The organism is Bacillus sp. AY3-1, assembly GCF_008368785.1.
GTDB classification, from domain to species: domain Bacteria; phylum Bacillota; class Bacilli; order Bacillales; family Bacillaceae_G; genus Bacillus_A; species Bacillus_A wiedmannii.
This window is the reverse complement of record NZ_QORZ01000026.1, coordinates 1-57,671: the sequence shown is the minus strand read 5'-3', so window position 1 is coordinate 57,671 and position 57,671 is coordinate 1. Positions and strand designations below refer to the sequence as shown.

The window sequence follows — 57,671 nt, the reverse complement described above, 5'->3', positions numbered from 1 at the left end:
AAAATGGCTTCATACCCATTTCAAATGAAACGGCTCCAGTACGCGGAATCGCGAAAAATGGTCCAATTGCTAAATAACTAATCAATGGGAAAATAAACGCGAATATTGGGTGAACTCTAGAAGATAGCGCTTTCAAGTCCCCCTCTACAAACGCGACAGCTGTTACAGCTAATAGGGGTAATCCGACTCCCGTCACAAGGAATCCAATTGTAGCAATCCAAACATTCTCTCCAGCTTGTTGCCCTAAAACTGGTGGGAAAATTAAATTTCCTGCTCCTAAAAATAGTGCAAATAACATTAAACCGATTGCTACCGTATCACCTGGCCTTAAACGTCCCTTCATACTTTTCATTTGCATAGCACTTTTTCATTGTTTATCTCTATTTTCACAATATGCTATGCATCCTCCTCTCTGCTCAAGCTGATAAAATATGCCCCTTACAAAGCAGTGTCTTTCTCCATAATTTCTCCATTCCCCTTATTTTTACTCTAATTATTAATTTTTGATTTTTTTGAATTTTCAACTCATTAGAGTGGTATTGCGTGGAGTATAGTTGTCAGACCTCTTTGTTTTTATCACACATATAGTAACATATTTAGTTGAAAAATAAAAACATATTTTCAAATTGATTTTTTTGAAAATCAAAATTATCTACATTTTTTATTCTTTTACACAAATATTGTTACAATCTCGACTTTTATCCTATCATTATTTTTAAATACCTTTATTCAAGTAACATAACAAAAACCATCCAACATAATTAGATGGCTTTTGCATGTTACTCTATCGTTTCAACTTCGCGTGGATTTTTCATCTCTTCCACATACACAACTCTAAATCCGTGATCTTCTAAATCTTTCAGTAACGTCTCTAATTCACCGTCGTTAAACTCTTCTCCTAATGTAAACATAATTCTCCGAACTAATAAGGCGTCATTATCAAAAGTCATTAAACTTTGGATACCTGTATATTTCTTTAATACTGTCGATAATTTTTGAATGGCCCCATTATAATCTTGTGTCCCAATCATGACAGAATATTTACTAGAATGAACGCCCCAAGCATCTTCTAATAACTCGAAAACCTTTTTATGCGTTAAAATTCCAAGAAAGACTCCATTTTCATCAACTACTGATAAATAAGGTAATTTTTTTATTGTAAAAAACACTTTAAAGAACGAAGAATCTTCTCTAACATAACCTTCTTTATCATTTAATAATTGTACTACACTCTCTTCCAGCGAACCTTTATATTCTAAAATATCTACTTTGTATACATTCCCTAAATATTTCTCTTTTTTTTCATCTAAAACTGGTACACAACGATACCCAGTTTTATTTAAATGCTCCAGTGCTTCCCCTATCGTAATTGAACTTGAGCAAAATAAAACTTCCCTTTTCGGCACATAATTCCCTTTAATCCTCATAAACAGCCTCCTTATGTTAAAATACTTTCTGTGCCATAACTATATTATATTTTCAGAAAAAAATAAATAATTTATTTTATTTTTCTGAAAATTATTCATTTTCTTGTCATAATTTATTCACGTTTCATTCACTTATATCCCCTACAATACTAAATTTCTTTAAGAAAAATATATTGTAACTTACGCCGAAAAAAGCTAAAATAAGAATAAGAATTTTCTGAATATTCTAAGAGTAGGTGGTTACATGTCTTTATTGCGCTCACATATATGTAAATTTATCGTTGGTGTTCTCATTATATTTATCATTAGTCCTATTCCTGCATTATTCATTACACATAAATACTCATACATAACTGGCTTTATAAGCATTTTTCATAACTTCGCACAACTTTCTTCTATGACAATTCCAAAGATTGATTGGATGCACGAATCTATCTTTTTCTCAGCAAATCAAATGGTTCATACTTCTAATCATTCAACACCGTTATTCCCTTACATATGGGAAATATATTTTTTATCGATTGTTCGTTTTACCTTTACTCTTGCGATTGGATTCTTTATCAGCTTAGGGATCGGCCATTTATTTTTTAAAGCACCTCAATCGGTTAAGAAGTTTACTTCTTTATTAAAATGGATACCGTACTCTTTTTGTACTGTATTATTACAATGTTCAGTCTTATTGCTACTCCTATACATCGCAAAATTGATAAAGCTTCCTTACTACTCATCTTTTATCATCGTTTGTAGTACTTCCATGATTATTGTTATGCAAGCAATAAAAAAGTGGGTTCCTTTCTTAAGTAACACCAATGAATATGAAATAAAACAATCTTCTTTCCTTGTAGATACATTGTTTTTAGCGCTTACTTCGAATCACAAATCTATTCTAGGTTCCATTATTCTTTCATTCGTTATTATGGAATGCGTTTTTCATGCAAGCGGACTATTGCAATTTGTCGTTCAATTCGGTGGAAATGCACCTGTTATTGTTACAATTAGCTTATTACTTTTGTATATCCCGTATTGCATACTCTCTTTCCTTCAAACACTATGGACGACAAATCACGTTAAACAACAATCATACGCTTTAACGAGAAGTATTCCAAAACCTTAATTTGAAATAACCCTCTATAATCTGAAAGTAGGGGGTTATTCCTTTTGTATAGCGGACAAAATAACAGCAAATTCAAAAACTATTGCAGAAACATACCAATATTTGCCCTTTTTCTTTGACTATTCTTTTCGTTTGGATTTATTATAAAAGTATAACATAATCGCAGGAGGTGACATCTTTATTCCAAACTACGGAATAGAGAACACACTTGGACATATTAAATATTTTTCTCATCTTTGTGCTCATCCTTATTTCCGGCTTTTTCGTTGCATCAGAATTCGCTGTTGTAAAAGTACGAAAAAGTCGCATTGACCAACTTGCAAATGAAGGAAATAAACAAGCTTTAGCTGCAAGAAGTGTCCTATCTAATTTAGATGTTTATTTATCAGCTTGTCAGCTCGGGATTACGATTACTTCTTTAGGGCTTGGTTGGCTTGGTGAACCGACTGTGGAACATTTACTACGACCGCTCTTTGAAAAGATTAATATTACTGGAACAATGGCGAATACTTTATCCTTTATTATTGCTTTTAGTGTTATTACATTTTTCCATGTTGTATTAGGTGAATTAGTTCCAAAGTCTTTCGCTATTCAAAAAGCAGAAGCAATCACACTTAAGTTTGCACGACCACTTATTTTATTTGATAAAATTATGTATCCATTCATTTGGCTACTTAATAGTACGGCAATCTTTTTCACAAAACTACTCGGTTTAGAGCCTGCGAAAGAAAATGAACTTGCCCATTCTGAAGAGGAACTACGACTCATTTTAGGTGAAAGTTTCAAAAGCGGCGAAATAAACCAAACCGAATATAAATATGTAAATAATATTTTTGAATTTGACGACCGGGTCGCGAAAGAAATTATGGTCCCTCGTACAGAAATGATTTGCTTATCTACTGAAAATACGTTAGAAGAGAATATGGATATCGTCGCAACTGAAAAGTATACACGCTATCCGATCATCGAAAAAGATAAAGATGATATTATCGGTATGATCAATACGAAAGAAGTATTTCACGATCAAACGAAAGGCATTCATAAACCACTTGAATCTTACATACATCCAGTACTAACTGTATTTGAAACTGTTCCAATTCGCAAAACATTAGTACATCTACAAAAGAATCGCGTTCAGATGGCAATCGTTATGGATGAATATGGTGGTACTGCTGGACTTTTAACAATGGAAGATATTCTTGAAGAAATCATTGGAGAAATTCAAGATGAGTTTGATGCGGATGAATCACCTATGATTGAAAAACGTACGCCGAAGCTTACTGTTTTAGATGGGAAGGTACTCATTTCTGAAGTAAATGATATGTTTGGCCTGCATATTGATGATAGCGATTTAGATACAATTGGAGGCTGGCTCCTCTCTCAAGCAGTTGATTTAAATATTGAAGCTGGTTATTGCATTGAATTTGCCGGTTTTCAATTTAAAGCACTAGAACTTGATGGACATCAAGTGAAAAAAATTGCGGTACATAAATTAGACACGAAGAAGGAGTTATAAAGTGACAGTATTATTAACAATCTGTATCATTGCCTGTTTCATTGTTTCATTTCTCGCCTTTATTTATCCTATCATTCCAGGCATCCTTGCTGTCTGGGCTGGATATTTAATTTACCATTTTGGTATAAATAGCGGAGAACTAACAACTTCCTTTTGGATTATTCAAGTCATTTTCACACTATTTATTTTCATTGCTGATTTTATTGCAAATGGATATTTCTTAAAGAAATACGGGAGTTCTAAATGGGGAGAGCGTGTCGGTATGATTTCTATCATTGTCGGATCTTTCTTCTTCCCACCATTCGGTTTAATTATCATACCGTTCTTATCGGTATTTATTACAGAGCTAATGCATAAAAAAGCGCCAAAAGACGCCTTTCTAGTAGGAGTTGCTACTGTAGTTGGTTTTTTAAGCAGTACAGTAGCGAAAGCTATTCTCCAAATGATTATGATTCTCATATTTGTATGTTATATCATCTTTTAACCATCCCAATTTCGGGATGGTTTTTTTAATATGAAATACCTACTCGACTATTCTCATATTTGTTTTCACTACACAGATTCCACGTAAATTGCGCTGTATCGCCAACTGTTATTTTCTCTCCTCCTTCTGGTAATACATCTTTTTCAGTTCGATACACTCCTGTCACATCACCGTCTATTAAATGCGTCGGACAAACGACCGTCCAACATAAATTACTACTACTAAGTATCTTATATGCAGCTAAATGATCTTCTGCTGCTGTTGTCATTTTCCTTTTTGATTCAGCTGATTGAAAACGATATAAATTTAGATTTGTTCTTGCTTGTAAAATACCTGCTGTTCCTATTGTAATGATTTTATGTACCCCTTCTTCTTCCATTTGCTTTATAATTTGTGGCATACTCTTCGCTAACGTTCCATTTCGATCCGTACCAAGTGCACTTATTACTATATCGCTTCCTTCTATCGCTTTCTTTATATCATTTTCATTTAGTACATTACCTTCTATTACTCGTAACCTTTCATGTTGTATTTCTATTCTATTTAAATCACGTGCTAATGCAGTTACTTCAGCTGCATCCTTTAATGCTAATTTTATTATATTTGAACCTACTCGACCTGTTGCTCCTAATATACATACTTTCATTTGTTTTCCCCCTTTTTCATTCTTTCTCTATTTTTCAATAATTTTAATCAATTTTCAACAAAAAAGCTTCCTCATATATAAGAGGAAGCTTTATTATTATTTTACCCCGCCTTAACGGGCAGTAAGACCCCACCTCAAAATTTAGTAAAACCAAAGAAGTTAGGTGGGGATCAACTGCCCGTAAAAGCCCGATTGGTTCAACTAATAATCAGTGGGGGATGCCCCCCACTGATTAAAGTTTCACTTTATTTCTTTTCTTTAGAATCGGTAGACTTCTCAGTTCCACTTGTTTCTTTATCCTTTTTGTCCTCTTGTTGTGTTGTTGTATCGTCTTCTTTCTTCTTGTCCTCGCCTTTACTACAACCTACCATTAATAAAGAACTTGCAAGTGCCATAGCAGTTAATGATTTAACCCATTTGTTCATTTGCGTTTCCTCCTTTAGATAGAATATGTACAACCCCCATATTACTCTCTATTTTTAAAGGAAAGATTGAAAAATAGTAAATAAACGGTAAATATTTGTAAATTTTCTAATAATAGATATGTACACCTAGTCTATTTTTCTCCATGAAAAGTAAAAAACTAAGGCGCCTATCTTTCCGCCTTAGTTTCTTATGCAAACTTCTCATTTTCATATACATGTTTAATCTTATACTCTTTCTTCACAACATATTGCCATACACTATAGGCATAACGATTCATTTTCAGGAAGCAATTTTCTAAAAACGAGCGGAATTCTGGATTCGCAACTTCAACTGCCACTTGAGCGAACTTTAATGCTAACCGTTTTAAATGCGAAATATAACAAGTTGCAATAAGGATATCCCCTGTATATTTACTATCAGTTTCCTTTTCCATTTCATGAAAATGAGATGAAATTGGTTCACAAGTTATATGCTGTACATTCTCTCCTTCTTGAAAATTCACTTGTTCATTATACGCTTGCAACATATATGGTAAATGATGCTGTAATAGCTCTTTTAATTCTTCGTCTCTTACCTCTCCTGTATACTCCCCAACCTTATAAATAAGCATATAACTATACCTCATTAATTCTTTCATACAATCCATGAAAATACCTCCCTTCTCTTTTGTCTATATGTTATAAATATGATGCTATAACATTTGCTATTCTTGCTAAAAACCAATCCCACTTACCAATTTTCTCAAAGTCTTCTTCTGAAAATCTTTTTGATTTATGAAAGTCTTCTTTTAATCGGTTCCATACGTCAGCAACAACTGTTGTATCATATATGATACAGTTAGATTCACAATTTAAATAAAAACTTCTATTATCAAAATTCGCTGTACCTATATCAACAATTTCTCCATCAATGATTGTTACTTTCCCGTGAAAAAAACCATTCCGATATTGATAAATCTCCGCTCCAGCATGGTTCATCTCTCTCAAATACGGATAGGCAGCTTGTTTTAACAATACTGCGTCGCTTTTAAATGGTACGAGAATTTTCACATTGACACCTCGGTTTAATGCACCTTTTAACTCTTTCATCATTTCTTTACTTGGTACAAAATATGGCGTAGCAATAATTAAAGACTTTTTAGCCTGCTTTAAAAGCGCTCCATATTTTTCCCATAACCCTTTTCCATCTGAAAATAAATATTGATATTTTACATGCCCAATTGCAGGTAGACTTTTATGTATAGGCATTTTTTCTCCCGTATCTTCTTTCCAGTCAGCAGCAAACTTTCTTTCCATATCCGTGGCGCCATTCCCCTTAACTCGTACATGATAATCACGCCACGGGCCAAATTTCGAATCTTGTCCAAGGTACTCCTTTCCAATGTTAAAGCCGCCGATATATGATACTTTTCCGTCAATCGTAACAATGCGTCTATGGTTTCGTTGATGCAACGAATAGAATAAATGTTTCAATTTAGGTTTTTTACTAAACGTAAACTGGACACCATTGCTTTTTAGTTGACGAATTATCTTTTTCTTCAGCTTATATCCACCTATTCGATCAACTGACAATTTTACTTCTACTCCACTCGATGCCTTTTTCTCAAGCAACTGCAAAAATTCTTTGCTTATTTCATCTTTACCTACAATATAAAAATGGATATATATGTACTTTTCTGCATTGCGTATATCCTCAAACAATTTCGTATATAACTCTTCACCGTTCGTATATAGTTGAAATTCACCTAATTGAACTTGTCCTAATTCATATTCACTAGCCATCTTTTTCCCCATTTCCACATCGATGTTCATCCAAATGAATACACCTATTAAACAAAGGATTACAACGAAAAAGTGTTTCATGGATATTTTCCTTCCTCCACTTACTGTTATTTCTATATCTTCCCTTTTTTAATACAATATCATTCAAGAAAATATGTCATTACATGATATATGTCCATATCAAACGATAGCTCATTTGCATATTGTATGTTGTATCTTAAAATAAAAGGAGGAAATAACAATGGGCTTCGCACATGGTAATGGATTCGCGCTATTAGTCGTATTATTTATCCTCTTAATCATCGTCGGTGCTGCTTGCTTCTGCTAAGTAGTTATCGTCATATGATATGTGGATGAAAAAACTATAAAAGCGGACACCTATTTTTAGGTGTCCGCTTTTCATATGAAAAATATTTCCGTTTGTTATTGTACCTTTAACGACTACATATTCAACTCAAAAAGTTAATAATGTAGCTACTTTCTTACTCTCCGCCTTACGTATGTGGCGTTGTTCTGCACGTAACACTGCAATGCGATGTAATTCTTTCTCTTCTTCTGTTTCAGGGATAACTCGCGGCACAGGAACCGGATTATTTTCCTTACTAAGCGCAACAAAAGTAACAAATGACGTTGCTGCGATACGCTTCTCACCTGAGATTAAATCTTCTGCTACTACCTTCACAAACACTTCCATCGAAGTTCTACCCGTCCAAATTACAAAGGATTCATAACTAACACAATCTGAAGAACGAACAGGATGTAAGAAATCTACCCAATCCATAGATGCTGTGACACATTCTTTTCTTGCGTGCCTTGTTGCCGAAATAGAAGCAACCATATCCATCTCGGCTAATATCTTCCCACCAAATAGCGTATTATGATCGTTTAAATCTGTTGGAAATACTCGGCTCGTTTTAAACACTCTAGACTCATTAGCTGTTTTCCCTTTTACTTCAGTCATTGTTATCACCTCTTTGATTATTTAACCCGCTATTTGCAGACATTAAGACTCCCACCAAAAAATTCGGCTGGAGCAAAGAAGTTCGGTAAGAGTTCCATTTCCCATTAACACTAGAACGGTATGAGCTTACTATCACTACACGTTTAATATTAACAACATTCAGAACTCTTAGTCCACAAAAAAGAACCGATGTTATCAATCGGCTCCTCTAAATACATATTGTTCTTTTGGCGGTTCAACCTTATTCCATTTCGTTACTTCTAATACAGGGATATTCGCATGAAAGGGCTGATAAAATTCAGTAGAAATTTCTCCCTCTATTTGAATCCAATCATCGTTTTTCCATTCTACACCTTCTGGCTTTTTCACTAACATACCATATACACCCGAATCCGCTACACAATGTATAATACCGAAACGGAATAAGAAATATTGTTCTTTTTTAGAAGAATCATCTTTGAAAACAAACCCTTTAAAAGATAATTGTTTCCCAGTAAACTCGCCTGGATAATTATAAATTGTTTCCATTCCCTTTAGGAAATTTTCATCATTTAAAGTTACATTATCTTTCGTTACAAACTCTTTCTTCCCTTTTTCCATTACACCACGGTATCCTTCTTTTCCGTAATAAATACTTGTGTCTGGTCTTAAAAATTGTCTTGTCATAAATGGATCTTTACTTTCTGCTTGTGCTACTGGGAAATGAAATCCCTTCGCCTTAACAATATCTGAATCTAATGTTGCAATCGGGAAAAACAATCCTGAGACTATCGGAAAACAAAACAATGTGTACGAAAATGCTTTTTTCCACCATGTATTCTCATCTTTTGAATGATCATGCCCGCAATGGCTATGATCGCAACCACAATTGTGCTGTTCTTTTTCTTTTTCTTTTTCTTTTTCTTTTTCTTTTTGATGTTCTTTTTGGAATACGATAATAATTTGAACGACCGTTAAAAACCCTAAAATAATAGCTGCTGTTGTTGATAAATAAGCATACTTCATATTGATATACTTCGTAATATTACCGGAAATATGAAGCTGCGCGATTAAGATTGTAAAACCTAATAATATATATGCTCGAAACATAACCTACCACCCCATCGCATAAATGAGTAGTGAGCTTGCATAAACAACAAGTGTAACTGTAACAGTAACGACAATTACAAATTTTGTTTTAAATGTCGCAAGCATCATAAACATATTTTTAATATCCACCATCGGTCCATATACGAGGAACGCGACAAGTGATGCTGTTGAAAATGTACTTTGGAATGACGAAGCAATAAACGCATCCGCTTCTGAACAAAGTGATAAAATGTAAGCTAGTCCCATCATAACAGCTGGTGAAGAGAACGGCCCTTGTCCTATAGCAAGAAGTGTTGAAGTTTGTACGAACGTTTGAACTGCCGCTGCAATTAACGCACCTAATACTAAATATTTTCCCATCGAGAAAAATTCCTCAACAGCGTGTGTACATACATCCCACATTTTTTTACGTAATGGACGCTTATGATTCACTTCTGGGAAGTGATCATCTCGTAATTGATGTTCTTTAAACATAAATGATAATATAATTCCAACGATAATTGCTACGATAATCGCTACGATAGAACGATACCATACCATGTGCATACTACTTCCAAAGGCAACGTATGTTGCAAATAATACGACCGGATTAATAATTGGTCCAGTTAACATAAATGCAATCCCGGCATATGGTGGAACCCCTTTTCCGATTAACCGTCTTACAATCGGAACGATTCCACATTCACAACCTGGAAACATCATACCTAAAAAAGTAGCCATTAAAACAGACAGAAAACGGTTTTTCGGCATCCATTTCGCTACCATATCCTCTGTCACAAACATTTGAATGAATCCTGAAATAAATACACCAATGAGCACAAAAGGAAGTGCTTCGATCAATATGGAGATAAAGATTGTATTCATTTGCAGGAATGCTTTCGGTAATTGAAACAATTCCATGATGTATTTCCTCCAACTTTTCATTAACAATATGTAATTTTAACCCCATTTTATAAATTGGACAAGGCTTATACGGAATTCACTTCCTTCATATACATTACATTTTATAAGTTATATTCTATTCAAAACTTTCGATTTCATAGCAAAAAAGCTGCTCTAGCGCAGTTATATAACTATGCTAGAGCAGCTTTCTTCTCGTTAAAAGTAACGTTTCTTCCAAAAAACAAACGCTAATGTGAAAGATAGTGTTACACATATTATGAGTACAATTACAAAACCATGTGCTTCCCCTTCAAACGGAACCTTTACGTTCATTCCAAAGAAACTAGAAACCATCGTTGGTAACGATAAAATGATTGTAATAGACGTTAACAGTTTCATAACACTATTTAAATTATTTGATATAACGGAGCTAAAAGTATTCATCATTCCACTTAAAATGTGACTATATATTTCCGCCATTTCAATAGCCTGTTTATTTTCAATTAATACATCTTCTAATAAATCTTGATCGTCTTCATACATTTTTAAAAATGTACTGTTACGCATTAATTTTTGAATTACAATTTTATTCGCCTTTAATGATGTTGTAAAGTAAACTAAACTTTTTTCAAGGCCTAGCAATGTGAAAATCTCTTTATTTTTCATCGACTTATTTAATTGATGCTCTAAATCGATTGTTTTTCTGTTAATTTGCTTTAAGTATCTTAAATAATAAGTAGAAATCGTATATAAGAGCTGAAGTGCAAAGCGTGTCTTTTTAAACGTATAAAATTCTTTAATACGTTGATTAATAAAGCGTTCGAAAATTGGGTTTTCTTCTAAACAAATTGTCACAAAGCAATCTGGCATTACAATCATACCTATTGGAATCGTGTCATAAATCGAATTTCCTTCTTCATCATGTCTAACTGTTGGAATATCCACGATTATTAAGGTATTATTGTCTTCCTTTTCAATACGAGAGCGTTCTTCATCATCTAAAGGATCTTTAATGAAATCTAAGTCTACATTTAAAGTTTGTACTAGATATTGAATTTCTTCTTCCGTTGGATGAAGTACATTAATCCAGCAACCCTTTTGCATTTCCTCAACCTCTTGTAGTTTTCCGTTTCGGTCTGTTAAATAAATATTTAACATACTATCACCCCGATTCTTTTTACATGTAGGAATCTACCTCTCTTACATAACAGTTTTTGAACCGCCATTCTCAGCATATGAAACATACGTTTAAATTTCAATAGAAAAATTATTTTGAAAACGTTTTTATAAGAAAAATATTCTAAACAAAGAAAAAGACAGAGTGCTCTCTGCCTTAAAAAGCTTATGTTGCCTTTATAACATATTTAGAAAGCATCCACAAGTTAAAGCCAACTGAAATCGTATAACCAGCGTATGTTGAAATAATAAAACTTACATAATCGAAATACGGAAGCAATACGATATTTAAAACTATCTTTACAATAATGCCAATTACTAATCCTAGCACTGTTTTCTGTTGCTGATTAATTCCTTGTAACATCGCAGCTGTTACTGTAAAAAGCGAAAATAGTATACAGGCAGGAGCATAATACTGTAAAATAACTCTCCCCATCTCCGGATCATTTCCGGCACCAAATAAAAGAGTATATACTGGTTTTGCTAACAACATCATTCCAATCGCCGCTGGTACCGTAATACCCACTACTAATACATTCGTTCTCGTAAAATGTTTGTACAGTAACTTCACATTCCCTGCTGTATAGGCTTTTGTCATCTCAGGTACGAGAGACATACTAAAAGCAGTCGCAACGGAAACTGGGATGAGTACAACCATCTGAACAAGACCAATTATTGCATTTATCTTCTCCGCTTCTCCTTGCATATACCCTATTTGTATAAGTAGTTTATTAATTGTAAATGTATCAATCGTCTGATACAACGGAATTGCTAAACCAACCACAACAAACGGTATTGAATATGTAAAGAGCTCCTTATACAGTGAGAAGAAAGATTTCGTTGTTTGCGGAATACTTGCCATTTCTTTTTTCTTTAAGTGCTTTCTCCTTCTTATGTAATACGCACTTAAAACAGTTAATCCACCTATCGCTCCCATAAAAGCACCGAACGTTGAAATACCAACAGCTAGCGAGACAGAAGCTTTTAAAATATATAAAACGACAAAGCTTCCTATTAAAATGGTTAAGACCCGAAAAAACTGCTCAACAACTACACTTAAAGCAGAAGGCCCCATCGATTGAAACCCTTGAAAGAATCCCCTTAATAAACTCATTACCGGTACAAGTATTAACGCAAAACTTACAATTTGGATATTAGTAGTGACCGCTGCTACACTATTCCCTGTTTGATCATTTCCATCGATTACAAGTTTAGCTAAATGTGGAGCTAATATATATAGCGTAAAACATGAGATTACTCCCATTATTAACATAAAAAAGATACCGCTCTTTAGCACTCTCTTAACCGTATGATAATCATTCAGTTGATCATATTTTGATACCATTTTTGAAACGGCAAGTGGTAGTCCCATCGTCGCAATGCTGAGCATAATCGTATATGGGCGATAAGCATACGTGTATAAAACGTACCCACTCGTACCGACCATTGCTGTAAACGGTATAACATATATAAATCCTAACATTTTAGATATCATCGTTGCCATCGTTAAAAATATTGTTCCACGTATAAACGGTGACCCTTTCATCACATTCCTCCGCTACGCTTTATTATTACACATTATGGACAACTCCTTTTTTTTAGAACCGAAACAAATAAAAAAGCCAATGAAAAATCATTGACTTTAACGCGCTGCTTTTTTCTTTTTTAAATACTTTAAACCGAAGTATAGAGCAACAAAGAGAACAGCTCCTATAATTATGTAATGTGTGTAATCAGATGCATACTCTTTAATGTGTCGCCAATTTCCACCAAGCTTTTCACCTAAGTATATAAATAGTATTGACCATGGAATAATCGCAACTACTGTATACAGTGTAAATAGTTTTAACGGCATTTTAGCTAATCCTGCTGGAATAGAGATTGCATGACGTACGACTGGGATAAAGCGTGCAGAAAAGATCACTCCTGCCCCGTAACGCTTAAACCAACCTTCTGCTATGTCTAAATGGTGTTTATTAATAAGTAGGTATTTCCCATATTTCTCTACAACCGGACGCCCTCCGTAATATCCAAGCCAGTATAAAAAGATTTGGGCTAAAGTACCACCAATAGTTCCGGCGATAACTGCACCAACAAAACTAATTTTACCATCCGCTACTAAAAATCCAGCATACGAAAGTACAATTTCACTCGGGATAATTTCAATCATTAAAGCTAGCGCTACTCCAAAGTAACCTAAGCTTGCAAAAAATTGCAATAACTGATCTATTATGCTTGCTAACATTTTATTTTCTATCTCCTTTTTTCTTCACATACCATCTCATTATTACATAAAGGTCGCATTATGCCAATATCTTCATTTCAACAATATTATCGGCATAAGCATAATTAATCTATTAATGTTTCTTTTTGAGGTTCTTTCATGTAGGCAAACATTTCTTTAATTTGCTCTTCTGTATTTCTAGCAATCGATAAATTAGGCAATTCATTCTCACCAAAAAACTCCACATCTTCTGTTTCAATACTAGTTTTCTTTTCACCACCAATAATCTTACAGCTAATAAAAATTTTATATACGTGTGTTGCTGAAGGAGATGGTTGATGTTTTTCTTTATCAAATATAGCGAGTAGCTTAAAATCATCTACTTCATAACCCGTCTCCTCTAAAACTTCTTTTGCTGCTACTTCTGTTGGCGTATAACCGATATCGGCCCATCCACCTGGCAATGCCCATTTCCCATCACTTTTTTCTTTCACAAATAATAGTTTTTCATTTTGAAAAATGACTGCTCTTATATCAACTTTGGGTGTTTGATAGCCTGTCTCACTTGCAAATAACTTCTCTACTATTTCCCAATCTGTCTTTGTGTAATGTGACATCATTGAAATGGAAATATCCCGTAATTGTTGGAAACGCTCTATATCATACACATCTTTAGAATACGTTAAACCCGCTTGAGCTATAGCTTGTATTTGTTTTACCCAATCAATCCATTTTACCGTCATGTTTCCACATCCCCCATACTCTTTTAAGTGAATAGTAAGTCAGTTTTGTTGATACATCTTTATTATACAAAAAAAGAGATTGATAATGTTCCAATCTCTTTCAAAATTAATCCAATTCATGTAAGTGGTCTTGTATATACTTTCTTCTTTTATTTATATATTCATCGATCATATCAGCTTCTTGATCAAATGTTTCTAATTTTTCTTTCATATATGGATCTTGTAGTAAATATGGACGAATTGATTCACACAAACTTTCAACTTTCGGCATCATAAACGAAACGGTAAATTGTTCTTCTAATATTTCTTCCAAAATACTTCGGTATTGCTTTCTAAATACAGGTATATCTAACAATCTTGCACTTAACGTGTTATAACCTTGGATACGAATATACTCATGATTAAGTGGTCTCCCTTGTACATCTCGCCCCCAAGTCGCATCATAATCCCACGGTATCACTTCAAATAAATTTGTTTCATCGTTATGATATAGTGCATAGTTATGAACGAAACCATCAAAGTTTTGTGTAAAAATAACGCCAGCTAACCATCGTAAATATTTATCAACATGCAAAAACTTTCCAATTTCTTTTTCATAAGCTTCCCTCGACAAAGCATTCGCTTGAAATACAAATTCACTCAGCTGTTCTTCACTATTTTTATTCGAATATTTAAATTCATAACCCGCAAAGAGCTCGTTCTTAACATCTTTATCTCTCTCACTCATTAAAGAAAAATTCGCATCATCATCTATCGCATAATAAATAGAACCACTCGGTAATCCTCTATTTTTCAAAAAGTTTTCATCAACTGATTCTAACTGTAAATATACACCTTGAATTTGACCATTAATTTTTATAAATACATGTTGTGATTTTGGTGAAAGTACACCAATATCATGAAAAAAATCTAAAGATAATTTATTTCGTATGAGAGACGGATCCATAAACTCAGAATTTAAATGAATCTCTTTCGCACCTTGAAATTTTTTCGGTTTATAAAACATAACATGATAAGACTTTTTCTCAAATTCACGAATATGAGCACCCCGGTATACGATATCAATATCATACTTCTTTTTTCCATAAGTTAATTTTGCCGGCACTGGACTATCTGACCAAATGTCTTTTTTTAATTCCACTAAGTACATTGGATGAATAAAAAAATCATATGAAGGTAGCATATTTTCTCATCCCTTCTCAGTTCTCTTCATTCAATGTATGCACCTTGTCTTGTCCATACATCCGCTATCATCCATTTATATAAAATTACACTCTTGTCCTGTTCAGAAAGACGTCATATCTCATATCATGTTAAGGAAAAAGAATACCTTTTCAACTTAATACATGATAAGGAGGATTTCTATGAAACGTGATATTAGAAAAGCGGTTGAAGAAATCAAAAGTGCTGGGATGGAGGATTTCTTACACCAAGATCCAAGTACTTTTGAATGCGATGATGATAAATTCACTCATCATAATTGTACAACTGGATGTAAATGTACAACTGGGGGTAAATGTCCAAGAACAAGATGTACTCGCGTGAAACATTGTACGTTCGTTACAAAATGTACGCACGTAAAAAAATGGACATTTGTTACAAAATGTACTCGTGTACGCGTTCAAAAATGGACGTTCGTTACGAAAGTGACGCGTAGAAAAGAATGCGTTTTAGTTACAAAACGTACTCGCAGAAAGCATTGTACTTTCGTTACAAAATGCATACGCTTTGAAAAGAAATTTTTCTGGACAAAACGCAGTTTCTGTAAAAAATGCGAATTCTTCCCTCACGGACACGGTAGATCTTGCGATGATGATTGTGATCATGGTAAAGACTGTCACGATGACGGGCACAAATGGAATGATTGCAAAGGCGGACATAAATTCCCATCTTGCAAAAATAAGAAATTCGATCACTTCTGGTATAAAAAACGTAATTGCTAGTTTTTATGCCTACAAAAAAAGGCCGTTTTGCGGCCTTTTTTACGTTTATTGAAAGTGACTTATATCTGCAAATTGCTTCACTGCACCTTTCCCTTCTTCAAATTCTATTATACTTAGACTAGCACTATGCATAAATGGATCATCCCATACATTTTCTATTTCAATACCCGCAAAATGTCCTACAAGTAATTTTGCTGCTGCCGCATGAGAAACAATCAATATGTTTTGTCCTTTATGCTTCTCTAAAAGAAGCTGCATCCCTTCAATTACTCTTTCATAAACGGCCTCAAAATTTTCGCCTGATGTTGACTGAAAAAGATGTGGCTCATTCCAAAATAGATGTACTTCTTTCGGAAATTGCTTTTCTATATCCGCGATTGTTTGTCCTTCCCATATACCCATGTTGATTTCATAGAAATGTTCATCCGCTATAATGGGGATATCACGTTCCCCCTTTATTAACTCTGCAGTATGTAGGGTTCTTTCACTTGGACTACTATAGATCGCATGGATAGATAAATCTTTCATTCGATCTCCTAATTGCTTTGCTTGTAACATACCATTTTCAGTTAAAGCAGAATTTTTCCGCCCTTGCATTCGTTTCGCTACATTCCATTCCGTCTCACCGTGCCTTGTTACATATACAGTTGTTTTCATTTCACATTCCCCCTTACCATGTTGGCCGCAATTCCCACGGTTCTACTCGTCCTACAATCCATTCATCACATTTACTCTCAATTCCTTTTATTACCCCATCCGATATTTCTTCATGGGTAAGCCATCTCCCGTATGTATCTTCTAATATAAAACCTAATATTATTCTATGGTAGCTACATCGCGTACCACCTATTTTTTGTGCGGGTATACGCGACGCTTTACTACCTAAAATATGAAAAACGTTGTATGTTTCAGATGACAAATCCACTTCTCTACAAATGAATGACAACGTATCCTTCGCACTTGCGTGTACCCATGCGACAACTAATGTTATTGGGCCATTCTGCACAATTGTGCTTTTAATAGCTAGCTTTACATCGTCATCATTATGATAATCTAACGGAAGACATGTGATACTTTCTGGCGCAGCACTCTCTCGCTTAACATTTTCTAATTTCACTTCATCTCGTCCAATAATAGAAACATGAAATCCTTGCTCACAAAGCCACATAGAAACTCTCTTTAGCATTCCTGTTCCACCAATTACTAGCACATGCAACTTCTTCTCCCCTTAGTAAAATGTCATATGAGGTTTCTCATCTCTATAATAATTTAAACGGTCTTGCAGTGTCCCTGAGTGAAACTCAAATTTATGACCGTCAGGATCAACAAAGTATATAGATTCGCAATCTCTTACATCACGTTCTCTTCCTTGTAAAATATGAACATCATTTTCTTCTAATCGCTGTATTAGACATTTAAATTCTTCTTGTTCAACAGAAAATGCAATGTGCGTATACGATTGATGAATCTCATTTCTCGGAATATGTGTCTCTTCATTAAGCGCTATCCATACTCCACATATGTTAAAATACGCCAATTCCCTCCCTTTAACTAATAATTCTCCTTCTAGTACTTTTTCGTAAAATGTAATAGATTTTTCTAAATTAGACACTGAAAAACAAAGATGATTGATTCCCTTTACCAACTCTAATTCCTCCTATACAAATAAAAGATGAGTGAAAATTCACTCATCTTTTATTATACTATTTCTTTGTAACATATGCCCATTTATAACTGAAGTCCCCACCAAACGTATGATTAGCAATACCTTTTACAAATGGCTTCTCTAAATAAGCTGTACTTTGTTGGTACGTAGGAGAAATTGCTGCATCTTGACCAATTAAGATTTTTTCAGCTTCCGCAAGTGCATTCCAGCGTGCTTTATCATCTTTTAATAGCTCTCCTTTTGATTTCGCTACTAAATCATCATACTTCGGATTAGAATAATCCATTTCATTAAATGAGCTTCCAGTAACAAACATATCAATATAAGTCATTGGATCCGGATAATCAGGGCTCCATGCAGATAATGAGAATTCATATTGGAATTTCTTTTCTAAATCTAGCTTCTGCTTGTATGGTTGCTGTTTCAAATTCACTTTAATACCAGGCAAGTTTTTCTCTAGTTCTTCTTTAATAAAGTCGCCTACTTTTTTACGGCTACCGTTATCATCGTTTAGTAATTCAACCGTAATTGTATCTTGACCAAGCTCTTTCTTTGCTTCTTCCCATAATTTTTTTGCTTTCTCTGCATTATCTTTACTATCACGGAAGTTTTTATTTACAGAGCGGAAGTCTTTTCCATCTGGACCTGTCGTGAATTTTTCAGGTACTAAGAAATATGCTGGCAATGAACCGTCATTTAAAATAACATCAGCAATTCCTTTTTTATCGTATGCTAAATCAATCGCTTCACGTACTTTTTGGTTTTTAAATGTTGCATTTTTTTGGTTAAAACGCAAGAAATACATACGTGGATCTAACTTCGTTTTAAATTCATCTGGCTTATTCTTTTTATATTTATCAACAAATTCAGAAGTTAAAATAACTCGATCTGCTTGATCACTATCATATAAATTTACTCCCGTGCTTGTTTCCTTCACAATACTTACATTAATTTCGTCTAACTTTACAGTATCTTTATCCCAATAATTAGGGTTTTTCTTCAACTGATAATTTTGTTCATGTTTCCATTGACTCATTGTAAATGGTCCATTATATACTAATTTATCTGCTTCTAATCCGTATTTATCTCCTTGTCCTTTCACATATTTTTCATTTAATGGGAAAAATGTAGGGAATGATGTAAGCTCAAGAAAATAAGGTGCTGGTTGCTCTAATTCTACTACCAACGTTTTATCATCCTTCGCTTTAACACCCAATTGATCTGATGGTAATTCTCCTTTATTTACTTTCTGTGCATTTTTCACATCAAATAAAATGAATGCATATTCTGCCGCTATTGCTTTATCTAATGTACGTTGCCATGCATATACAAAATCTTGTGCTCGAACTGGATCACCATTTGACCATTTCGCATCACGTAATTCAAATGTATATGTCTTTTTATCTTCACTAATCTTCACATCTTTTGCCATGCCTGGTGTTGGTTTATTATCTTTATCTAGACGATATAAACCTTCCATTGCATTTACAAATACACGGAAAGATACAGAATCCGTTGATTTAGATGTATCCATTGAAGGAATTTCAGCTGTTTCTAGCAAATTTAAAACTTGTTTATCTGCCATTCCCTTATTCGATTCTTTCTTCGTTGTCGAAGCCTTCTCACCATTTCCACATCCTGCAACCAATACACTCGTCGTTAATACAAGTGCAGCAATTGTTGTTGTCTTTCTCTTCATTCTTCCTTCCCCCAATCTATATGTATAAGTTAAATCCTATATAATACATTTCATTATACAAAAGATTCTGATTATTTTAAATATTTATTTTAATAAACATAGAAAAAAGCGGTCAGAAATTTCTTTCCAGCCACTTTGTTGAATAGCATTTACTTGTAATCCCTCCTCTATATCAAATGGATTTTGGACCTTAAATATTTCTTCCATCATCTTCAAAAACTCTTCTTCATTTTTAGATTCACCGTTAACCGTAAGTGAGTATGGTTCCACTTCACCCAATTTATAATCGACAACAAATTGAATTTTCACCTTTTGCCTTGGCGTCCCAGCGTTATATCCTTGAAATTCTACTAATTCTAATCCTTCCGTTCCACGATAATATATCCAACCTGAATTTTGAAAATAATTTTCGAAAGATTCACCTATTGAAAAGAAAGGATATTCATAAAGCGAGCTTGTACGAACTTTTTGAATAACATCTCGATCAGTCGGAAAAAAGAAATGGCTAAAAAACATGCTAGCAACTGCTAAAATAGTAACAATTGTCGCTCCCATTTTGCTCGTTCCGCCACTATCATGGATGAGATAGTTTGAAACTGATTCATTTTTTATTTCTCTTGCTTTTATTCGATATATACGTCTTTCCGCAAATTGATAGTATAATCCATTTGCAAAAATCCCCATTCCAAACAAAATAAAAATAAGTAATAAAAACGTAAGAGGTACCATATTAATGATTGGCAACGCTACATTAAATCCCATATAATACGAAAATGCATCACACGCTACTAATAACAACATAAATAAAGCAGCTGGTACATAATACTTGCGATATCCTAGCCAACCTATATTGAAAATAGCAGCCCAACCATTCCAGCTCCACCTAGCAATCCGCTTATTCTCAAGCTCCCATTTCCTTTTGTAATACGGATATTGTCTCCCTACATATACTTCTAATTCTTTATCTATTAACGAGCTACCTTCATCTTGTTCATTATCCAAGTTTCGCTGACAACTTGCACAATTTAACTGTTCCTCCTCGCAAGGTTTTCCACAATTTATACATTTCAAAACAATCCCTCTTCCCATCCATACGTCATTTCAAAATACCTTCGTGATTTAATAACCACTCTTTCCTCCATAAACCGCCCGCATACCCAACAAGCTTCCCGCTCTTTCCTATTACACGATGACACGGAACGATAATTGAAATTGGATTACGACTATTTGCTCCTCCTATCGCTCGTACAGCTTTCGTATTTCCGACCTTCTCTGCAATATCTAAATATGAAGCACTTACGCCATAAGGGATAGTATAGAGCGCATCCCATACATTTTTTTGAAATGCTGTTCCCTCAGCAGACAGTGGGACCGTAAACTCTCTTCTTTTCCCCTTAAAATATTCATCTAGCTCATTTATACATTGATCTATCATTTCATTTTTATGTTCTTCTTGTCTCTCATCAACAAATATAACAGACGTAATTCCTTTATCGTTCGCTGTAATTTCCAGCAAGCCTAATTCACTTTCATAATAAGCCTGGTACATATGTCATCCTCCAATTCAATTCATATTAATTATTGTAACACGAATAGACAAAATTTTTCGTATAAGCGTTTTATTAGGGAAACAAAAACAAGAATGATAAAATGTAAGAAAATTAAATCTAGGAGGCTATTGGATGAATTCTGAACTTTTTTCACCTTATACAATTAAGGACGTTACATTAAAAAACCGTATCGTTATGTCACCTATGTGCATGTATTCATCAGAAAACGAGGATGGCCAAGTAACTAATTTCCATCACGTTCATTACGGAACAAGAGCTGCTGGTCAAGTTGGTTTAGTTATGATCGAAGCAACAGCCGTGTTACCTGAAGGAAGAATTTCTAATAAAGACCTAGGTATATGGGATGATAGCCTAATTGAAGGCTTACATAAAACGACAACTTTTATACATGATAACGGCGCAAAAGCCGCCATTCAACTTGCTCACGCCGGAAGAAAAGCTGAATTAGAAACGGATGCTCTCGCTCCATCCGCAATTCCGTTTAATGAAACTATGAAAATCCCAGTAGAAATGAGTATACAGCAAATAAAAAAGACCATATTAGCTTTTCAAGAGGCTGCAATACGATCCAAACAAGCTGGATTTGACGTTATTGAAATACACGGCGCTCACGGTTATCTTATTAATGAATTTCTTTCTCCACTTTCTAATAAACGGACTGATGAATATGGAGGTTCACCTGAAAATCGCTATCGTTTCTTACGTGAAATCATTGACTCAATAAATGAAGTTTGGAACGGACCGTTATTTGTTCGTATTTCAGCAAACGATTATCATCCTGACGGTTTAACGGTTCAAGATTACGTTCCATATACAAACTGGATGAAAGAACAAGGAGTAGATTTAATTGATTGTAGTTCTGGAGCTGTTGTTCCGGCACACATCGATGTATATCCCGGGTATCAAGTGCAATATGCTAAACATATTAAAGAACATGCTAACATTGCAACTGGGGCTGTTGGTTTGATTACGACTGGAGTACAGGCAGAACAAATTTTAAATAATAACGAAGCAGATTTAATTTTTATCGGACGTGAGTTACTTCGCAATCCTTACTTCCCAAGAATAGCCGCCAATGAACTTAGCTTTGAGTTAGAAGAACCGTATCAATACAAACGAGCACCGGGGAAAATTCATACGAATAAATAAAACCGAGAATAATATGTACTACTGAATCTAGAGGAATAAAAAGTATACTATAAGATAACGTATGTTATTTCATAATATCGTTTTAAGGTGGATCAACATTTTGCTTGATACACCTATTTTTTTATGTATTTATCTCCCGTTCTGAATATGTGACAGGGTTAAAAATCGAATTCCACAATCGTGATTACGAAAAAAAACAATTTCTCAGATTAAGTGAGAAATTGTTTTTTGATATAGTAGTATTCTACATATTAATTCGTTTGTTTAGTTTGAAACTCCAACAATTTTAAGTATCATTTACAAATAAGAACGATGCGCTGGCCATGAACCTTGAAGCTTGCGAAGTTGTACAATTTGTCCTGTATGATAAGCATCGTGCAAAAGGATGTTCATATATTGTTGCCAAATTGGTAGAGAAGGAGTTAATTGATTTAGTTCTGCTTCTTGGAGGGATATTAATGCAGATTGTAAGGCATCATGCACTTGAATTGTTCGCAACACTGTTTGTTGCCAAGCCCCCTCATCATTACGTCCACCTTGGACAAACGTTTCATCATTATTTTGTGGCGCCACAAATGTTTCATCTTGATGCAAGCGGGCAAGTAAGCGTTCTTTAAAGATAAGTAAATGGTTTACATTTTCCCAAATCGTATTACTAGCCTCTCCTTCTGGTTGCCAACATGCTTGCGCAGCAGTAAGGTCCTTTAACGCGTCTGATAAAGGTGGATACCATTCTTCTTCGTAAAACACTTGCTTAATTCCATTTTGCAACATTTCTTTTTTACTCATTCGTATATCCTCCTTTTGCAAATCTCCCAAAAATACGGAGTAGTACATATAGGACTTTTATATCTTCGGAACCCAATTCCCTTCAGATTTTACTCAAACAGATATAAAAACAGATTGTTTCCAAATAGAAAGTATATTCTATTTGATTTATTGGTATTACAAACAATGGATATATGATAGTAGTATATTTTCAAATGAAGTGAAACATTCTTATAAGACGAAATCATCCGTTAGTATAATACGACTCTAAAAATAGCATTGCAATAAACGAGGTCACTTGTCGTACAAGATCAAGAGTGTTAGAGACGTATAAAGTGAAACTTTAAACCGCGGGGGTTTTGCTGTCCACAAATAGCGGGATAAAAATGCGATTTGCATAATAAATTATCGTAAAAAAGGAGTGGGCTCCCCACTCCTTTTTTACTTTCTTATAATTGCTAAACTACATGTATTTACTATTCATTCAAGATTCAAACTTGATTTTTAATACATGCCATTTTTCTCGTTTTTTATTCTATCGTTGTAATTTCATTTGAGTTATAAATATAAATACCCGTTTCTTCTCTCAATGCAGTGATATACATCCCTTTCGCCACATCTTTCGCTGAAATTGGTTTATACTTTTTGAAAGCCCCTTTAAATATAAAAGGAATGATACGAGATAACTTTTCAGCCATTCGTTCACCGAAACGAAATTCTTGTCGATTTCCTACTAATAAAGATGGCCTAAAAATATGAATACCACCAATGACTAACTTTTGTAATTCCTCTTCCATTCTCCCTTTAACTTGCGAATAAAAGAAAAACGATTTAGGTTTTGCTCCCATTGAAGACACAACAAGGAAATTTTGTACCCCTTGTTTTTCAGCTAAACAAGCAGCTCGTAACGTATATTCATAATCTACCTTTTTGAAATTTGCCTTTGTTTTTGCTTTTTTGATTGTTGTTCCTAGACAACTAAATACGTCATCTACAGCAAAAAACTCTTTATATTCCTCTAACACCGAAAAATCTATTTGTTTTTGCTGTAACTTTTCATGTTGCCATTGCATTGGTTCCCTTACAAAAATAGTAACCGAATCGTAGTAATCTGATTCAAGTAATAGACGCGTTATCTCTTGTCCAACTAAACCACTTGCACCAAGTACTAACGCTGTTCGCTTATTCATATATGCATATACCTCTTATTTTACTTTTCTCTCCTTCAGTAAAATACAACTTTTAGGAGTTTCCTTCTCTCATTTTACCACAAGTAAAGCACTATGCGTACGCATAGTGCTTTACTCACTCTTTTTTCTCATCTTTCTCTCGCAATTTTGCTACTGTTGATGCATCTCCTAAATTACTTATTAATCTTCTTAAAAAAATTAAGACTAATGCTAATGGTAATACTACCGCTAATATCAATAAAATAGCTTCCATTAAGTAACCCAAACACTCATCCCCCTCTGCACCCTCCTTTCAAATATATGAACGTAGCGTTGTCACATATGCATGCATTCCTAAAAATAATACATCCAAATTTGACAACTTTATAACAAAAACAAATCGGAATGATTATTATTTATTGCAACTTTATAAAAGATGTATTATACTAAGTTCGCAAACTAAAACGTAATTATTCCGTTTTGTATTAAAATGATATTTTTCTTCTATAATTGGGGAAAATATATCCGTAAAAAAAGAAAAGAGGAGAACTTCATGCCTAAAAGATTGACTATATTTTCATTCTTACTTATTTTCACTTTAATTTTTACTGGCTGCTCAAATAAAAAAGAAGGTAATGCCAAGAAAGACGGAAAGCTAACTGTTTATACTACTATTTTTCCTCTTGCAGATTTTGCAAAAAAAATTGGTGGCGACTATGTAACTGTTGAAGCGATTTACCCACCTGGTGCAGATTCACATACATTTGAACCAAGTCAAAAACAAACAGTACAAGTTGCAAAAGCGGATTTATTCGTTTATAACGGTGCTGAATTAGAACCATTTGCTGAAAAAATGGAAAAAGCATTACAAAAAGAAAATGTTAAAATTGTAAATGCATCAAAAGGTATTGAACTGCGTACTTCTACTGAAGAAGAGCATCATGATCACGGAGACGGTCATAAAGAGGATGAACATCATCACGATAAAGACCCACACATTTGGTTAGACCCTACTCTAGCAATGAAACAGGCAGAAAAAATTAAAAATGCACTTGTAGAATTACAACCTGATCATAAACAAGAGTTCGAAAAAAACTTCGCAGCACTTCAAACAAAATTTACTGATTTAGATGATCAATTTAAAGCAGCTGTTGCGAATGCAAAAACGAAAGATATTTTAGTTTCTCATGCGGCTTATGGATACTGGGAACAACGCTATGGCCTGAAACAAATTGCTATCGCTGGTATTTCAGCTTCTGATGAACCATCTCAAAAACAGCTTGCTGACATTACAAAAACAGTAAAAGAACATAATCTACAATATATTTTATTTGAAACATTCTCTACACCAAAGGTAGCGTCCGTAATTCAAAAAGAGACGGGTACAAAAATTTTACGTTTAAATCATCTTGCTACTATTTCTGAAGATGACGCGAAGAGTAATAAAGATTACTTCACTTTAATGGAAGAAAACGTAAACACATTGAAAGAAGCTACTAACTAATCAACTTTTGATAAGAAGAGGCTGTCTCAAAAGGTCTTTAAATAAGACCTTTTGGAGACAGTTTTTTATTTTAACTTTAATATGGATGAGAAAATGCCCGATTATAGTAGAAAATCAACAGATTTTCTACTATAATCGGGCATTTTTCGCTTTGGATTGAGCTCTTGTTGTCCATTTCCGTAAATTATGGGCAACACAAATAAAACCCCATTCCAGTCGATTTTTGGAAAGGTCTCGTAAGGAAAAACGTTGGAAGAAGCGATTGTATTTAATATGACCGAATACGGGTTCTACCTCTATTTGTCGTTTTACATATAATTCTTTATCTTCTTTTGTACGTAAACGTTCTCGTACTTCTTTTCGCTGTTTTTGATTTTTGACAGAGACGCTGATAGATTTTGTTTCGTTTCCTTATATTTTATTGGATCTCTTCCATGCTATTACTGTAATAAGATATTGTATACCAAATAGGAAAGCGAAAAGTATAATAAATCTTGCTATTACTGTTAACCATCCAACGAAATCTTCAGGTAAATTATATTTGTATGTGGTAGCACCTATTGCTACAAAACACAAAATAAAGGTATCACTCATTTTTTCTTTTAATTTTTCTTTTAATTGCTCTTTATTATTAATATCTGTTTCATAAACACCAGTTAGAATAGATTTAATAAAGAAGAAAATCATATAACAAATTATAATGGCTAATGAAGCAATCCATTCTAGGAATGGGCGGTGTAGATATGCTCCCCTTATAATAACATCAATAAAAGCTAAAATTAGGACAACAATTCCAGATTGAGCCCAAATTTTCATTTCGATTTGTTGAATTCTTTCATCTGAGTGTGTACTGAGTGAAAACCATTTTTTTAGTTTTTCCATTTTAGAGTTCCTCCCAAAATAATTTATCTAAACTTTTATCTAATGTTTTAGCTATATGTATACAAAATTTTAAAGAAGGGTTAAACTTATTATTTTCAATATGACTACTGGTTTTTCGCCTAGCGTTTACAATATCGGTAAACTCCAGTTGAATTAGACTTTTTTAACTCTTACAATTTTCTCTTTACTTATAGACTTTAAATACGTCTCATTAGTAAATGATAACTTCATACCACAAATCTTATATTCTATATATTAAATTATTAACTACATAAACGCAATATATACTTTACATTAAGACGTATATATATTACCAATCTCTTTATTTTTGTATCTAAAACTATCCTACAAATATAAGAATAGAAATTTTTTTCTGGTATCCCAAATGTAACAGCAAGGGATTTATGTATCCGAGTTTTGGTGTACTTTATATTAAATATGCATAATTACATAATTATTCTTTATATAACGATATTTAAATTTACATTTTTAACCTGTAAAATACAGGATGTTAAATAAATACCTACGGGGTTGTTAATATGAAAAAATTTATGAGCATGTTAGCTATGTGTTTTGCACTTACACTAGCATTTTTACCAACTATTTCAAAGGCGGATTCTTCTCCATTACGAAGTGTTAGCATTAGTGCTGTAGGCGATAATAACAAAATGTATAGTGCAAGTTCTTACTTATCTATTCCTGTTCTTAAAGGCGATTACCTTTATGTGAAAGTTAGTGAAGTAGGTACACCGGATTCATATTCAGAAGCTTTAACTGTTAATGGTATTAGATATGCAGGAAGTTCTTTAGACGAAGTCAGTTCTTATACTGGTCCATTCGGATCTGAAAAAACATTTAGATTACGTATTAAGGATTCTTACATCTTCTCAAACACACCAAATTCAACAAATACTATAGCTTTTGAAGCTAGAGTTCCTTTCTCAATGCAAGTATTATCTAAAAGTATATCGGTTCATGTAGAATAATTTATAACATTATTATTAAATAAAAAATACATCCCTATAAGGACCCTATAAGTGATGTATTTTTTATTTAATAGAAACATAATTTGAACTTACCGTTATAGAAAAAGGGGCACCCTAAAAATGGTGAACTGAACATTGTTCAAAGTTACTTGTATTTATCCCCCAATTAATTGTGCAATTCTAACCTTTTTATCCTCTAAGGAATAGAATCTAAAAAAGAAAAATCGTCATCAGTCTTTTCACCCATATATTTATGGGGAGCTTTACCATTCTCGATAAACTCCCCAGTTTTAAAACAGTTCTTTTAATTGTACACTATACGTTTAAATATATAGTATACAAATTATTACACTTACTTTTCTTCACCGCTTGTTTGCATGGAATTAAACGTCCAATTTAATTTTAATGCATCTCCTTGAAATACATTTTGGTCTTCACCGCTATCTACAAATGTGAACATTACATAAAATGTATCATCATCACCAGGAGCAAGTCCATTTCCTTCTCGGTCTACAACCCCTTTTTGTACAAGTTCAGGAATACTTCCGTTTTGCGTAGCTACCTTTAATTCAGATAATGTAGTAGACCATACTGGAACTTCATTTTTATCCAAATTCCACAAGAAATCCACTCGAATATGATCACCAAAATCAGCATTTCCATTATCGCCTTTCGCATCGATTACACTGTAATCTGTCAGGAGTTTCACATCTCCTATTGCTAAGGTTCCTTTGTTAACTAATTGAAAACCGCGCTCCATTTCATCACCTGGTTTCAGATTGTCAACATTAATAACAACTTCAGGATTCACACTCAAATCTAAAGTACCCGCTGCAAACGTGTTTTGTGATACTTCCTTATCACTAAAATACGCATATGTTCCCCCGCCAATTAACGATAAGCCCAGCGCTGCAGTTATAACACCCATACCAAGTTTTTTCTTCATGCTCATTTCACAAGTCCCCCTATTTTTAAAGTTCAAACTACAATCCTTATTTCCATCCCACAAACAATAATCATTAAGCAACTACCTTGTCCCATAACGAAAGTAAATATACTTTAAACTAGTTACTTCATGTACCCCAACGACTATTACTTTTAAAATAACCGGTAATGTTACCGTATATCATTACCGGTTATTTATTAGCCAATCTCATTTCATTTACTATTCATTGTCTGATTACTTTATTTACTCTAGAAGTCTGTCCACTTATTTTTTTGGTTCTAAACCGATAGATTGTAAGATTTTATCTAACGTCACTGGCCCTACATTTTCTTTCGGTTTCTGATTTTCTTTGGCATCTGGACCCTTTTTCAAGAAGTTTTTCTCAATAAAACGAATATCTGTTTCATCTACAACACCATCTTGATTTATATCTCCATCCTTTACAGATACTTTTCTTTTTCCATATGACAGAGCTGCTATTCTAGCATCTTGAATATCTACCATTTTATCGCCGTTTACATCACCTGCAAGGTTATCATCCATGTCAGCTCTAAAGTTTTGTCCCACTAATTCTCCGTCTTGCATTTTCCCTATTTTTGTTGTTAATTTACTATTTAAATGATCTGGCATTTCTACGAAAATATCATATTCTTTATCGCTTACTGGAACACTATGAATCTCAAAATGCCCGTTATCATCAATCGTTCCTGTATATTTCTTTCCATCCTTGCCAACTGCGTACACTTTTGCTCCTAGTTTTGTATAGTCTTTCTTACCTAAATAGCCCTCTTCATTCAAGAAAGCTTCCAGACCAATATATCCTGTAACCGTTGAATGTTTCGAAACAATCGCAAAAGATTTATCTTTAAACACAGGAATCTCATTGCTTTCTGTTGCACCAACTTTTGTATAAGAGAACTTATCTACTCCAAATGCAGTTAAATCATTAAAGTATTCATCACTCGTCATCTCGAATGTAACATCTAAAAATGGTGTATTTCCATCTAATCCTTTAAATTCTTTTCCTTCCAATGACGCGCCAACTTTCACCTTGTTTTCCCAAGCTCCTTCTTCACTTACCTTCGGATCTTCTAATTTAAGGTTCAGTCCATGTTGTTTTACATATTCCGTAAGCGCTGGATTTGGTTTCACATCTGTAAATTTAAAGAGCTGCTTGTAATAAGGAATTTCAAATGTACCTGACATAAGCTGTTTTACATTATTGAGATTCAAAGTTAACGTAATTTTTTCACCTAATTTTATTTTATCTTTGTCATAACTTGGAACAACGTATTCTGTCCCTTCTTTTACAAAGACATAATCTTTATATCCAGTTGCCATATTCCCTGCAGTGGCAAGGTCATATCCAAATAATCTTAAATTTAACGGCTCATTTATTTCCTCTGGAAGTACTCCAAATTTAAAATCACCATTTGCTTGAATTGTATTCAACCAACCTGATGGGAAGGCTGAGTTTTGATAATATACAATTTGATTCGCTTTTTGATCATACTGCAAGCCTTTTGCTTTTAATACATCTACTGTAGAATCATAAATATTACCATGCACCCATAATGCACGTTGGCCGTCTTCTTCTTTAAACATAGAATCATTTACTTCGTGTATACCAGGTTGTACATCCTTAAATTTCATTTCCGGTATAACATTATCAATGATAATGCTATCGCCTTTTGTATACGATTTCCCTTCCTTATCATATCCAACGAAGTTTAATTCGTAATCTCCATCAGGCAACATAACAGGTTTATCCCCAATTGGATGAGCTGGATCTCCCGTGAATGGAAGTACATACCCTCCCATACCAGAAAACATCATATATTCAACATTCGGTGTTAGACTACTTGCATCTAGTGTACCAACGACTCCTAATGCCTTCCCTGTCTTTCGGTCCTTCACAACTGCATCAATAGTTTCAAGAGGACTATTTACTTTAAATGTCAAAGGCGAACTTGGTCTCTCCATAAATGGATGGAATTTAGATGCATCTGTTGCCATTGCATCTCTCAGTAAATCTACAGACGCAATCCCTTTTTCTGTGAATTTAACTGCAAATGGTACTTGATATACTTCTTTTTCATTGTTTTTATTTGAAATATGAATATATCCCTCATATCTACCAAATTCAGCGTTTTCTGGAATGATAATTTCAGGGCTAATTTCCTCTGATGTACCAGGAGCTACTTTGATAGAATCTTTTACGTTTAGCTTCACACCATTCTTCGCTGCATCTTGCACACCTACACTTGTAGGTGAAAACTCCACCTCTAATTTAAACTCTTTCCCCTCTGTTTTACTGCTGTTCTTTATTAAGACTTTTCGACTATCTTTAATAGGTCCATTTTCAAGTTGGTTTTTATACCCAAATGCAATAGAACCTGTTTTTTCTTCAATTTCTACTTCTTCATCATCTACAACGTTTGATGTTTTATCGACAACTTCGATAGATGTATCCGCATGAACTGCACGATATGCATCAATTCGTCCTGAGCCCACTTCAAATACAGAACGCTCTTCTTTTAGGTCAACCGCGGTATTCATAAGTGCTTCTTTTACTTCAAATGGACTATAGTTTGGATGTTCTTGTAAAATGAGTGCCGCTACTCCTGCAGTATGAGGAGTTGCCATAGATGTACCTGACATACGTCCATACGCTACCGGATAATTTTCTCCATCCTTTGGATCATTAATATATTCAGGAACAGTTGAGAAAATAGACACACCTGGTGCTACAATATCTGGCTTAATATCATCTGTTTTAGTTGCCGGACCACGGGAGCTAAAATCAGCTAAGTGATCTCCCTCTGTTTTTATATTACTAAGTTCTCCAAATGCTAACGACACCTCTCCTTGTACAGCTTTTGCTTGTAATTTCTCACCATCTACTTTTGTTAAGCGGAACGATGGAATAGATGAAGTACTTTCCCCAAGATAACTTGTAATTTCCCCATCTACATTGTTGTATACAATTACCGCCTTCGCGCCTGCTTCCTTAGCATTTTTAATTTTTTCATCAAATGTAATCTCACCGCGTTGGATAAGAGCTAACTTCCCTTTCACATCTTTCCCTGTAAAATCACCTGATTTCCCAAGCCCTGCATATACAACCGATAAGGATTGACCTTTCAAATCTCCAATCTTATCAGTAAAGCTTTTTCCAAGTAGCATCATCTTATCTACATGTACATCACCTGCATCGGCGGAAAACGTTGGAATATTCATTGCAGCGTCACTGGCTCCAACTGTAATGGGAAGTGCCGCTGCACTAGGTGATCCTATAGTACCTTCTTCCGGACCACTATTACCAGCTGCTACTACCGTAACAACACCTGCTAACATTGCATTGTTCACTGCGACAGAAGTAGGATATAAAGGATCATTAATAGATGCTCCTAGTGATAAATTGATAACATCCATATCGTCTTTCACTGCTTTATCAATCGCAGCAAGAATACCGCTTGTTTGTCCACTTCCATACGGACCTAATACGCGATATGAATATAAATCTACATCTGGAGCAACACCCTTCACTGCATAATCTACACTATTCTGCTTGTCTGCAGCAATTGTCCCAGCTACATGCGTACCATGGGATGTATAATATGCACTTCCATCATAAATCTCAGGGTATCCTCCAGAATTTTGCCAATCCTTATACGTTGTCTCCATTGGATCGGCATCATTATTCACAAAGTCCCATCCTTTTATTGAGTTCGGATCTATTTTGCTTGGATCCTCACCTTGTTTTGCACGATATCCCTTATATGCATCTTTCAAATCCGGGTGGTTGTAATCAATACCTGTGTCCAGTACACCTACCTTAATTCCTTTACCTGTTATTTTTTCATCATGCAGCTTGTCCACACCAATTTGCGGTACACTATCTGCCATTTTCGGTTCAACAGCAGTCTTAGCTTTGTCTTTCGGCAAATCAATTTTAACCTCATGATCTTCCCATACGCGCTTAACGATACCAGTACGAACTAAGTCTTCAATCATATTCGCTGGTAAAGAAATCGCTACACCATTAAAAGCATTCTTATATTCTCTTGTTATTTTTGCAGATTTTACATTTGTCCCTTTCTCTTTATTCTTTTGAAGCTGTTCAAGCTCTGCTTTAAACCCTTTATGTGATGCCTCTACCTTTTGTTCCGCATTTGAAAGAGCTACCTTTTTCCCTTTAGCCGCTTGTTTTAATACCTCAATTTTGCTAGGTGCTTGCTTAAATTCTATAATCACATTCACATTATTAGGACTTGCTGTATTAATACCTGGCGAAATAACAAAACCTGGTTTTGTATCTAACGTTTTTAAGGCATTACGTTGTTCCTTGGTAAGACCTTTCAAGATAGCATTTGCATCATCAATTCCAGTTAAAGTAGATGTATTTACCTCTTCTGCTAATACGTTATATGGAATTCCTTGAGACAATAACATTCCAACTGTTAACGTTCCAATAAGAATCTTTCCAAATTTCCCTCGTTTCATATTGCATCTCCCCATTATTCATATTATTTTTTGAAACCAATTGATTCTTACATTCCTACTTAGCATTGGAAACTCTATCAATCTTAATCTTTTGTATCATGAAAGATTTCCAACACTACTACCATCCCCATACCTCATATAGCTACTCACTCACTTTACTCTTTCTATAGGAGCCCCCCATCATCTATTTTCAATAAAAGATTTTCACAAAATGAATTATTAACAAGATTAAAATGTAATTCTATTTTTATTATTCCACATTTAGATTATTCTGAAAATTGAACAAAAGGAGTATCTTTTCTCTAAGGATTCTATGCCTACATAGTACAAAAGAACTATCTTGTCCTTTATTCTTTGTGATACAGAATAAAGCGACACGATAGTTCTTTGATAGATTTCTTATTTAATCTAGCGGAACCAATTGATTTCGAACTGCATAAATCACTGCTTGCGATCGACTTTTCACATTTAACTTTTTAAAAATTTTATTGATGTGTATTTTAACTGTTTTATCACTAATATATAAAACTTCAGCAATTTCTTTATTACTAAGTCCTTTTACTAGTTCAAAGAGAATTTCCTTTTCACGTTCCGTCAGTTCATTTTCATTTGATTCTACTTTCATTTTTTGCTGATGATATGTAATTAATTTTTTAGTCATACGCGGATGAATAACTGAATCGCCTCGATATAACATTCGAATTGCTGCTACTACCTGCTCTGATGAGGAATCCTTCAATAAATAACCATCAGCACCGGCCTGGAGTGCATCCATTAAATACTCATCATGTTCATACATGGTAAACACAAGTACTCGGCAACTCGGATAATTTTTTTTCACTAACTCTGTAGCTTCAATCCCATTTTTCCCTGGAAGATTAATATCCATCAAAATACAATCTGGTCGGCATTCTTCTACTTTTCCCAATACTCCATCCCCAGAGCTAGCTTCTCCAACCACTTTCATATCAGATTCATCCTCTAGTATGCTCCGAATTGCATCCCGTAAAAAAGCATGATCATCTACTACTAATATTTTAATCATTTTACGCACCCCTTGTTTGTGAATCTGGAATTAACAGTGTAATTTCTGTCCCTTTTCCTACAGAACTATCAATCTGTAAAGTAGCCCCTAATTGGTCAGCTTGTTCATTCATATGTAATATACCATAATGTGGCTCATTCTTTGTTTTAACCATAGACTCAAATAGTGAAAAGCCAACTCCATTATCCTTAACCCTTAAGAGAACGTGTTCACTTTGATAACTGAGTAAAACATCTGCCTTATTTGCTTGTGCATGTTTTACAATGTTTTGCAAACTCTCTTGTAATGTATCAAATATAACTCTTTCTTTTGAAAAACTAAGCGCACGTGCATGACCTCTTTCATGATAGGTAATGTCTAGTTCATATTCTTGTTTTAAAGATTTTATTTTACTTGCTATTGCCTGCTTAAGGCCTAATTGTTGTGTCGGATATGGTTTTAAAGCATAAATAGAATAGCGAACTTCTCCTAGGCTTCCTCTTAAATCTTTTATGCTTTTCTCTACTACTTGCTGCATATCAATTGGTTTATCACGGTATTTTTTCTGCGCGGATTCTAGTTGGTATATCACCCCGGCTAATGTTTGCGCAATACCATCGTGAATTTCACGGGCAATTCTATTTCTTTCTTCTAAGATCATTCTTTTTTCCTGTTCAGAAATCAATATCCTTGTTTTAACTACGTTAGCTAATTGGTTAGAAAATGTAGCTAACGACTGTACATCTTCCGGAAAGAAACCCGCATTTCTACTTTTCCCTGCAACAAACATTCCGACTAATTCATCATTTACTTTAAGAGGAAAATATACAAGTGAGCGTATGACACTATCAAATATTTCATCTTCAGGAGCCGTACCAATTTTCCAATCATTAAATACAAGATTTTTAGAAAGTTCCTCAAACGCCCTATACTTTTCTGAATCATCAGAAATACGAGAGCGGACTTTTCCATCTTTTAATAGAATATTCCAGTTCCCATCATCTTTTGTCCATATTACATATGCTTGTATGCCAAAAAACCCTTTAAGTGCTTGTTTAATATGTTTCAAGTTTCCTCCGGTTAATCCTCGACTAATTTCGGTCGTAATAAGAAATAACTCATATAATCGTTCCTTCTCCATCCTTATCCGTACAGAAAAAGAACTAATAACGGAAGTTGCAACAAGTGGAAAAAAGAAAAACAGTACTGTAATCTCGTTTACTTCCACACTATATGTACTAATTAATACGTGCATCAGTGCCGCATAAGAGAAACCAAAAGTTTCGCAAAGAAATACCGTTACGGTTTTTTTATACCACTGATAGATTGAATATGGCTGCGGAAGAAGTATCATTAACAAATCGTAAAAGCGGTTGTTGAAAAAACAAAAAAACACGCAAAATAATAACAACGATATTAAATTTTCATACAGAACTGACATATCGAACTTATTAATGAATAAGGACATACATTTGATTGAAAACCATTCGGCCAAGATCAAACTAAGTGCATGCTGATTACTATTAAATAACATCCTTTGTATCGGTGAACGACGATGCAGGTGAATGATTAGCGTTACGAATACAATAGCAATAATAGTTATATGAATTCCAAACTGCCAACTCATAGCGTAAATGATCGGAAAGGTAAGCGAACTAGTTCCTCTCCAAAATCTTACAGGAAAATACTCTGCAATCCCCATAAATAGTAACAACAATATTAGTATTGTTGGATGAGAAGGGATTTTAATTTCAAGTAAAGATATAGTTATAGTAACCAAACCAAGAAAAGAAATAAAATAAAGATAAAAACTAGCAATCTTTTCTCTCATAAAGATAGAATTTACATCTTTCAAAACAACCCCTTCTTTCTTTATAAAAACTTCATTTTCTCTATTATCCAATAAAAAACCGGCACTGGCAAAATGGAAGAACATCCACTAGCCAATCACCGGCTGTGTACTGCACCTAAAAAGGCAAGTCACAATACTAGTATATATCAGTTCGTAACATTTACCCATTAGTCAAATGGTGTAATTGTACATACTTTTAGACTTAGGACTACTAGTACAAAAGATGTATACAAAGTTTTAATTTTGATTCACTAAAATAATTCTAAAAAAATAGGAAGTCAACCGTAAATACTTACGTATTGATTTTATCCAAATCTAATTAACATATCGTTTAATTATCGGTAGCAAGATCAAAAATGTTAACTATTCACCGGGATTTGACCCTTCCTGCTCTTTCGGGAAAGAGTCTTCTTGGCTAAAATGATAAAATTCCCCTTTTGATAATTTCATTATTTTAAAATTTATCTACATCATGTAAATTCTCAAAAAATCCTCCCGTAAATCTATGTTTTCCACCTCGGCGTAATATTTTTTCTAGACCATCCATATCTTCCGAAGGAAATACAGGAATTGGCACGGTATTTATATTCTCCATGTACTCAGGTAATAACGATCTTAACGCGATATCCATTCTTATTTCGCCTGCACGCATTAAAGTATTAATCTCACTATCATGAAAACTGTCTAAATCAGTTCGAAGACCAGCTAACAGACTTTCAACATCCTTAGAACGATTTGGTAATTTATAATCAGGTAAAGAAGTTTTATCATTATAAAAAGGATTATTATTTTTTTAAATAAAGATTGAATAGGTTTACTAAGAATAAGTTGCAATCCTGGGTATATTTTGGAATCTAAGGTTTTTAATAATCTTCTCCTTAAAACTACAATTTGACTATTAGATGTATCTAAAATCCGTTTAGTTAATTCAAAATGTGAAGGTATTTCATCTTCTCTCCAAAATTTCTCAGATGCAGAAGCGTCTAAAACAAGGTAAATTTCATCAATACTTGCGTCTGGATCGGGAATAAATTTCATAGGCTCTTTTCTATGTTTTGTATTTGAAGGGGAACTACTGTTTTTGTTCTCACCATCTGATATTAATATCGGCTCAGTCCCGATATTATCAAATACCCCTCCATCAGAAAACCAAAGTGTGTCAAATTTCAACAAAGGATTCCCCTGCATCCTATTTTCTGGATCACTAAAATTTCTTCCCTCTAATGATAGTGATATAGGTGCGAATAAAATTGGAAAAGCAGCTGAGGTCGCAACAGCATAAGAAACTGTAATATCATCAAAATCATTTGATTTTCCAATAAGTGTTCCATATATTTCTTGATTGGAAAAATAAAACATCCTCATCGTATCTAAACAAGTTGTATTACAGTACCATTTTATAGGGGAATTTTCTAATTCCTTCATTCTTACCCCTTCACATAAATATTTATCTAACATTGTCGGAAAGGCTTTGCTGCATTTTTCATGAATAGACTTGAAAGACAATGCTTATTTTGTAAACGAATTTGTGAGTAACTTTGTACGAAGGTCTATTTGTCCTAATTTTACCAACGGATTCACTACGCGTTCTTCAAAATCATTTACATTCCGGAATGATCCACCTTTATGCAATGCAAGCATAATAGCGGCGGCAGTAATGCTGCCACCTGAAACAGAACTTATGCTATTTACACAATGATCTAGCTTGCATTCAACTAAACGTTTATATCCCCCTAATGCATAAAAAGTCGCTCTAAACCCACCTCCAGAAAGCGCTAATTTCAATTCCTTCTTCATCAATGATTCCTCCTTAACTCTTCCACCCATAAAGTTCGAGTAAAGTTATACAAAACGTTTAAATATAAAGTAATTCATGGAATGTATCACTTACATGTGATACATTCCATTCAACAAATTGGAAATTAGTTTTGTTTTTTTGTGATATTCAAGTCTCTATCTGTACTCTTTCCCATGATACTTAATAAATCCTACAGGACGATGAGTAAAGTGTATTACCGCATCCCCTGGATTACCTTCACTTGGAGTCGCAGTAGTTTTATCTAAATACTCACCTTGTAATTCAATTTCTTCTCCCTCTTCTAAATCTGGGATACGATTTGGTATTCCTAAATTATCCCCATAACGAATTGCACAAAATACTATCGTATCGATGGTTAATGATTCTGGTAATCCATGAGCATCAATAAGTTCTACTTGATCAACTATAATATGTTGATGAGTCCCCCCTTGAGGGTTTGTATCATCTTCTTCCACTTGTTTTATGATTCCTTTAACATGAACAATAGGACCGTGATGTGATAATGGATGACGATGATGCTCCATAGGATGGTCAGCTAAAGTGTGACCATAATGAGGATGTCTTTTTAAATTTTCAATCATAATTCTACCTTCAAATTTTATTATAGATATTGCTCTTTCTTGAACAATCTTTTGTATGTTATATCAAGATTATTCATCTTTTATTTATATTAGTATAAATAGAAATTCAAAGAATGCCTTTTAAATTAACGTTTTTATGCAGTTTTTTAGAATAGTGAAAACAACTCTCGCCATAAATATTACAGTTAATTAAGTATGTAGTAATTATCTTGTGACATTTTTTAAAGGGCACTTATACAAGGTGCTCTCTTTCTTTTGTTATGAAATAAAGACTTCACATACATTAAAAATGTATATACACTAATCATGATTATCTCATTATTAATTATTGAGTATCATCTTCGATACACTCCTTACTCATAGTGCTCCTTCCTCCCATCGACTGCACTCTCTCAAAACGGGGCTCTTTCCTCCATATCTTCTAGGAACAGGCAGGTAACTTAATTATTGGCGCTTTTATCTTAAAATCTCTTGTTCATACTATTTAGAGAAGACATCTCATACCATTGAGATTAAACTCCAGCACATGTTAATTGGACAGCCGTCCCCATATAAGGAACGTTTTTTTATCTTCCCTCTCTCTTTTTGTATTTAAATAATAATTATATATTTATGTATTTTCACGCATTAATATTAAAAATTCTTCGTTTAGGGATTACTTTAAAATCTTAAGTTGATGGGAATGTGGCGGACCCCTACTAATATTCTTGCTTTTAAATTAATTTCAGTGTATTATATTTATATGATAATATAGGAATTACGGTATACAGAAAGGAATCAAATCTATTTGTAAGATTTAAATCCTTTTCACAGATATAAAAACAAAAGAGCCTTACCTATCTAGGCAAGACTCTACTAGTTTAGTTATATAATATTTACATAACAACTAAGAAACTAAAAACATATAACACCAAGTAGTAGAACCCTAATATTCCTCCTACAGCTAATACCTGTTTAGCCCAACTTTTAATTTTCAGATTACTGTAAATCACTTGTACTCTTTCCATATTTCCTCCTATTAGGGAAAACCCTTAAAGACTCACACCTCGCTATGATACCATTAAAGAATGACTAATAGAGCCTAATTTTTGTCTAAACGTATAAATATGCAATATTGCATACCAAAATGTATTGTTATAAATGTAAGCGCTCACTATAATAAGGTTATAAAGATTCACACATCTTAATACAAAAACAAAGGAGAGAATAATATGGAAATCGCAATGGCAGTTTTAAAATTTATTGGTGGAGCAATCCCATTAATTCAAGAACTTCTAAAAGCATTTATGTAATTTCATTATTTAGCAATTCTTTATAAATATTATCATACAAATGATCTGTATATCAAAGATGAATTGATTTACAGATCATTTACGTGAGCAAGGTCCCTTTAACATTATTGAGCGACTTTTTTAATTTTTTAAATACTTAAGGTTACGTCACATCAAAATCAATTTAGCAAAACAAAATAAAAATACGCCACCCATTCCTATTATACTCCAAAAAGAATAACGGATTTTTTCATTTTGGAGTATTATAAAACATTAACTTGATGGTGATGGGGTAACAGTTGTGATTTAGAGATAAGATTAGATTTTACTAAGATTACCTATCCATATGTTTCAGATGAAGACTACACTTGCCAAATTGAAACGATTGAATTAAAGAACTTGATATTAGTATGGTTAACATAATGTGAAAATCACTAAAAAATCGTGATCTTAGCTAAACAAGACCAAGCCCCCTCCTCTCTAGGACGGTCTTGGTCTTGTTTACGTTCACATACAAATTATTATTTGTATTGTTTCATGGGTTCCCTTTTAAATTATATACGTCTACTTTACCATCGATAACCACTCACTAATGCCTCCTATTCAATCGTACAGATTACCTATGCCATATTCTAAAGGACTCCTCTTGGCTAAAATGATAAAAATAAAGAGAGATACTTGTCTCTCTCTCAATAAGTACTTTTATTTTAACATTTTACATCAGCCCTTTTAATATTAAACCCAAAACCGACATAGTGATTGCGCTAATAATAATTCGTAGAATCCAAGTTGTATTCATGCTAATCTTTTCTAATTGCTTATTAATTGTAGCGATGTCTTTCTCATTAATTGTTGTGCGAGTTTCTAAATTACGAATATCTCGCATAATTTCTTTTTGTTCTGCTTTTAAATTGTCAATTTTTCCATAAACATCTTCCAATACGTTCACATCCTTTTATAATCTTAATAAAGCAATTTTCACATGATATGAGACAACCTTATTCATGGTGAATTCTTTGCAGGAAATTCCATACAAAATCCGTATTTTGTTAATAATAAAATACGAAGAAATTCATTTATTTTCCCCTTTGAATAACCTTTTTACAAAGAAAAAAGACCTTGTAAATTACAAAGCCTTTTTTCTTATATATAAATTTACAACTTTCATTTTAGTATTAGTTAAATCCCCCCACCAGGCTCTGTATTAGCTGGTGCTCCTGTATTTCCATGTGCGTAACTCGGAGACCATGTATCTCCCTTATTGTAAGAAGGCGCCCCTCCTGTATGTCCATCCGATTCTAACTTCGGTGCAGGGAAATGCCCATGAGTATAAGTTGGCGCTCCACCATGATCTCCATCAGCTTCAAACCTCGGTGCAGGTGTATCTCCTACATTAAAAGAAGGTATTGGATAGTCTCCATATCCATAAACTGGTGCTCCTGTATGCCCATGAGTATAGGACGGTGCTCCACCTGTATGTCCATGTTCATAACTCGGAGACCAGCCCTCTCCATGAGTATAAGTTGGTGCTCCCCCATGATTTCCATGTGCATATGCAGGCGCTCCTCCTCCATCCCCTTCTGAAGCCGCTTGAACAACCCCTCCACCATTTCCATGAGTAAAACCAAAAATTCCAAATCCTAAAACAGATAAACCTACGACTGCTGTACCAATTCTCCTTTTCATAATCGCTCTCCTCTATGTGTATTTCATGTTATTTGAAATGAACATATTATGGATATCAGTCATGATGAAAATTCGACTCATTTCATTACCATATATTTATACTTCTATGTATTTTTTTGTAAAACCTTCTTGAAATCTGAAGAAAATGGTTATTTTTTATAAAAAATCAAATGTAGTAACAAATTATTCAATTCACAATTTAGGCTTCTTTGCCTAGCCATATTCATCACCGCGCGGTAATCCCTAATTTAGTATTGAAATTCTCTAAATCTCGATGTATTATATTTTTGTATTTTCTCAGTTCCCAATCCGAGAATACATCATCACTTCTGAAAGGACCCGAACTCCATCGGGTTCTTTTTCATTCCTCTCCTCGTAAATCTATTTATCTAAATGTAAAATTATAAATGAGCTCTAATATTTTGAATCGAGGTGAAAATCATGAGAAGTTTTAGCTCATTAATAATCTCTACTATCTGTTCAGTACTTCTTATAATTTGGAATTTCTATTCCTTCTATAACGGATTGACAACTGGACGTACATACTACTGGATTAATGGCATCACAGCTGTTATCTTCCTTTTATTCTTTATCCTAAACATGCGCGATTTTAAAAAGAAAAACTACAGAACCTCATAACAATAGGAGTTGATACATATGTGGGAAAAATTTAAAAACTATAAATATTCCTCAAAAGAATTAAAGTTCATGCTTTGGTTATTTGGTATTACTTGTTTTGTACACTCGGTCGCTTTCTTTGGCGGACTATTTTCTTCCGAGTTCCTTTGGTTTAAAGGCCTTTGTGCGATTGCAGCATTACTAGCTTTTATGGATGTTAAGCGAAAAATCAATAAGTATACGATAGCAATGTAAAAAGGAGCCACTACAGGTTCTTTTTTTCTGTTCAAAATGAAAACGTAGCTTATAAGCAATTTAAAGTTTGTCTTATCACCAAATAAAATACAGCTCTCATACATCACTGTTTTTCATTCATTGTGTTCGTTTGTTTTGTTAAACGTTAAACCCGATTGAAACTGCTCCTTTTAAATTATTAAATATTAAAAAGCACAATAAAAAAGAGTGCTATAAAGATATGCACTCTTTTAAAAGACTCTACCAATCTCGACAATCATCATGATCATGATCACGATCACGGTCATGATTACGTCTGCGACGACACTCATCACAATCGCAGTCACGTTTACAATGACATTCGTTAAAATCGTTTCTTCTGCGTCTACGACCGCATCCGCCAAATACTAGATCATCCCAAAATCTATTACAATCTCGGGAATGTCCAAAATTATTATTCCATCCCATAGATATGATTCCCTCCTCTAAAAATAGAATTCTTTATACTCTATGAATAAATAGTGAAAACAGCTTGTTTACTAGTCTATGTTTTTTTGTTTTAGACTAATAATATTTCAACTTGCAAGTCTACCTCCCCCCTTATCTTTCCTTAACAACAAACAAGACGCCAACCAGATCATGGCAGCGTCAACGATAATTGATATTGGTCTTATCATTCGGCATCCTATTTCTTAAATAAAACAGAATCAACAATTGTTAAAATTACTCAATTTATTCCAAGAAACACTGCAATTATTGGCATTAATCAGAAGTAGTGATACCATTTTGTGGAACTACTCATCTTCCACCATTCATGGAGTGGATTAAGCTCTATCATTTATAACTATTCTTCCATTCAAATATCCATTTCGTTCAATAAGAAGATCGCACTTGCACCCGTAGATGCTTTTAATATGATAAAGAGTTTCTTATGAGTATTGAAATAAGATAGATACAAGCGAATGAGCCTGGCCTACACTCTTCAATATATGCTTGTCCCCCTCAAAAGAGGCAAACGAAAAAGAGCACTCCCCTATATATAATTAAAGCACCTGTATATCAAACGTTTATGTCACCCATCAACCCAGCAAATACAACAGGCTCACACAAAATCCACGACATTCACGCACTATAGCTGAATATATAAATGTAATTAGCCTTTTCGTCCTTTTTGTGGATTCTTACCGTCCATGCCCGTTCTCCGGTAACGTTTTAATAAAGGGTTCTATGTTAACTGTTTATCAACGCATAGATACGTTATCCCCACACTACTTTTCTTTCAAAGAACTGTATAGATATAGTGTAATATCGATTCTGTTTTGAAAAATCCCTGGAAACGTCCCTTTTTTCATCCCCTTTTTGATCAAAAAAAAAGACCTGCATGTATGCAGGTCAAATATAAATTAGGGACTTTACTTAGATAAATTTACTGACGAGATTTCATACTACTTATACTTGTGGAGACGGGAATCTTGCAGCTTCAAAATGCGTACTATTTTCTACATTTGAAATAACTCCAGCTACGCTACTTTGTGCAAAAACCTCAACTATATCCCCTGCATTCAATTGAATTATCGATGAAACAGCTACAACATTAGCAAAGTTTATTGGACCAAAAAAATCATTATCTATTGCAATTGCCGGATTTCCATTAACTCGAATTTCTACCCGCGCTCTATAGTTTACGTTTAGATTATTGGGAATGAACGCAATTGTTCCAATAACAGAGTAAACACCTCTTGTCTTTGGTATAAAAATGGATGTTGCAGGGTTATATTCATTTGCTAAATCAAATTGTTCATTTTGGAATAAAACTTTAACAAATGTATTTGCTGGCAAATTCTGATTAACTGTACTCACAGCTCTAAAAGCAGATGCTCTTACAAGATTGTATCCGTTATCATCAGAACAACAATTCACTTTTACATTAAACCAAGGCTTTTCCTCATGTTTTTTATCACATTTGTCATAACTCTTACTGCTTTTATGACAATCATGATATTTCTTTTTGGAATCCTTCCAATAATCATCGTAGTAATAAGACATACTAGATTCCTCCTTTAAATTTATTACTACATACTATGTAAGATAGATTAGATAAGTTTGGACGAGCTGTTACTATTTTTAATAGAATTAAAAATCTCACCATAATGGCAGAACACAACTAAAGTAAACAACTGGAAAGCGATGCTCAGGAGTATAATAACAGTCTTTCTGACACTTTCATTATCTGTGTTTTTAGCCATTATTTTGTTTGTGGGATATGGATTAAGTTAAAAAGAAAACCTTTTGGTACCCCTGAATAAAACTCAATATTCCGTCAATAATATAAACAACCCATTTCGAACCATATTCCATGATTGGAGCAGTTAGTTTTTACTAACTGCTCTTTTTTTGTAAAAAACGAACACAATTAACTGCAAGCACATATAATATTCAGTGTTCCTTTCTTTATAAAATAGTCTTTACAAAATGAATCTCGTCACGAGAGCACTTTATTAAGTGCTCTTTTTTGGTTTTAAACTAATACAAAATGAAATTTTTACCACATAGCTAATTGTTAAATATTTTACGCTTATACATTATAATGAAATAGTTATATATTGGCATTAAGAGGAGTGTCTTGATTAAGCGCTTCTCTTTTTTTATAAAATAGTGTTTTGGTTAACATTCACTTACCGCCCATAAAATATCTACAGATTTGAAATTTTATAGAAAAAACCTTTACTTCCAATTTAATTTTATCAATATATTAAATACAGGGTGTGATAAATTAATGGAACAACTTGACTTTAGTGCTTTAGAACAACCACTATTTTTGTTAGCACTTCAATTAATTGCATTTGTATTGATTATTTGTATCGTATACGGAATCTTATACAACACCACATTAAAATTAAATATGCCTAAATGGACTGCCCATGCGGTAGCTACGGTATTTTCCCTCGGTATTGCCTATCAATCTTTTATGAATTTCATTTAAAAACATTTTTCTTTATTTCTCTCTTTTGTAGAGGAATCTATCCTTTACCATGCAAAAACGTCAGGCAACTTAATTAGTTACCTGACGTTTTTGCGGTTATTTATTTTCAAACAACTATTTTTTTACGTTTTGCTCCATCCACTTTTTATACGTCTTTTCGCTAAACATATTTGTCCAGAAAATCCTATATTATTGAACAGGATTATCGATTCTCAAATTGCAATTTTTTAATTTTGATGATGTAACCACTTATAATGGAAATATACTTTTTTCTAAGGAGGAATCTAATGTATATATCAAATAGGATTGGCTTATTTAGCTGGATTGCAACTTGCCTATACTTTTTAATTGAACCTTTCTTCATTTTCACTTCTACAGCACCTTATAACTATTTGCATCATGCAATGAGTGATCTAGGTGTAACAACCTGTGGAGAATTCACCTACGAAATAGCTCCTTATGAAATATGCTCCCCTAATCATTTTTGGATGAATTTACTCTTTATTATTAATGGAATAACATTTTGTATTGGAGTACTATATATTTCACAACATCTAGAAAAAACAAGAATTAATAGAATAGCAACATTTTTTATACTTATAATAGGAATCTCCACTATAGTTTCAGGATTAATTCCTGCAGATGTAAACCTAATTGGACATTCTATTCTAGTTTGGATAGGTATGCTTACTGTATTTCCAGGATTATTTATTTTTGCTAAGAATCTTAAAAAAGCTAGAAAATGGACATATTTCTGTTTACTAAGCTTAATAGTAATAACAATTCTTATCTCACTTGTTTTTCTTTTCCCCTTACCTGCAGGTCTACTACAAAGACTTTTCTATTTGGTTCTTTTCGTTTGGGGAACTGTATCAACCTACAAATTGATACAATAAAGTTTTTATACAAAATGCACATTTATCAGGAACATACTTAAAATAATCATGATCAACTCAGAGGTAGTCATTGAGCACTTTTTATTTGCAACTAAATAAGGATTTTATTTAAATTTCATAGCACTCCTCTTTTCACAAATAAGTTCAAAATTATCTATTTAGCATATATAATACTTTTAAGCAATTTAAATTCTATACATAGGTAATGGAGGCATTAAAATGGGGAGTATCCCAAATTCACCACAACAATCAATCTCAAAAATACAAATTAATCCTAACAAGAATCCACAAACAAATAAAAAGCTAAGACGTCGTCTTTTATTAGCACTTGCTTTTATGCTACCTATGGTTATTTCCATTCAAATCTCCATTTATAAGCAAGAACAAATGATTCAAGAAAAACAAATTACACTAAATAAAGAAAAGAAAAGATTGTCTGAATTAGAAATCATAGGACGTTATTATGAAAACGATATTAAAACTTTAACAGAGAGCGAAGAAGGTATTTTAAAGTTCGCAAGGAAATTATATGGATTCTCTAGACCTGATGAAACTATATTTCAAATAACTGAATAACTTTTTAATACATGGGTTACCTCCTCCTCATCTCTATCAACTTAAGAATTTTATAACGCCCCAAAACAAAAGATTGTATATTTTCATCTGACATGTCAATTCTTTTGTTTTGGGGTATTTACGTTTCTTAAATTAATGGACATGAAAGGACTAGTAAAACCTGAATATACAACAGTTCATCCGGAATTTTAAAGAAAGGGAATACTAATGATAAATTACTTGTCCCTGGCAGAAACAATCTTACTTTATTATCGTAGTCAATTATTGATGCTCCCATTTCCATACTGCAGATGATGAAAAAGGAAGTCCACTGGAAAAAGGAAGATATAATCAACACCCTGGACATTATCCGGAAGATTTTGAAGGATACAAGAAAAAAGGAAAAAAGTAAGAAGCTAAAGGCGTGAAAAATTTTGAGCAATATGAATAAAAGCCGAATCGAAATTCTAAAAATGAAAGCAAAAAGAAACGCTAGTAGAAAAGAACTGATAGACGAGCTTTCTAATATTGTTACAATTTCTATGGACTCATTTATGGATGCAGAATCTAATGATTTATTTTGTAAAGAATTATTTAATACGCTAGAACAAAATTCAAACATAAAAAATTTTGGTAGCACTGATTATGAAGAAAACGGAAGACAATCAATAGCGCTGTTAAAAGAAACAGCTAAAAATATTAAATTTCCAGTTAATCAAGGGAGACTCTTTTTCTCTAAGGGTGGTAAAATTGAAGCAGTTAAGCTAAACATTGCTGAAGTATTTGATAATTTAGAAGAGTTATCAACCATATCAAGATTTCTAATTGGGTATGCGGATTTTGTATTAGTTGGTGATGATTTAGAATTCGGCGTATGTATCGAAAGAACGGAATATCATTATGAATTCAGTATGTGGGGAATAACGAAAATCTAAATTATGAAAATAATCCACCTTCAGATGATGTAAATTCAATCCTATTGGATGAAAACAATTGGCTTGTATCTAAAAATAATCAATTAGAAGGAATTATGATACCTGCTACTTTGATTCAAATGAAATAGAATGGCGTTGAAGATAGATAAAAAGGTTCTCTTAACTGAGAGCCTTTTTTCACCTTACCTCACATACACGTAGGCTTTATTTGCTGTTACATAGTTAAAGTACCATATAAGGAGTAATAAGCAATGAATGTAAAAGTAGTAGATATATCAGAAAAATTATTAGATGGATATAAAGTATTAGTTCAAGTTGAAAGCAGTCAATTTATAGCTGAGTGGGATGGCGATAAGCCAGAAAAAAATGAAAACTATAATGTAGAAATAGATATAGATGATGAATTTATATGGAATACAAATATAGCCTTTTTAGATGAAAATGCAAATGCAATAATTCAGAATGATGAAGGCTTTAAAGTCATCGCTAAGCTAGATTATAACAGTGAGGATAACTTAGCAACACTAAATGTCTATGATAGTATAGTACTAATTGATATAGAAGGAATCGAGCAAGATATAGCAAAGGAATGGGTAGAAATGCAATGCACTTCAATTAAATTATTTAATACCAATTTATAATAGAAACCAACTACAATAACTGTGGCCTTGTTGTTATATTGTAGTAAGATATAGCAAAAGTAAACTTGTATAAAAAAGCCGTCCAATTAAGGATAAGCGATTATCAAAAGCAATTTATTGATAATCGCTTTTTATTAAAAATCTATTAAATAACCATCTTATTTAATTTATAAAATACAACCACTTGTCCATTTCACATCGCCCTACTTCCACTTTTACTATATTCGAATTTTTAGAGGTAATTTATATTGGACGAGTTTTTATTTTCTGTCGCATTAAATCCAGGTTTGATTGGACCTATCCTCCCACCTGTTCCACCCTTTTAATTCCCTACAGGTCCCACTGGTTCAACGGGTGCTACAGGGGCAACCGGTAACACTGAGCCTTATTGGCAATACCGGACCACCTGGCATTGTTTTGCTCACATATGGCTTTAAATCTCTCATAATACGTTTTGCATTTCGGATACTCCCCATATCATGAATACTAATTACATGTCTTCTTGTTGCAAACTGTAGCTTTCTAATCGTAGCGAGCATCACCACACAATGGTTGATGTTCATGTGATTCTGTATGTTCATGTTTATCCATCTCATATTCTTTTAGATGTTTCCACTTGACCTTGTCGTCAATATACAGAACTTGCAGTATGGTGGCGTTTTCCTTCATATATATCTTCCTCGAATAAATTGCAGTTTCTCTAATCTAGATTGATCTACCACTACTTCTGATGCAGTAAGAGTCGGTAAACGAAAATTGAGCTTGCATTCTCCATCTTTTTTACACCCCTTGGCAAGATTTCTCCTGTAGGATATTACATACAGCAGAAAATACAAAACCAAGTGCCCCTTCAACGAGCGCAATGTGCAGTGAATAAAAATATTGAGCTCACCAATGGAGATGCTCTTATTAGCATAATGAAGCATAAACATTAAAGAGGTTGCCCAAAAGTAGCTATTCAGCTACTTTTGGGCAACCTCTTCTTTTTTATGTGTTTCTGCTTGACTTGAACAATATAACTAGCATAATGAAGCATAAACATTAAAGAGGTTGCCCAAAAGTAGCCTACTTTTGGGCAACCTCTTCTTTTTTATGTGTTTCTGCTTGACTTGACCAAAATAACAAGTAAAATTATCCATATTAGCTTTTAAGCTATATTAATTTAGAAGGTGAGTTGGAATTATGACTCTTCACATTTGTGAAGTAACAGCAAAAAATTGGCGTTCGGTAGCTGCTTTAAATGTCGCAAAAGACCAGCAGCAATTTATTGAAAGCAATGCGTTTTCTCTAGCAGAATCATTATTTGAAGGAAACGGAACGTCAGTAGGTTTATATGATGGAGAAACACTTGTAGGATACGCAATGTATGGATGGTATTGGGAAAAACGTAAAAGCGTATGGTTAGATCGCTTTATGATTGACGAGCAATATCAAGGAAAAGGATACGCAAAACGTTTCCTTCACTTCCTTATTCAATTCTTACAAGATAAATTTGAATGTAAAATAATTTATTTAAGTTTACATCCAGACAACAAACTCGCAATGGGATTATACGAGTCATTTGGTTTCCGTTTAAATGGTGATATTGATGACGAAGGTCCAGTTGTAGGTGTTGTAATGGAGTTACTATTAGATGAACATACAAGCCTGTGAAAACAGGCTTTTTATTATCCTTCGTTTTTTGCAATCTAGCATTTTTCTACAAAATACTTAGTTAAGTTAAAAAAATAAGCCTGCAATATATGCAGACTTATTTCACACACTCCCCGAAATGTTCTTGGAACCATTCTTTATTAATATCTTTTCCGATAAACACAACTTCACTTACTCGTTCTTCGCCCTCTTGCCACTCTCTATCATATGATGCAGCAAACAGTGTATGCACACCTTGGAAAACGATACGTTTATCTACTCCATCAATCGATAAAATTCCTTTGTAGCGATATAAATACTCCCCTAGCTCTTGAACGACAGCTGACATCCACTCATTTAGTTTTTGTAAATCTAACGGTCGCTCTTCGCGTAGTACAAACGACTTTACGCCTTCTAGATGATTATGCTCTTTATGAGGATAAATTTGTAACGTATCTTTCGTTTTAAACGTTTGAATTTGTAGTAACGATGGAATATCTACATCACAGTTAGTCGCCTCGATTAACTTTGCAGTAGGGTTAATACCTTGCAGTTCCTGCAATAGATTTTCCTTTTCACTTTCATCCACTAAATCTAATTTATTTACTAAAACGACATCAGCAAATGCAATTTGTTCCTTTGCTTCTAGTCCTTTTTCAAAATGTTTATGTATATGATAACTATCTACTACTGTTACAACGCCGTTAATTTGGTATGCAGATTGAATCACAGGATCTAAAAAGAATGTTTGAATAATCGGACCTGGATTTGCAAGACCAGTCGTTTCAATTACTAATCCATCAAATTCCATTTTACCTTCTGCTTTTACGTCCAGTAATTGTTTTAAAGCGACTAGTAAATCTTCACGTACAGTACAACATAAACATCCATTCGTCATCTCCATAATCTCTTCTTCGACATTCATAATCAGCTGATTATCAATACCAATTTGCCCTATTTCATTTACAATCACTGCTAATTTATGACCGTGATTTTCTGATAAAATGCGATTTAATAATGTCGTTTTCCCTGATCCAAGAAAACCAGTTAATATTGTTACTGGAATCATTTCGTACATCTCCTTATAGCTATATGTTTTTACATTATAGCATATAGAGAAAATCGTTTTTGTAGCAAAACATATTTATTGTATGTACGATACTGTAACTATATAATAATATGTAGCAAGAAAGCCTTTTCAAAAAATGATTCATTCATCAAGGAGGTACTTATAATGGAACGAGTTCAAATGGCCGAAACACTAGAATTTTCTCGTATTATTCAAGGTTTTTGGCGTTTAGCAGAATGGAATATGACAAAGCATGAGTTACTTTCTTTTATGGAAGCTTGTATGGATATGGGAATTACTACTTTCGATCATGCTGATATTTATGGTGGCTATACGTGTGAAGGATTATTTGGAGAAGCGTTACAACTCAAGCCTTCCTTACGCGAAGACATGCAAATTATCACAAAATGTGGAATCGCTCCCCCATCACCAAAATTTCCAGAGCGATATGTTGCGCACTACAATACGAGTGCTGAACATATAATAAAAAGCGCGGAAGACTCATTACAAAACTTACATACAGATTATATTGATGTACTGCTCATTCATCGCCCTGATCCATTTATGGATCCAAATGAAGTAGCAGAAGCGTTCTCACACTTAAAGCAAGAAGGAAAAGTCCGTCACTTCGGTGTATCTAACTTTTTACCTTCACAGTTTAATATGTTAAGTTCTTATTTAGATTTCCCGCTCATTACAAATCAAATTGAAGTATCTGCGATGCAGCTTGAACATTTCGAAAAAGGGACAATTGATTTATGCCAAGAAAAGCGAATCAATCCTATGATTTGGTCGCCTCTTGCTGGCGGAGAAATCTTTACTGGTCAATCAGAACGTGCCGTACGTGTACGTGAAACGTTACAAAAGGTTGCCACTGAACTAGATGTTACTAGCATCGATACAGTTATGTATGCATGGCTGCTTGCTCATCCAGCTAACATGATGCCAATCGTTGGATCTGGTAAACTAGATCGTGTTAAAACAGCCGCTCTTGCTACAAAAGTTAATTTAGATCGTCAACAATGGTTTACAATTTTCGAAAGCTCTAATGGACATCCTGTACCATAATACACAAAAAGAAGAGCTGTTTCTTTACAGCTCTTCTTTTTCATATGTATTTCTAGTCCTGGCAAATACACACATATCCCTTAACCCATTTCCATCTACCGCTACACTCGCACTTTCCAATGTACCTTCTAACTTAAATCCTAATTTCTCAGGTATCGCTCTACTCTTCTTATTTAAAGAATCACATCGAATTTCTACGCGGTTTGCTTTCAGCTCAGAAAAAGCATAATCCGTTATACCCTTTGCAGCCTCTACCATATAACCCTTTCCACTAAACCTTGAATCAATCCAATACCCAATTTCAAATTGAGGTATATCCCAATTAATACGATGCAATCCAGCTGATGCAATAAATTCACCTGTTTCTTTCGAAAAAACTAGTAATCTTAAATCCTCACGCTGCAAAAATTGAATATGCGATTTTCTAATGCTCACTTCTACTTCTTCCTCTGTTTGCTCTTTTTGTGCAAAAACCATCCAAGGTTTTAATTCTTTCATAGAAGCTTGAATTGCATCGTATACAGCTTTACCGTCACCCGGTTTCGGCATTCGAATAAATAGCCTATCTGTATAAAATTCAGAAGGAAAATCGAATAATAACGGATTCACTTTCAACACTCCTTTTAATTCTTTTATATATAATAATATCCATCTCAAACCATACAGTAAAGAAATTTCTGAATTTTACACATTTTAATCATTTACCTCTACCGCTACACGAACTCCAGATTCAATTGCACCTTGTATCCATCCGTGATATAACGTTGTATGATCACCTGCAAAGTATAATCTCCCCTCTGGTTTTATAATCGCTGGTTGTAGCTCAGATTCTTGCCCTGCCTGAAATAGCGCAAACCCTCCAAGTGCATATGGATCCAATGTCCAACTTTTTGATATGCCAGACATGAACTCATCATATACTTGACCGCCTAATATTGTCGCTAAATTTTGTAGTGTGTAATAAATACGATCACCTTTTGATAACCCATCCCATAACAACGCATCATAAGACCATGTATAGCTGCCTAACATCATAGCAGGTCCTTTTTCTCCAATTCCGTGACTTGGATAATAGGCGTAACGAATTGGTAAATCCGTTATAATCCTGCCACCTAACTGTCCTTGTTCTTCCCAAAATCGACTTTTAAATTGAATTCCTATTTTTGCCGCTGGCATATAATGCAATTCACGAATTGCTTTCCATTTTTCATGAGATATAGAATCAAATGGATCTACTTCCACAAAGCGCATTGTCGAAAATGGAATTGTAATAATAACTAAATCCCCTGTAATACTACTATATTCAAAAGTTTCCTCGTTTCGATAAAAAGCTGTCACACCATTATCGTGTTGATGTAGCTTCATTAATTTTTGATTATATATAATATTTTCTTCTAATTGTGGTAAGAAAGACTTTGGTAATCTATCATTTCCGCCTACTATTTCACAAAATCCACTCTCCTCCTGCATAATGTATAAAAAGCGTAGTGTCTCAACAAATGACCTTTCCAAAAAACCTTCCAAATCTAATAGAACACCGATCATCTCAATTGTTACTGGCGAGAAATACGTATTATATTGATAAGGATGATACTTTAAAAATTGTCCTGTAGAGTACCTCCCAAAATCCTTTACTACAACATCCCAGTTTTTCTCTGGGTTCTTTTTTATAAAATTTATAATGGGCTGTACCGCTAACAATAATAGCTCCTCAGACGTTTTTCCGACTTCATTCATTTCTACAGGATACTTTAATATATTTGGATCTTTTTCGTATTGTTTTAATGTCGTTTTCCGGCCATTTACGAAAATGATATCAGTCTCATTCCTATTAATAAACGGGCTCACCTGTAGCCCAAATTTTCTTATATATGCCATCGTTAATGTGTGCGAATACGGAATTCTCATTGCCCCAACATCTAAATATAATCCGGTATCTTCCATTCTAACCGTCTCTATGCGGCCACCTACCCGGTTGTTTGCTTCAAAAATCTTCACATCATGTCCTGCAGCCTTTAATAATGATGCCGAAACCAACCCAGCCATACCAGCCCCTACTACGATAATTTGCTTCGGGTTCGTCGTCTTCTTTAATCCTTTATTTATAACTTTTAACGTTTCATCCATGTCAGTGTTATACATTATATCTTTCTGCACAATTCCACCCCTTACTTCATAAAATGGGCATTAGTGGTTTAGTGCATTTTATTCATAAATTCCTATAAACATAACAACATAGCAAGTGGAATATTCACTAAAAGTACATAAGAGGTAGCTTTCACATCTCTTCACGCTTCGTATAATATAGCAACAGCAAAGAAGGAGTGGTTGAAAATGAAACAAACTTACGACTACAACGCTACAAAGAAGTATTTAGAAGGAAAGAAACAACAACTATGCAACAAACTTAGTAGTAAACAACTATCTAAAAAAGAGCGTGAACAACTAAAACTTGAGATTGATAACTACGAATATATATTAAATTTAGTCGAAATGAATCATTATGAACGAGGCTTTCCTCGTTAAAAGTGGATAGGTGGTTTATCCACTTTTTATTTTGAGCATTTTATTACGCATTTTTCGTAAGTAAATATATAATAGGATGTACATTAAGATTGCGAGGTATATTCTATGATCAAATTAAGTGTGTTAGACCAATCACCTATTTCAGATGGTAGTACAGCAGCCCAAGCTTTTTCACATACAGTTACACTTGCACAAGAAGTTGAAAAATTAGGATTCACACGTTTTTGGGTATCTGAGCATCATAATTCCATCAGCCTTGCTGGTTCAAGCCCTGAAATACTTATTTCTCATATTGCAGCAAAAACGGATCGTATGAGAGTTGGTTCAGGTGGTGTTATGTTACCGCACTATAGCCCTTATAAAGTTGCTGAGAATTTCCGCGTTTTAGAAGCGCTTTATCCAAATCGTATTGATCTTGGTGTCGGTAGAGCACCTGGTGGTATGCCAATTGCAACTCGCGCACTTCAAGAAGGCAAAATGGTCTCACTTGATCAATACCCAGAACAAATTGCAGATGTTGCAATGTACTTACATGATCAAGTACCAGAAAACCATCATTATGCAAATTTAAAGGCTACTCCTGTCATTCCAACATCTCCCGAGATGTGGATGCTTGGTTCTAGCGGAGAGAGTGCAATGATTGCCGCAAAACAAGGTGCTTCTTTTGCATTCGCACAGTTCATTAACGGATACGGTGGCCCTGAAGTAATGAATGCTTATCAAGAACAGTTCCAACCTTCTTATTTAGGAGATAAACCAAAATCAATCGTCTCTATTTTTGTTATTTGCGGAGAAACGAATGAAGAGGCGGAAAAAATTGCTTCTAGTTTAGATTTATCAATCTTATTACTAGAACAAGGAAAGCGTACAACTGGTACTCCTTCTATCGAAACTGCACAAAATTATTCATACAGCGCTTATGATTTATTCCGTATAAAAGAAAATCGTCAACGTATGATCGTCGGTGATCCATCTTCTGTGAAAGAACAAATCGTAAACTTAAGCAAAGCGTACAATACTGATGAATTTATGATTGTCACAATTACTCATCGATTTGAAGATAAATTGAATTCTTATCGCTTACTAGCAAATGCTTTTCATTTATAATGACAAAAGGGAGATACATCAATTATGATGCATCTCCCTTTTTTACTACTTATTATTTTTGTCGTCTATATATTCAATAGCTTCTTTTAATAGTTCATCAAAATCCTTAGGATAATCATGATTTAAATTGGGTACAACTTTAAACTCATGTTCTATATTCTTATCTCTTAATAATTGTACAAATTGCTGCGTACATTCGAAACAATCTTCATCTTGATCCCCGCACACTATATATCCGATACGATAAACTTAACTAAATCTATACAATTCAATCAAACTTACACAAGTTAGTGCTTCATCGTGTTCTCGCAACCCCGAAGGGACGAGGGGTATAACACTCCACACGAGGCAGTATCGTTACCTCCTATTATCAAGCATTTATTTTACCCATCTTGATAAATTTATCGAAGCATTTACATCCCTATCGTGATGGATATTGCACCCAACACAACGCCACTCACGTATTTTTAAACTCCACTGTCCTTCTGGTTGAACTGAATGGTCGTATTTAACTCCGCAACACGAACAAATCTTGCTTGAGGCGAACCATTTATCAGCTTTTACATACGCAATGCCATACTTCTTGCACTTGTATGACAAACATTGAAAGAAGAAGTTTAATTTTTGAAAGGAAAATGCTTTCGATAGTTTTTTGTTTTTTAACAGGTTTGAGATAGGTAAGTCTTCCACAACAATTCTCATTGGTTTGGTTTTCACCAATTTAGCTGTTGCTTGATGGATATGGTTATTTCGGATATTCATAATTTTCCTAGATAACCGCAGATGCTCAGTTTTAGCTTTTTCATATCCGGCAGACTGAATTTTTACACCTTTTTTAAATCTCCTAGACATATCTCTTTGCGCTGACTTTTTCCTTCTCAAAAGTTTTTTAACCTTAGCATCTTTGTTTATATTTCGTTCTTTCATACCATTAGAAGCTACAAACAGCTCTTTTAAACCAACATCCACACCAATCGACTCATTTGTTAGTTCTTGTGATTCAAAATCTTCTTGGAACCCTACACTCATCCACCAGTGACGCCCATCAAAGGTAACTCTTGGATTGGATGGTTTTTTGTTTCTTGGTAGTTGTTGGCTTGTTTTCACTTCTCCAATAGACTGAATATGAACTACTTTCTTTCCTATAAACAGTCTTTCATAATTGGCATAAAATCCTTGGATTAAATCTTTTTTGGATTTATAGGAAGTGTGATAACCATTTTGGTACTTTTCAAACGAATTTTTCCTCGCCGTATCAAAATCTTTTGAAGCCTGTTTAGGAACTTGTGCATTGATGTCTTTTAACCACTCATATCTCTTTCGCTTCTTGATCTTTGTAAATCGTTTCTGTAAAGCTAACTGTGAAACAGATTTCCCAAATAGCTTATAGTATCTATCACTCATTCTTTTACAATAGTTATAAGCAAATCTTGCAGCACCAGCATGGTTTCTAAGCACTTGTTCTTGTTCAAGCGTTGGAATTAGTCTGACTTTCTTCGCCAATATCATCAGAATGTAACTCCTTTAAGGAAAGATTTGTTCTTCTGAATAGTAGCGTGTTCCATCAGCATCCTCCTAAGACTACTCGGATGCAAACCTGTTAATTCCGATACTTGACTAACTCGTGAAAATTTCATTATTATTCTCACCTCATTGAACCTAACACAGCACATACGTTCGATACTTTCAATAAAGTTTGATAGATTCAATAAAATTTATCTTGTTCAACTAAGGGCGCAATTTCTTAGCCAGTTCTCTTATGAACTTCTCATGTTTTCACATGAGCGCAGACTATATGTTTATCTACTTAAAGATAGAGGATTTTTCCATCACCATAGGCTTGTGATGTACTCTCGTCAGTTATACGAGATAGTCGTTGAACGTTCATCTTATCACTTTTGACTTAGATGATTCGA

At 33.9% G+C, this 57,671-nt stretch carries 61 protein-coding genes and 5 pseudogenes (1 of these 66 running past the window's edge); 21 read left to right on the top strand and 45 right to left on the bottom strand.

Features of this window, described 5'->3' with window-relative positions; genetic code table 11:
* Window positions 1-343: the 5' portion of a branched-chain amino acid transport system II carrier protein BrnQ4 gene (gene brnQ4, locus DN389_RS24275; protein WP_404841063.1), read on the bottom strand. It extends 995 nt beyond the left edge of the window; the window shows 343 of its 1,338 coding nt (coding positions 1-343); its start codon is at window positions 341-343; the stop codon falls past the left edge of the window.
* Between the two features lie 436 nt (window positions 344-779).
* Complete coding sequence (gene cbpA / locus DN389_RS24270; protein WP_001220512.1) at window positions 780-1,427, bottom strand: cyclic di-AMP binding protein CbpA; 648 nt, start codon at window positions 1,425-1,427, stop codon at window positions 780-782.
* Between the two features lie 244 nt (window positions 1,428-1,671).
* On the opposite strand from cbpA, the gene DN389_RS24265 reads away from it, so the two are divergent.
* From DN389_RS24265 to DN389_RS24255, 3 genes are all read left to right on the top strand, one after another.
* Entirely contained in the window at window positions 1,672-2,541 is an 870-nt protein-coding gene (locus DN389_RS24265; RefSeq protein ID WP_088121936.1) for a hypothetical protein, read from the top strand.
* 208 nt (window positions 2,542-2,749) lie between these two features.
* Window positions 2,750-4,057 carry a hemolysin family protein gene (locus DN389_RS24260; RefSeq protein ID WP_149237698.1) on the top strand — a complete coding sequence of 436 codons (1,308 nt, stop codon included), beginning with the start codon at window positions 2,750-2,752 and terminating at the stop codon, window positions 4,055-4,057.
* A gap of 1 nt (window position 4,058) precedes the next feature.
* Window positions 4,059-4,541 carry a DUF456 domain-containing protein gene (locus tag DN389_RS24255; RefSeq protein ID WP_060488524.1) on the top strand — a complete coding sequence of 161 codons (483 nt, stop codon included), beginning with the start codon at window positions 4,059-4,061 and terminating at the stop codon, window positions 4,539-4,541.
* Between the two features lie 25 nt (window positions 4,542-4,566).
* On the opposite strand, the gene DN389_RS24250 is transcribed toward DN389_RS24255, so the two are convergent.
* The 4 genes from DN389_RS24250 to cls all read right to left on the bottom strand — a co-directional run bounded on the left by DN389_RS24250 (window position 4,567) and on the right by cls (window position 7,475).
* Window positions 4,567-5,187: an NAD(P)-dependent oxidoreductase gene (locus tag DN389_RS24250; protein WP_098190186.1), complete on the bottom strand. Its 621-nt coding sequence runs from the start codon at window positions 5,185-5,187 to the stop codon at window positions 4,567-4,569.
* Between the two features lie 245 nt (window positions 5,188-5,432).
* Window positions 5,433-5,612 (bottom strand): hypothetical protein, encoded by a 180-nt coding sequence (locus DN389_RS24245; RefSeq protein WP_001045960.1) that lies wholly within the window; start codon window positions 5,610-5,612, stop codon window positions 5,433-5,435.
* A 188-nt stretch (window positions 5,613-5,800) separates the two neighbouring features.
* Window positions 5,801-6,259 carry a spore coat protein gene (locus tag DN389_RS24240; protein WP_000340549.1) on the bottom strand — a complete coding sequence of 153 codons (459 nt, stop codon included), beginning with the start codon at window positions 6,257-6,259 and terminating at the stop codon, window positions 5,801-5,803.
* 31 nt (window positions 6,260-6,290) lie between these two features.
* Complete coding sequence (gene cls, locus DN389_RS24235) at window positions 6,291-7,475, bottom strand: cardiolipin synthase (RefSeq protein ID WP_142354647.1); 1,185 nt, start codon at window positions 7,473-7,475, stop codon at window positions 6,291-6,293.
* A 160-nt stretch (window positions 7,476-7,635) separates the two neighbouring features.
* Here cls and DN389_RS24230 point away from each other — a divergent pair, with 160 nt between their 5' ends.
* Complete coding sequence (locus DN389_RS24230; RefSeq protein WP_000505094.1) at window positions 7,636-7,722, top strand: YjcZ family sporulation protein; 87 nt, start codon at window positions 7,636-7,638, stop codon at window positions 7,720-7,722.
* 126 nt (window positions 7,723-7,848) lie between these two features.
* Here DN389_RS24230 and DN389_RS24225 read toward each other — a convergent pair whose 3' ends face one another.
* The 8 genes from DN389_RS24225 to cotH form a co-directional block, all read right to left on the bottom strand.
* A complete protein-coding gene (locus DN389_RS24225) occupies window positions 7,849-8,355 on the bottom strand; it encodes an acyl-CoA thioesterase (protein ID WP_000141167.1) in 507 nt (168 codons plus the stop codon).
* Window positions 8,356-8,550: 195 nt separating this feature from the next.
* Window positions 8,551-9,444, bottom strand: coding sequence for a TIGR03943 family putative permease subunit (locus DN389_RS24220; protein ID WP_098803026.1), 894 nt, complete (start codon window positions 9,442-9,444; stop codon window positions 8,551-8,553).
* Window positions 9,445-9,447: 3 nt separating this feature from the next.
* Window positions 9,448-10,344, bottom strand: a complete 897-nt coding sequence (locus tag DN389_RS24215) for a permease (protein ID WP_000418724.1) — start codon at window positions 10,342-10,344, stop codon at window positions 9,448-9,450.
* A 198-nt stretch (window positions 10,345-10,542) separates the two neighbouring features.
* A complete protein-coding gene (locus DN389_RS24210) occupies window positions 10,543-11,484 on the bottom strand; it encodes a magnesium transporter CorA family protein (RefSeq protein WP_000932392.1) in 942 nt (313 codons plus the stop codon).
* Between the two features lie 184 nt (window positions 11,485-11,668).
* The gene (locus DN389_RS24205; protein WP_046954954.1) at window positions 11,669-13,048 is read right to left on the bottom strand and encodes a putative polysaccharide biosynthesis protein; all 1,380 of its coding nucleotides are present in this window, start codon (window positions 13,046-13,048) and stop codon (window positions 11,669-11,671) included.
* 96 nt (window positions 13,049-13,144) lie between these two features.
* Window positions 13,145-13,747 carry an undecaprenyl phosphate transporter UptA gene (gene uptA, locus DN389_RS24200; RefSeq protein WP_000881203.1) on the bottom strand — a complete coding sequence of 201 codons (603 nt, stop codon included), beginning with the start codon at window positions 13,745-13,747 and terminating at the stop codon, window positions 13,145-13,147.
* A 104-nt stretch (window positions 13,748-13,851) separates the two neighbouring features.
* Window positions 13,852-14,469 carry an NUDIX hydrolase N-terminal domain-containing protein gene (locus DN389_RS24195; protein ID WP_046959209.1) on the bottom strand — a complete coding sequence of 206 codons (618 nt, stop codon included), beginning with the start codon at window positions 14,467-14,469 and terminating at the stop codon, window positions 13,852-13,854.
* A 106-nt stretch (window positions 14,470-14,575) separates the two neighbouring features.
* Window positions 14,576-15,652: a spore coat protein CotH gene (gene cotH, locus DN389_RS24190; RefSeq protein WP_149237697.1), complete on the bottom strand. Its 1,077-nt coding sequence runs from the start codon at window positions 15,650-15,652 to the stop codon at window positions 14,576-14,578.
* A 181-nt stretch (window positions 15,653-15,833) separates the two neighbouring features.
* Between cotH and exsB the strand changes: the two genes are divergently transcribed.
* Entirely contained in the window at window positions 15,834-16,412 is a 579-nt protein-coding gene (exsB, locus tag DN389_RS24185) for an exosporium protein ExsB (RefSeq protein ID WP_088121931.1), read from the top strand.
* 45 nt (window positions 16,413-16,457) lie between these two features.
* Here the strand turns inward: exsB and DN389_RS24180 are convergent, their stop codons facing one another.
* The 6 genes from DN389_RS24180 to DN389_RS24155 all read right to left on the bottom strand — a co-directional run bounded on the left by DN389_RS24180 (window position 16,458) and on the right by DN389_RS24155 (window position 21,326).
* Window positions 16,458-17,069 (bottom strand): phosphoserine phosphatase 1, encoded by a 612-nt coding sequence (locus tag DN389_RS24180; protein ID WP_149237696.1) that lies wholly within the window; start codon window positions 17,067-17,069, stop codon window positions 16,458-16,460.
* Window positions 17,070-17,082: 13 nt separating this feature from the next.
* Window positions 17,083-17,628 carry a short-chain dehydrogenase gene (locus tag DN389_RS24175; protein ID WP_098190188.1) on the bottom strand — a complete coding sequence of 182 codons (546 nt, stop codon included), beginning with the start codon at window positions 17,626-17,628 and terminating at the stop codon, window positions 17,083-17,085.
* A gap of 12 nt (window positions 17,629-17,640) precedes the next feature.
* Complete coding sequence (fosB, locus tag DN389_RS24170; RefSeq protein ID WP_097858507.1) at window positions 17,641-18,057, bottom strand: FosBx1 family fosfomycin resistance bacillithiol transferase; 417 nt, start codon at window positions 18,055-18,057, stop codon at window positions 17,641-17,643.
* 58 nt (window positions 18,058-18,115) lie between these two features.
* The gene (locus DN389_RS24165; protein ID WP_046954959.1) at window positions 18,116-19,777 is read right to left on the bottom strand and encodes a peptide ABC transporter substrate-binding protein; all 1,662 of its coding nucleotides are present in this window, start codon (window positions 19,775-19,777) and stop codon (window positions 18,116-18,118) included.
* Between the two features lie 84 nt (window positions 19,778-19,861).
* Window positions 19,862-20,866, bottom strand: a complete 1,005-nt coding sequence (locus DN389_RS24160) for a DUF2628 domain-containing protein (RefSeq protein WP_149237695.1) — start codon at window positions 20,864-20,866, stop codon at window positions 19,862-19,864.
* Window positions 20,867-20,873: 7 nt separating this feature from the next.
* Entirely contained in the window at window positions 20,874-21,326 is a 453-nt protein-coding gene (locus DN389_RS24155) for a methylated-DNA--[protein]-cysteine S-methyltransferase (protein ID WP_000283888.1), read from the bottom strand.
* Between the two features lie 133 nt (window positions 21,327-21,459).
* On the opposite strand from DN389_RS24155, the gene namA reads away from it, so the two are divergent.
* The gene (gene namA / locus DN389_RS24150; protein ID WP_001083629.1) at window positions 21,460-22,497 is read left to right on the top strand and encodes an NADPH dehydrogenase NamA; all 1,038 of its coding nucleotides are present in this window, start codon (window positions 21,460-21,462) and stop codon (window positions 22,495-22,497) included.
* Between the two features lie 297 nt (window positions 22,498-22,794).
* Here the strand turns inward: namA and DN389_RS24145 are convergent, their stop codons facing one another.
* The 3 genes from DN389_RS24145 to DN389_RS28550 all read right to left on the bottom strand — a co-directional run bounded on the left by DN389_RS24145 (window position 22,795) and on the right by DN389_RS28550 (window position 24,720).
* The gene (locus DN389_RS24145) at window positions 22,795-23,286 is read right to left on the bottom strand and encodes a DinB family protein (RefSeq protein ID WP_046954961.1); all 492 of its coding nucleotides are present in this window, start codon (window positions 23,284-23,286) and stop codon (window positions 22,795-22,797) included.
* Between the two features lie 509 nt (window positions 23,287-23,795).
* Window positions 23,796-24,455 carry an oxidoreductase gene (locus DN389_RS24140; RefSeq protein ID WP_001042750.1) on the bottom strand — a complete coding sequence of 220 codons (660 nt, stop codon included), beginning with the start codon at window positions 24,453-24,455 and terminating at the stop codon, window positions 23,796-23,798.
* A 115-nt stretch (window positions 24,456-24,570) separates the two neighbouring features.
* Window positions 24,571-24,720, bottom strand: coding sequence for a hypothetical protein (locus DN389_RS28550; protein ID WP_179874300.1), 150 nt, complete (start codon window positions 24,718-24,720; stop codon window positions 24,571-24,573).
* 267 nt (window positions 24,721-24,987) lie between these two features.
* On the opposite strand from DN389_RS28550, the gene DN389_RS24135 reads away from it, so the two are divergent.
* Window positions 24,988-25,938, top strand: coding sequence for a metal ABC transporter substrate-binding protein (locus DN389_RS24135; RefSeq protein WP_001126161.1), 951 nt, complete (start codon window positions 24,988-24,990; stop codon window positions 25,936-25,938).
* 129 nt (window positions 25,939-26,067) lie between these two features.
* On the opposite strand, the pseudogene DN389_RS24130 reads toward DN389_RS24135, so the two are convergent.
* From DN389_RS24130 to DN389_RS28975, 3 genes and pseudogenes are all read right to left on the bottom strand, one after another.
* Window positions 26,068-26,349, bottom strand: a pseudogene (locus tag DN389_RS24130) (transposase); the annotation flags it as partial.
* Window positions 26,350-26,820 carry a DUF6773 family protein gene (locus tag DN389_RS24125; protein ID WP_142343685.1) on the bottom strand — a complete coding sequence of 157 codons (471 nt, stop codon included), beginning with the start codon at window positions 26,818-26,820 and terminating at the stop codon, window positions 26,350-26,352.
* A 1-nt stretch (window position 26,821) separates the two neighbouring features.
* Window positions 26,822-27,051: pseudogene (locus DN389_RS28975) on the bottom strand (helix-turn-helix transcriptional regulator).
* Window positions 27,052-27,359: 308 nt separating this feature from the next.
* Here DN389_RS28975 and DN389_RS24115 point away from each other — a divergent pair.
* On the top strand, window positions 27,360-27,806 hold the full coding sequence (locus tag DN389_RS24115) for a hypothetical protein (RefSeq protein WP_098803033.1): 447 nt from the start codon (window positions 27,360-27,362) through the stop codon (window positions 27,804-27,806).
* A 352-nt stretch (window positions 27,807-28,158) separates the two neighbouring features.
* Here DN389_RS24115 and DN389_RS24110 read toward each other — a convergent pair whose 3' ends face one another.
* The 9 genes from DN389_RS24110 to DN389_RS28955 form a co-directional block, all read right to left on the bottom strand.
* Window positions 28,159-28,758: a TasA family protein gene (locus DN389_RS24110; RefSeq protein ID WP_098190195.1), complete on the bottom strand. Its 600-nt coding sequence runs from the start codon at window positions 28,756-28,758 to the stop codon at window positions 28,159-28,161.
* 258 nt (window positions 28,759-29,016) lie between these two features.
* The gene (locus DN389_RS24105; protein ID WP_098190196.1) at window positions 29,017-33,258 is read right to left on the bottom strand and encodes a S8 family serine peptidase; all 4,242 of its coding nucleotides are present in this window, start codon (window positions 33,256-33,258) and stop codon (window positions 29,017-29,019) included.
* 403 nt (window positions 33,259-33,661) lie between these two features.
* A complete protein-coding gene (locus DN389_RS24100; RefSeq protein ID WP_048527415.1) occupies window positions 33,662-34,303 on the bottom strand; it encodes a response regulator in 642 nt (213 codons plus the stop codon).
* 1 nt (window position 34,304) lies between these two features.
* The gene (locus DN389_RS24095; RefSeq protein ID WP_149237708.1) at window positions 34,305-36,137 is read right to left on the bottom strand and encodes a GAF domain-containing sensor histidine kinase; all 1,833 of its coding nucleotides are present in this window, start codon (window positions 36,135-36,137) and stop codon (window positions 34,305-34,307) included.
* Between the two features lie 451 nt (window positions 36,138-36,588).
* The gene (locus DN389_RS28970) at window positions 36,589-36,765 is read right to left on the bottom strand and encodes a hypothetical protein (RefSeq protein ID WP_254981082.1); all 177 of its coding nucleotides are present in this window, start codon (window positions 36,763-36,765) and stop codon (window positions 36,589-36,591) included.
* 74 nt (window positions 36,766-36,839) lie between these two features.
* Complete coding sequence (locus DN389_RS28965; protein WP_254981081.1) at window positions 36,840-37,559, bottom strand: patatin-like phospholipase family protein; 720 nt, start codon at window positions 37,557-37,559, stop codon at window positions 36,840-36,842.
* Between the two features lie 84 nt (window positions 37,560-37,643).
* Window positions 37,644-37,931: a patatin-like phospholipase family protein gene (locus tag DN389_RS28960; RefSeq protein WP_255451039.1), complete on the bottom strand. Its 288-nt coding sequence runs from the start codon at window positions 37,929-37,931 to the stop codon at window positions 37,644-37,646.
* Window positions 37,932-38,087: 156 nt separating this feature from the next.
* On the bottom strand, window positions 38,088-38,534 hold the full coding sequence (locus DN389_RS24085) for a hypothetical protein (RefSeq protein WP_098190197.1): 447 nt from the start codon (window positions 38,532-38,534) through the stop codon (window positions 38,088-38,090).
* An 875-nt stretch (window positions 38,535-39,409) separates the two neighbouring features.
* Entirely contained in the window at window positions 39,410-39,541 is a 132-nt protein-coding gene (locus tag DN389_RS28955) for a hypothetical protein (RefSeq protein ID WP_254981079.1), read from the bottom strand.
* Window positions 39,542-39,640: 99 nt separating this feature from the next.
* Here DN389_RS28955 and DN389_RS28950 point away from each other — a divergent pair.
* Window positions 39,641-39,826, top strand: a pseudogene (locus DN389_RS28950) (hypothetical protein).
* Between the two features lie 694 nt (window positions 39,827-40,520).
* Here the strand turns inward: DN389_RS28950 and DN389_RS24075 are convergent.
* Window positions 40,521-40,745 (bottom strand): hypothetical protein, encoded by a 225-nt coding sequence (locus tag DN389_RS24075; protein ID WP_098190198.1) that lies wholly within the window; start codon window positions 40,743-40,745, stop codon window positions 40,521-40,523.
* 239 nt (window positions 40,746-40,984) lie between these two features.
* Window positions 40,985-41,491 (bottom strand): hypothetical protein, encoded by a 507-nt coding sequence (locus DN389_RS24070; RefSeq protein WP_098190199.1) that lies wholly within the window; start codon window positions 41,489-41,491, stop codon window positions 40,985-40,987.
* 441 nt (window positions 41,492-41,932) lie between these two features.
* Between DN389_RS24070 and DN389_RS28945 the strand changes: the two genes are divergently transcribed.
* A complete protein-coding gene (locus DN389_RS28945) occupies window positions 41,933-42,130 on the top strand; it encodes a hypothetical protein (protein ID WP_098190200.1) in 198 nt (65 codons plus the stop codon).
* 18 nt (window positions 42,131-42,148) lie between these two features.
* Window positions 42,149-42,364: a hypothetical protein gene (locus tag DN389_RS24060; protein ID WP_149237694.1), complete on the top strand. Its 216-nt coding sequence runs from the start codon at window positions 42,149-42,151 to the stop codon at window positions 42,362-42,364.
* 240 nt (window positions 42,365-42,604) lie between these two features.
* Here DN389_RS24060 and DN389_RS24055 read toward each other — a convergent pair whose 3' ends face one another.
* Together DN389_RS24055 and DN389_RS24050 are read right to left on the bottom strand one after the other, a co-directional pair.
* On the bottom strand, window positions 42,605-42,811 hold the full coding sequence (locus tag DN389_RS24055; protein WP_098190201.1) for a hypothetical protein: 207 nt from the start codon (window positions 42,809-42,811) through the stop codon (window positions 42,605-42,607).
* A gap of 981 nt (window positions 42,812-43,792) precedes the next feature.
* Entirely contained in the window at window positions 43,793-44,389 is a 597-nt protein-coding gene (locus DN389_RS24050; protein WP_087980868.1) for an ABC transporter permease, read from the bottom strand.
* A 730-nt stretch (window positions 44,390-45,119) separates the two neighbouring features.
* Here DN389_RS24050 and DN389_RS24045 point away from each other — a divergent pair.
* From DN389_RS24045 to DN389_RS29260, 6 genes and pseudogenes are all read left to right on the top strand, one after another.
* A complete protein-coding gene (locus DN389_RS24045) occupies window positions 45,120-45,326 on the top strand; it encodes a hypothetical protein (RefSeq protein ID WP_098190202.1) in 207 nt (68 codons plus the stop codon).
* A gap of 287 nt (window positions 45,327-45,613) precedes the next feature.
* Window positions 45,614-46,222 (top strand): DUF998 domain-containing protein, encoded by a 609-nt coding sequence (locus tag DN389_RS24040; RefSeq protein WP_149237693.1) that lies wholly within the window; start codon window positions 45,614-45,616, stop codon window positions 46,220-46,222.
* 219 nt (window positions 46,223-46,441) lie between these two features.
* Window positions 46,442-46,798 carry an FtsB family cell division protein gene (locus tag DN389_RS24035; RefSeq protein ID WP_098190204.1) on the top strand — a complete coding sequence of 119 codons (357 nt, stop codon included), beginning with the start codon at window positions 46,442-46,444 and terminating at the stop codon, window positions 46,796-46,798.
* A gap of 413 nt (window positions 46,799-47,211) precedes the next feature.
* Window positions 47,212-47,712, top strand: coding sequence for a YxiF family protein (locus tag DN389_RS24030; protein WP_098190205.1), 501 nt, complete (start codon window positions 47,212-47,214; stop codon window positions 47,710-47,712).
* A gap of 251 nt (window positions 47,713-47,963) precedes the next feature.
* Window positions 47,964-48,353 carry a hypothetical protein gene (locus DN389_RS24025; protein ID WP_098190206.1) on the top strand — a complete coding sequence of 130 codons (390 nt, stop codon included), beginning with the start codon at window positions 47,964-47,966 and terminating at the stop codon, window positions 48,351-48,353.
* Between the two features lie 248 nt (window positions 48,354-48,601).
* Window positions 48,602-48,676, top strand: a pseudogene (locus DN389_RS29260) (exosporium leader peptide-containing protein); the annotation flags it as partial.
* 24 nt (window positions 48,677-48,700) lie between these two features.
* On the opposite strand, the gene DN389_RS29255 reads toward DN389_RS29260, so the two are convergent.
* Window positions 48,701-48,895, bottom strand: coding sequence for a hypothetical protein (locus DN389_RS29255; RefSeq protein ID WP_306475104.1), 195 nt, complete (start codon window positions 48,893-48,895; stop codon window positions 48,701-48,703).
* Between the two features lie 640 nt (window positions 48,896-49,535).
* On the opposite strand from DN389_RS29255, the gene DN389_RS24015 reads away from it, so the two are divergent.
* Complete coding sequence (locus DN389_RS24015) at window positions 49,536-50,006, top strand: GNAT family N-acetyltransferase (RefSeq protein ID WP_149237691.1); 471 nt, start codon at window positions 49,536-49,538, stop codon at window positions 50,004-50,006.
* Between the two features lie 97 nt (window positions 50,007-50,103).
* Here the strand turns inward: DN389_RS24015 and DN389_RS24010 are convergent, their stop codons facing one another.
* Window positions 50,104-51,054, bottom strand: coding sequence for a CobW family GTP-binding protein (locus DN389_RS24010; protein ID WP_000613417.1), 951 nt, complete (start codon window positions 51,052-51,054; stop codon window positions 50,104-50,106).
* A 165-nt stretch (window positions 51,055-51,219) separates the two neighbouring features.
* Between DN389_RS24010 and DN389_RS24005 the strand changes: the two genes are divergently transcribed.
* Window positions 51,220-52,122 carry an aldo/keto reductase gene (locus DN389_RS24005; protein WP_098802512.1) on the top strand — a complete coding sequence of 301 codons (903 nt, stop codon included), beginning with the start codon at window positions 51,220-51,222 and terminating at the stop codon, window positions 52,120-52,122.
* Between the two features lie 24 nt (window positions 52,123-52,146).
* Here the strand turns inward: DN389_RS24005 and DN389_RS24000 are convergent, their stop codons facing one another.
* Window positions 52,147-52,731 carry a GNAT family N-acetyltransferase gene (locus tag DN389_RS24000; protein ID WP_046954964.1) on the bottom strand — a complete coding sequence of 195 codons (585 nt, stop codon included), beginning with the start codon at window positions 52,729-52,731 and terminating at the stop codon, window positions 52,147-52,149.
* 84 nt (window positions 52,732-52,815) lie between these two features.
* Window positions 52,816-54,279, bottom strand: coding sequence for a flavin monoamine oxidase family protein (locus DN389_RS23995; RefSeq protein ID WP_149237690.1), 1,464 nt, complete (start codon window positions 54,277-54,279; stop codon window positions 52,816-52,818).
* A 177-nt stretch (window positions 54,280-54,456) separates the two neighbouring features.
* Here DN389_RS23995 and DN389_RS23990 point away from each other — a divergent pair, with 177 nt between their 5' ends.
* Both DN389_RS23990 and DN389_RS23985 read left to right on the top strand, forming a co-directional pair.
* Window positions 54,457-54,648: a DUF3896 family protein gene (locus DN389_RS23990; protein ID WP_000815502.1), complete on the top strand. Its 192-nt coding sequence runs from the start codon at window positions 54,457-54,459 to the stop codon at window positions 54,646-54,648.
* A gap of 105 nt (window positions 54,649-54,753) precedes the next feature.
* Window positions 54,754-55,755: an LLM class flavin-dependent oxidoreductase gene (locus DN389_RS23985; protein ID WP_000594033.1), complete on the top strand. Its 1,002-nt coding sequence runs from the start codon at window positions 54,754-54,756 to the stop codon at window positions 55,753-55,755.
* A gap of 45 nt (window positions 55,756-55,800) precedes the next feature.
* On the opposite strand, the pseudogene DN389_RS28940 reads toward DN389_RS23985, so the two are convergent.
* Both DN389_RS28940 and DN389_RS23975 read right to left on the bottom strand, forming a co-directional pair.
* A pseudogene (locus DN389_RS28940) lies at window positions 55,801-55,992 on the bottom strand (alpha/beta hydrolase); the annotation flags it as partial.
* Window positions 55,993-56,133: 141 nt separating this feature from the next.
* Window positions 56,134-57,264, bottom strand: coding sequence for an RNA-guided endonuclease InsQ/TnpB family protein (locus DN389_RS23975; protein ID WP_149237689.1), 1,131 nt, complete (start codon window positions 57,262-57,264; stop codon window positions 56,134-56,136).
* Window positions 57,265-57,671 lie beyond the last annotated feature (407 nt).

Coding starts and splice junctions, on each gene's coding strand:
- DN389_RS24140 (WP_001042750.1), bottom strand. CDS start 24,455: ATGAATAAGCGAACAGCGTTAGTACTTGGTGCAAGTGGTTTAGTTGGA.
- DN389_RS24045 (WP_098190202.1), top strand. CDS start 45,120: ATGGAACAACTTGACTTTAGTGCTTTAGAACAACCACTATTTTTGTTA.
- cls (WP_142354647.1), bottom strand. CDS start 7,475: ATGAAACACTTTTTCGTTGTAATCCTTTGTTTAATAGGTGTATTCATT.
- DN389_RS24165 (WP_046954959.1), bottom strand. CDS start 19,777: ATGAAGAGAAAGACAACAACAATTGCTGCACTTGTATTAACGACGAGT.
- uptA (WP_000881203.1), bottom strand. CDS start 13,747: ATGTTAGCAAGCATAATAGATCAGTTATTGCAATTTTTTGCAAGCTTA.
- DN389_RS23975 (WP_149237689.1), bottom strand. CDS start 57,264: ATGATATTGGCGAAGAAAGTCAGACTAATTCCAACGCTTGAACAAGAA.
- DN389_RS24005 (WP_098802512.1), top strand. CDS start 51,220: ATGGAACGAGTTCAAATGGCCGAAACACTAGAATTTTCTCGTATTATT.
- DN389_RS24210 (WP_000932392.1), bottom strand. CDS start 11,484: ATGTTAAATATTTATTTAACAGACCGAAACGGAAAACTACAAGAGGTT.
- DN389_RS28965 (WP_254981081.1), bottom strand. CDS start 37,559: ATGAAGGAATTAGAAAATTCCCCTATAAAATGGTACTGTAATACAACT.
- DN389_RS24220 (WP_098803026.1), bottom strand. CDS start 9,444: ATGTTTCGAGCATATATATTATTAGGTTTTACAATCTTAATCGCGCAG.
- cbpA (WP_001220512.1), bottom strand. CDS start 1,427: ATGAGGATTAAAGGGAATTATGTGCCGAAAAGGGAAGTTTTATTTTGC.
- DN389_RS24010 (WP_000613417.1), bottom strand. CDS start 51,054: ATGATTCCAGTAACAATATTAACTGGTTTTCTTGGATCAGGGAAAACG.
- DN389_RS24015 (WP_149237691.1), top strand. CDS start 49,536: ATGACTCTTCACATTTGTGAAGTAACAGCAAAAAATTGGCGTTCGGTA.
- DN389_RS24195 (WP_046959209.1), bottom strand. CDS start 14,469: ATGACGGTAAAATGGATTGATTGGGTAAAACAAATACAAGCTATAGCT.
- cotH (WP_149237697.1), bottom strand. CDS start 15,652: ATGCTACCTTCATATGATTTTTTTATTCATCCAATGTACTTAGTGGAA.
- DN389_RS24115 (WP_098803033.1), top strand. CDS start 27,360: ATGAAAAAATTTATGAGCATGTTAGCTATGTGTTTTGCACTTACACTA.
- DN389_RS24070 (WP_098190199.1), bottom strand. CDS start 41,491: ATGAAAAGGAGAATTGGTACAGCAGTCGTAGGTTTATCTGTTTTAGGA.
- DN389_RS24230 (WP_000505094.1), top strand. CDS start 7,636: ATGGGCTTCGCACATGGTAATGGATTCGCGCTATTAGTCGTATTATTT.
- DN389_RS24155 (WP_000283888.1), bottom strand. CDS start 21,326: ATGTACCAGGCTTATTATGAAAGTGAATTAGGCTTGCTGGAAATTACA.
- DN389_RS24035 (WP_098190204.1), top strand. CDS start 46,442: ATGGGGAGTATCCCAAATTCACCACAACAATCAATCTCAAAAATACAA.
- DN389_RS24245 (WP_001045960.1), bottom strand. CDS start 5,612: ATGAACAAATGGGTTAAATCATTAACTGCTATGGCACTTGCAAGTTCT.
- DN389_RS24135 (WP_001126161.1), top strand. CDS start 24,988: ATGCCTAAAAGATTGACTATATTTTCATTCTTACTTATTTTCACTTTA.
- DN389_RS28945 (WP_098190200.1), top strand. CDS start 41,933: ATGAGAAGTTTTAGCTCATTAATAATCTCTACTATCTGTTCAGTACTT.
- DN389_RS24250 (WP_098190186.1), bottom strand. CDS start 5,187: ATGAAAGTATGTATATTAGGAGCAACAGGTCGAGTAGGTTCAAATATA.
- DN389_RS24100 (WP_048527415.1), bottom strand. CDS start 34,303: ATGATTAAAATATTAGTAGTAGATGATCATGCTTTTTTACGGGATGCA.
- DN389_RS28970 (WP_254981082.1), bottom strand. CDS start 36,765: ATGGATATCGCGTTAAGATCGTTATTACCTGAGTACATGGAGAATATA.
- DN389_RS23990 (WP_000815502.1), top strand. CDS start 54,457: ATGAAACAAACTTACGACTACAACGCTACAAAGAAGTATTTAGAAGGA.
- DN389_RS24215 (WP_000418724.1), bottom strand. CDS start 10,344: ATGGAATTGTTTCAATTACCGAAAGCATTCCTGCAAATGAATACAATC.
- DN389_RS28960 (WP_255451039.1), bottom strand. CDS start 37,931: ATGAAGAAGGAATTGAAATTAGCGCTTTCTGGAGGTGGGTTTAGAGCG.
- DN389_RS24110 (WP_098190195.1), bottom strand. CDS start 28,758: ATGAGCATGAAGAAAAAACTTGGTATGGGTGTTATAACTGCAGCGCTG.
- DN389_RS24205 (WP_046954954.1), bottom strand. CDS start 13,048: ATGAAAGGGTCACCGTTTATACGTGGAACAATATTTTTAACGATGGCA.
- DN389_RS24180 (WP_149237696.1), bottom strand. CDS start 17,069: ATGAAAACAACTGTATATGTAACAAGGCACGGTGAGACGGAATGGAAT.
- DN389_RS24055 (WP_098190201.1), bottom strand. CDS start 42,811: ATGGGATGGAATAATAATTTTGGACATTCCCGAGATTGTAATAGATTT.
- DN389_RS24160 (WP_149237695.1), bottom strand. CDS start 20,866: ATGGGAAGAGGGATTGTTTTGAAATGTATAAATTGTGGAAAACCTTGC.
- namA (WP_001083629.1), top strand. CDS start 21,460: ATGAATTCTGAACTTTTTTCACCTTATACAATTAAGGACGTTACATTA.
- DN389_RS24105 (WP_098190196.1), bottom strand. CDS start 33,258: ATGAAACGAGGGAAATTTGGAAAGATTCTTATTGGAACGTTAACAGTT.
- DN389_RS24265 (WP_088121936.1), top strand. CDS start 1,672: ATGTCTTTATTGCGCTCACATATATGTAAATTTATCGTTGGTGTTCTC.
- DN389_RS23985 (WP_000594033.1), top strand. CDS start 54,754: ATGATCAAATTAAGTGTGTTAGACCAATCACCTATTTCAGATGGTAGT.
- DN389_RS24060 (WP_149237694.1), top strand. CDS start 42,149: ATGTGGGAAAAATTTAAAAACTATAAATATTCCTCAAAAGAATTAAAG.
- exsB (WP_088121931.1), top strand. CDS start 15,834: ATGAAACGTGATATTAGAAAAGCGGTTGAAGAAATCAAAAGTGCTGGG.
- DN389_RS24145 (WP_046954961.1), bottom strand. CDS start 23,286: ATGAGTAAAAAAGAAATGTTGCAAAATGGAATTAAGCAAGTGTTTTAC.
- DN389_RS24225 (WP_000141167.1), bottom strand. CDS start 8,355: ATGACTGAAGTAAAAGGGAAAACAGCTAATGAGTCTAGAGTGTTTAAA.
- DN389_RS24085 (WP_098190197.1), bottom strand. CDS start 38,534: ATGATTGAAAATTTAAAAAGACATCCTCATTATGGTCACACTTTAGCT.
- DN389_RS24050 (WP_087980868.1), bottom strand. CDS start 44,389: ATGTCTTATTACTACGATGATTATTGGAAGGATTCCAAAAAGAAATAT.
- DN389_RS28955 (WP_254981079.1), bottom strand. CDS start 39,541: ATGGAAAGAGTACAAGTGATTTACAGTAATCTGAAAATTAAAAGTTGG.
- DN389_RS24125 (WP_142343685.1), bottom strand. CDS start 26,820: ATGGAAAAACTAAAAAAATGGTTTTCACTCAGTACACACTCAGATGAA.
- DN389_RS24025 (WP_098190206.1), top strand. CDS start 47,964: ATGAATGTAAAAGTAGTAGATATATCAGAAAAATTATTAGATGGATAT.
- DN389_RS24040 (WP_149237693.1), top strand. CDS start 45,614: ATGTATATATCAAATAGGATTGGCTTATTTAGCTGGATTGCAACTTGC.
- DN389_RS24240 (WP_000340549.1), bottom strand. CDS start 6,259: ATGGATTGTATGAAAGAATTAATGAGGTATAGTTATATGCTTATTTAT.